Genomic DNA, 56087 nt, shown 5'->3' with positions numbered 1-56087 from the left:
GCGGCCCCGGCGCCGGGGGCCCGGGGTGCCGTCGTCCGGGGTCATGGGCGGGGCGCCCGCGCGGAGGAGGCGAGGTGGAGCCGGGTGAAGGCCAGCGCCTCGGCGAGATCGGCCTCGCGTTCGGCGGAGGACATCGCCCGCCGGGTGTTGACCTCGATGACCACATGGCCGTCGAAACCGGTCCGGGCCAGCCGCTCCAGCAGGGCGGCGCAGGGCTGGTCGCCCCGGCCGGGCACCAGGTGCTCGTCCTTGTTGGAGCCCTTGCCGTCGGCCAGGTGCACATGGGCGAGCCGGTCGCCCATCCGGTCGACCATGCCCATGCCGTCCGTCCGCGCGGTCGCGGTGTGCGAGAGGTCGACGGTGAAGTGGCGGTAGTCGTCGTTGGTGACGTCCCAGTCGGGGGCGTACGCGAGCATCTCGCGGTCCCGGTAGCGCCACGGGTACATGTTCTCGACGGCGAACCGCACATCGGTCTCGTCCGCCATCCGCCAGATGCCGCGGACGAAGTCGCGGGCGTAGTTGCGCTGCCACCGGAACGGGGGGTGGACGACGACGGTCGTGGCGCCGAGCTTCTCCGCCGCGGCGCGGGCCCGCTGGAGCTTGACCCAGGGGTCGGTGGACCAGACGCGCTGGGTGATGAGGAGGCACGGGGCGTGGACCGCCAGTATCGGCACCCCGTGGTAGTCCGAGAGGCGGCGCAGCGCCTCGATGTCCTGGCTGACCGGATCGGTCCACACCATGACCTCGACGCCGTCGTATCCCAGGCGCGCGGCGATCTCGAAGGCCGTCGCCGTCGACTCCGGATAGACCGAGGCCGTCGACAGGGCGACCTTCGCATCCGGGATGCGCACCACTGGTTCTGCCACGCAGACAGCGTACGGGCAGCGGTGCGCGCCGCCGAGGGAGCGGGACGGAAAGTGAGAAGGGCCATGGATCCGGGCGGCCGGACCCGGGTGGCCCGGAAGAGGCACACACCCTCCCCAGGAGCGGCGCGGGCGGCGGGCCGCCTCGGTGGGCGGGCCCGGCCCGGGAGAGGCCCGCGGCCGGCCCGGGAGGCCTGCGGCCGGCTCAGGTCAGGGCCCGTCCGTCCCAGGAGCGGCGCGGCCGGGTCTGGCTCAGGTCAGGGCCGCGTCCTCCCTGGACGTCAGATGGTCCAGACGGCGCAGGATGACGCCCTCGCGCAGCGCCCAGGGGCAGATCTCCAGTTCCTCGACGCCGAGCAGGTCCATCGCCCCCTCCGCGACCAGCGCTCCCGCGAGCACCTGGGCCGCGCGGCCCTCGGAGACGCCGGGCAGGGTGCCGCGCTCCTCGGCCGTCATCGCGGCGAGCTTCGGCACCCATTCCTCCAGCGCCCGGCGGCCGAGGGTGCGCTGCACGTACAGCCCCTCCGTGGAGCGGGCGGCGCCCGCGATCCTGGCGAGCTGCTTGAAGGTCTTGGAGGTGGCGACCACGTGGTCGGGGCGGCCGAAGCGGGTGAACTCGCCGACGCTGCGGGCGATCCTGGCCCGCACATGCCGGCGCAGCGCCCTGACCTCCGCCGGGTCCGGCGGATCGCCGGGCAGCCACCCGGCGGTGAGGCGGCCGGCGCCCAACGGCAGCGACACCGCGGCGTCCGGCTCCTCGTCGATGCCGTACGCGATCTCCAGCGAGCCGCCGCCGATGTCCAGGACCAGCAGCCGCCCCGCCGACCAGCCGAACCAGCGGCGGGCGGCGAGGAAGGTCAGCCTGGCCTCCTCGCTGCCGCTGAGCACGGCCAGGTCCACGCCCGTCTCCTCGCGGACCCGGGCCAGCACCCGGTCGGCGTTGCTCGCGTCGCGCACCGCCGAGGTGGCGAAGGCCAGCACGTCCTCGCAGCCCTTGTCCTCCGCCGCCTGGAGCGCGTCGGCGACCGTCGCCACCAGCCGGTCCACGCCGACCGGGCCGATCGCGCCGTCGTCGTCGAGCAGTTCGGCCAGGCGAAGTTCCGCCTTGTGCGAGTGCGCGGGCAGCGGCCGGGCGCCGGGGTGCGCGTCGACCACCAGCAGATGAACCGTGTTCGACCCCACGTCGAGGACTCCGAGTCTCATACGACGAACGCTACTGCGGCCCCCGGCCGGTCCGGACCGGCGCACGCATCCGCGCACATGCGCCGGTGCGCCTTACTCTGGGCGCGTGCCAAAGACGAAAAAGGCGAAGCCGGGCAAAGCCACGAAGAAGCAGACGAGCGGGCGGGCCACCCCGCCGGTGCGGACGGAGGAGCCCGACGAGAAGGGCATCGACTTCGCGCGGGCCTGGGTGGAGTTCCCCGACCCGGCCGACGACGAGCAGGTCTTCCGCTGCGATCTGACCTGGCTGACGTCCAGGTGGACGTGCATCTTCGGCAGCGGCTGCCAGGGCATCCAGGCGGGGCGCGCGGACGACGGCTGCTGCACCCTGGGCGCCCACTTCTCGGACGAGGACGACGAGAAGCGGGTCGCCGAGCACGTCGCGCGCCTCACCCCCGAGCTGTGGCAGTTCCACGACGTGGGCAGCGAGTCCGGGTGGGTCCAGACCGACGAGGACGGGGAGCGGCAGACGCGGCGCTGGCAGGGCTCCTGCATCTTCCAGAACCGTCCCGGCTTCGCCGCGGGCGCCGGCTGCTCCCTGCACATCCTGGCGCTGCGCGAGGGCCGCGAGCCGCTGGAGACCAAGCCGGACGTCTGCTGGCAGCTGCCGGTCCGGCGCACGTACGACTGGATCGACCGGCCCGACGACACCAGGGTGCTCCAGGTGTCCATCGGTGAGTACGACCGCCGGGGCTGGGGTCCGGGCGGGCACGATCTGCACTGGTGGTGCACCTCGGCGACATCGGCGCACGGCGCCGGCGAGCCGGTCTACGTCTCCTACCGGCCCGAGCTGACGGAGCTGATGGGCAAGGAGGCGTACGAGCGGCTGGCCGAACTCTGCGAGGAACGGCTCTCCGCCCTGCTGCCGATGGCCCCGCACCCGGCGGATCCGGCGTAGGTCCCTGGTCCGCTCTAGTCGGCCCGGGGCGGGGTGCCGGGCCCGCCCTTTCCCGGCTCCGAGGTCGACGGCGGGGCCGTCGGGTCCGGCGAGGGGCTGGGCGAGCCCGGGTCCGTGGGCGGCGGGGTGCTGCCCGTCGGGTCGGGGGTCGGCGTCGGAGTGGGCGTCGGATCCGGGTCCGGCGACGACGGCTCCTGCGGTACGGGCGGGTGCGGGCGGGACGGTCCGCTCGGGGACGGCGGGGGGACGGACGGGGCCGCGCCCCCGTAGCCGTGCAGGGCGACGACCGCTCCGGAGGGGGCGACGGCGATCCTGGCCGTCCAGTACCCCGCGGGTTCGCGGACGTGGTCCACCAGGACCCGGACCGTGGTGGACGCGCCCGGGGCGAGCCGGCCCGAGGTGGCGCTCAGCCTCAGCCAGGACTGGGCCGTGCCGGCGGTCCAGGCGACCGGACCGGACGCGGAGGCGGTGAGCGTGAGCGTGGTCGTGCCGCCGGAGGAGCGGGCCTCGACGGTGAGCCGGCCGGTGCGCCGCTCCCGGCCGTCCCCGTCCGGGTCCGATTCCGCGCCGATGACCTCCGCGGAGACCTCGGGGAGGCCGTCGCCGTCCGTGAAGGGGCGGCTCTTCTCGGGGCGTGCGTTGCCCGCGTTCTCGTAGTGGCCGTACGGGGCCTCGGTGCTGCGCTCGTCGTTGTCGGTGGCGGTGACCACGGGGCCCTCGTGGCCCTCGCCGGTGAGGGGCGCGCCCCGGTAGGCGGACCAGAGCGCGATCACGGGGGCGGCGACCACCGTGGCGACCACGGTCGTCGTCATCACCCGGGACCGCAGCCGGTCGCGGCGCGCCGCGTGGTCCTTGGGGTCCATGGGGAAGCCGGTGCGGTCGAACCGGGGTGTGGCGGACCGATTCTTCTGATGCTTCTGCGCCTGGAGCATCGCCACATACGCGGAGGGGCGCGGCGCCTCGACGACCGCCAGCGCCGCCGCCGGCGTGATCGCGGCACCGGGCCAGGGACCCCGCGCGTCGGCCCGCTCGGCGGCGCGCCGGCACCGCGGGCAGTCGTCCACGTGCCGGACCAGCTCACGGCGGAGCGGGGCGGAGAGGAGCAGCATCCGGTCGCCGGTGAGCCGGCCGACCGCGGGGCAGGTGCCCGTCTCGGCGACGGCGAGGGCGGCCCGGGTCCGCTCGACCTCGCAGGCGGCGGCCGCCAGGAGCTCCCGGGCGGTCGCCGGTTCCAGCCCGAGGACGGCGGCGACGGCGCGTGGGGCGAGGCGGTGGCGGACGGCGAGCTCCAGGGCCTCGCGCTGCTCGGGTGTGGTCCCGGCCGCCTCGGGCCAGGCCAGCCGGGCCAGCTCGCGCCGGTGCGCCTCCGCGGCGGCCGGGCTCTCGGACCACGGTGACGGGGCGGCGGGGGGCTCGGAGCGGGCCTGGGAGGCCCCGGCGGACTCGGACGGGGGTGGGGAAGCGGGGGAGGAGCGGGGTGCGGGGGTGGTGACCGGGGGCTTGGGGGCGCGTGCGGAGGCGGCCGTGCGCCGTCCCCGGCGGCCCGGGTGCGCGACGGGGCCCCGGTGGTCGTCGCCGGCCGGGGACGGCTGTCCGTGCGCGCGGGCGGGGTCGGGCCCGCGGTGCGCCCGCCGGCCCTGCTTACGCTCGGCGAGCCTGCGCAGGCACATCCAGCGGGCCAGCGCGTACAGCCAGGTCCTGCGCTCCTCCTCGCCCGTGGGACACCGCCCACCCTGCCGTTCGGCCAGGGCGAGGACGGCCCCCAGCGCCTCGGTGGCGGCGTCGTGGTCGCAGAGCACGGAGAGGCAGTAGGTGAACAGACCGTCGAGGTGCGGCTCGTAACGGGCGGGCGGCCGCTTCGGCGAGGCATGGGGCGCGCGGCGCGGCGCCCGGTGTGCGCCGGGGGTGTTCGCGGGGGTCTCCAGCCTGCTGCTCGTCACCTTGCGACCGTAGGCAGGGCGGACCACCCCCTCGTACCTCTTGCGGACATTTAACCCTTACGGGTGAACGTATCGGTGGACAAGGGACACCGGGCGGGCCGGCCGCCCCCGCTCCCCCGGCTCCTGGCGCCGCGGGGCACCGCGCGGGGCGGCACTGTCCGACCCCACCGATACGGTGGCGCCATGGCTGCCCGTACGAAATCCGCGAAGGACCGGCCGTCCTACCGCTGCACCGAATGCGGCTGGACCACCGCGAAGTGGCTCGGCCGCTGCCCCGAGTGCCAGGCGTGGGGCACGGTCGAGGAGTTCGGAGGTGCCCCGGCCGTGCGCACCACGGCGGCCGGCCGGGTCTCCACCGCCGCGCTCCCCATCGGCCAGATCGACAGCCGGCAGGCCACGGCCCGCTCGACGGGGGTCGGCGAGCTGGACCGGGTGCTGGGCGGCGGGCTGGTGCCCGGGGCCGTCGTGCTGCTCGCGGGCGAGCCCGGCGTCGGCAAGTCCACGCTGCTGCTCGACGTGGCCGCCAAGGCGGCGAGCGAGGACCACCGCACGCTGTACGTCACGGGTGAGGAGTCCGCCAGCCAGGTCCGGCTGCGGGCCGACCGGATCCGGGCGATCCACGACCATCTGTACCTGGCGGCGGAGACCGACCTCTCGGCGGTGCTGGCCCATCTGGACGAGGTCAAGCCCTCGCTGCTCGTCCTGGACTCGGTGCAGACCGTGGCGTCCCCGGAGATCGACGGGGCGCCCGGCGGGATGGCGCAGGTCCGCGAGGTGGCCGGGGCGCTGATCCGCGCCTCCAAGGAGCGCGGCATGTCCACGCTGCTGGTCGGCCACGTCACCAAGGACGGCGCCATCGCCGGTCCCCGGCTGCTGGAGCACCTGGTCGACGTGGTCCTCTCCTTCGAGGGCGACCGGCACGCCCGGCTGCGTCTGGTGCGCGGGGTGAAGAACCGCTACGGGGCGACCGACGAGGTCGGCTGCTTCGAGCTCCACGACGAGGGCATCACCGGCCTCGCCGACCCCTCGGGCCTCTTCCTCACCCGCCGCGACGAGCCCGTCCCGGGCACCTGTCTGACGGTCACCCTGGAGGGCAAGCGCCCCCTGGTCGCCGAGGTGCAGGCGCTCACGGTCGACTCGCAGATCCCCTCGCCCCGGCGCACCACCTCGGGCCTGGAGACGTCCCGGGTGTCGATGATGCTCGCGGTCCTGGAGCAGCGCGGCCGGATCAGCGCGCTGGGCAAGCGGGACATCTACAGCGCCACGGTCGGCGGGGTGAAGCTCACCGAGCCCGCGGCGGACCTCGCCGTCGCGCTCGCCCTGGCCAGCGCGGCCAGCGACACACCGCTGCCGAAGAACCTGGTGGCGATCGGCGAGGTGGGGCTCGCGGGCGAGGTCAGGCGGGTCACCGGGGTCCAGCGACGGCTGGCCGAGGCGCACCGGCTGGGCTTCACGCACGCGCTGGTCCCGGCCGATCCGGGGAAGGTCCCGGCCGGTATGAAGGTCACGGAAGTCGCCAACATGGGCGACGCGCTCAGGGTCCTCCCGCGCCGCTCTCGTGCACAGGCCCCACAGGAGGACAACGCGCGCCGGTAGACTTTGCCCTGGTCTCGCCCGTCCGTGCGAACGGCACGAGGGACCTGGGGTCTCGCGTTCGGATCCGGCAGGATCGGCGCAGCAGGCCCTGAGGGCACCGCAACCTGTGACCGGAGGAGTGCAGTGGCAGCCAGCGACCGGGCAGCATCGCCCGGAAAGTCCGGCCAAGGCACCGGGATCGAGCCGCTGATGCGCGCCTCGTTGTCCGCCGTCGCGCCCGGAATGGCCCTGCGGGACGGCCTGGAGCGCATTCTCCGCGGCAACACCGGCGGGCTGGTCGTCCTCGGTATGGACAAGGCCGTCGAGTCGATGTGCACCGGTGGTTTCGTGCTGGACGTGGAGTTCACGGCGACCCGGCTGCGGGAGCTCGCCAAGCTCGACGGGGCACTGATCCTCGACAAGGACATGACCAAGATCCTGCGCGCCGGCGTGCAGCTGGTCCCGGACGCCTCGATCCCCACCGAGGAGACCGGCACCCGGCACCGCACGGCGGACCGGGTCTCCAAGCAGTGCAACTTCCCGGTCGTCTCGGTCTCGCAGTCGATGCGCCTGATCGCGCTGTACGTGAACGGGGAGCGCCGGGTCCTGGAGGAGTCCGGCGCGATTCTCTCCCGGGCCAATCAGGCCCTCGCCACGCTGGAGCGGTACAAGCTCCGTCTGGACGAGGTCGCCGGGACGCTCTCCGCGCTGGAGATCGAGGACCTGGTGACCGTCCGGGACGTGACGGCCGTGGCCCAGCGCCTGGAGATGGTCCGCCGGATCGCCACCGAGATCGCGGAGTACGTGGTCGAGCTGGGCACCGACGGCCGTCTTCTCTCGCTCCAGCTCGACGAGTTGATCGCCGGAGTGGAGCCCGAGCGCGAGCTGGTCGTCCGGGACTACGTGCCGGAGCCGACCGCCAAGCGCTCGCGCACGGTGGCCGAGGCGCTGACCGAGCTGGACGCGCTGAGCCACACGGAGCTGCTCGAACTTCCGGTGGTGGCGCGGGCGCTGGGCTACAGCGGCTCCCCGGAGACGCTCGACTCGGCGGTCTCGCCGCGCGGTTTCCGGCTGCTGGCGAAGGTGCCGCGGCTGCCGGGCGCGATCATCGACCGGCTGGTGGAGCACTTCGGCGGACTGCAGAAGCTGCTCGCCGCGAGCGTGGACGACCTCCAGACGGTGGACGGCGTCGGCGAGGCACGGGCACGCAGCGTGCGCGAGGGCCTGTCGCGCCTGGCCGAGTCGTCGATCCTGGAGCGGTACGTCTGACCCGGTCGCGGTGACTCCCGGGGCGGCCCCGAGCCCTCCCGGCCCGCCGGGATTCCCTCCCGGCCCGCCCGGACTCTCCCGCGCCCCCGCTCAGTCCTTCGCGAGGACGAACGAGGCGCGCTGCACGGGGGCGCCGGGGGCCTTGGCCTCGACCAGATACGTACCGGGCCCGGCCTTCCCGGCCGGCGGCGTCGCGCACTTCGGGGCGCTCTTGTCGCGGTTCCAGTCCACGGCGTACTCGACGGTCTGCCCCGCCGGAACCTTCAGCAGGACCGCCGCGGTGTCGCGCGGGCAGTCCTTGGAGGACCACACCTGCTCGTCGTCACCGCCCGCCTCGGTCACGGTGAGGACGGCGGCCCTGGGGCCGAAGTCGGCCTTGCAGGTGGTCTTCGTGGTGTTCTCGGCGAGCAGGCGGAACCGGGGCTTGTCGCCCGGCGCGTAGCGCAGATCGGTCTTCAGCGTGAACCGCAGCGCGGTGGGGGCGCAGACGGGCAGCGGGGAGTCGGCGGGGACGCGCTGCCCGGCGACGCCCGCACCCGATCCCGCTCCCGAACCGGCCCCGGTTCCGGCGGCGTTGCCGTTGCCGTCGGTCGCCTCGCCGTCCGCCGGGGCGTCGGTCTCGTCGCCGCCGGCCGAACTCCCGCCGTCGGCCGCACCGCTGCCGCCGCCGTCGCCCGACTCGCCGCCCCCGCCCGGCCGTTCGGTGACGACGGGACCGGTGCCCGAGGGGCCCGGCGTGATGGAGTGCGCGGGCCCCGAGGACGGCGCCTTGGAATCGTCGTGATCCCCCTTGCCGCCACCGGAAGTGACGGCCCATACGATCAGCAACGCGAGCAGCGCGATCAGCGTCGCCGCTACCGCCCTCCGTCGCCAGTAGATGGAGGAGGGAAGCGGCCCGATCGGATTACGCAGAGATCCCACGGCCCAAACTGTACGAGAGATCGGCGTCGACTCCCGCCCCACCCGCCGCCCCGGGCCCCCGAGTTCTGCCGATCATCATCCCGGGAGGGGCCGTTCCCGCTCCGGAGCGGGGATCCGTCACTTTTGGCGACCGGGCGATCGCTCCACGTCACCACGGGGGCGAGGTTCGGCCGGTTGCCGCAACGGCTCGCGGGGCGTGCGGCCACTTGCCGGAACGCGGAGGCGGCCCAGCAGGGGCGGACGGCGGTCCCTATCACTCCAAGGGCTCGTATGAGGGGCGACACCCCCGTGCCCCCGACCCCGTTCCTGCCGTCCGTGCCAGGATCGAGGGTGCGATGACTGCCACGACTGCGACTCAGACGACCCCCGCCTCCCTCCACACCCCCGTCATCGGGTGGTTCGACCAGCACGCCCGCGATCTGCCCTGGCGCCGCCCCGAGGCGGGCGCCTGGGGTGTGATGGTGAGCGAGTTCATGCTGCAGCAGACCCCCGTCAACCGTGTGCTCCCCGTGTACGAGCAGTGGCTGGCCCGCTGGCCGCGCCCCGCCGATCTCGCGGCGGACCCGCCCGGTGAGGCCGTCCGCGCCTGGGGCCGGCTCGGCTATCCGCGCCGGGCACTGCGCCTGCACGGCGCCGCCCAGGCCATAACGGAACGCCACGGCGGCGACGTACCGAGCGAACACGCCCAGCTCCTCGCCCTGCCCGGGATCGGCGAGTACACGGCGGCGGCCGTGGCTTCCTTCGCCTACCGGCAGCGGCACGCCGTCCTCGACACGAACGTCCGCCGGGTGTTCGCGCGGGCCGCGACCGGCATCCAGTACCCGCCGAACGCGACCACCGCGGCCGAGCGCAAGCTCGCCCGCGCGCTGCTGCCCGAGGAGGACGAGCGGGCGGCGCAGTGGGCGGCCGCGACGATGGAGCTCGGCGCCCTGGTCTGCACCGCGAAGAACGAGGACTGCTCACGCTGCCCGATCGCCGCGCAGTGCGCCTGGCGGCTGGCCGGGAAGCCCGCGCACCAGGGGCCGCCGCGCCGCGGCCAGACGTACGCCGGAACCGACCGGCAGGTGCGCGGACGGCTCCTCGCGGTGCTGCGCGACGCGGTGACCCCGGTCCCGCAGGCGGCGCTCGACGCCGTGTGGGAGGAGCCCGTGCAGCGGGCCCGCGCCCTGGACGGGCTGGTCGCCGACGGGCTCGTCGAACCGCTCGCCGGCGGCCACTACCGGCTGCCGCTGACCTGATCGCCCTCCCGGCGGGCCGCCGTCCGCCGGGAGCAGACCCCGTGCCCGGCTGTTACACAACCGATGGACAGCCGTGCGCCGCCCTATGGCTGCCGCGCACAGCCTCGTGACAACTGCTCCGTAGCGTCTTCCCCATCAGCCGGTGACCAGCGGCTGGGAGTGGTTCTACGGGGTTACACGGGGACGGAGGCGGTTGTAATGGCGCAGGGCGAGGTGCTCGGCTTCGAGGAGTACGTGCGGACCCGGCAGGACGCGCTGCTGCGCAGCGCCCGCCGGCTGGTCCCCGACCCCGTGGACGCACAGGACCTGCTGCAGACCGCGCTGGCCCGCACCTACGGGCGCTGGGACGGCATCGCCGACAAGTCCCTCGCCGACGCCTACCTCCGCCGCGTCATGATCAACACCCGGACCGAGTGGTGGCGGGCGCGCCGGCTCGACGAGGTCCCCACCGAGCAGCTTCCCGACGCCAGCATCGAGGACGGCACCGAGCAGCGTGCCGACCGCGCGCTGCTGATGGACGTCCTGGGCGTGCTGGCTCCCAAACAGCGCAGTGTCGTCGTCCTGCGACACTGGGAGCAGATGAGCACGGAGGAGACGGCCGCCGCCCTGGGCATGTCGGCCGGTACGGTGAAGAGCACCCTGCACCGGGCGCTGGCGCGGCTGCGCCAGGAGCTGGAGAGCAGGGAGGCGGCGAGCCGCGAGGAGCGGGCCCGGGAGGACCTCGGGGTCCCGGTGGCGCATCGCGGTACGGCCGCCCGGACCCCGGCGCGGCCGCGGACACAGGCGGGGGCGCCCGCGAAGAGGCGTCATGACGAGCGGGGGCGGGAGCGGTGCGCGGCCTGAGAGGCAGCGGGGACGGCCGTGGGAGGGCCGGAACCATCGGACATCCCACGGGGGACGGCACGGGCGGCGCGCGGGGACGCGCGCTGACGGGCTGGGCGGCGAGCAGTGCGGCACTGGCCGGGCTCGCCGCCTTCGGGCTGTTCGCGGTCAGTTGTTCCACGGGCGGTACGGGCACGCGCGACGAGGGTCCGGCGGGCACCGATCCGGTCGCCCGGGTCACGCCGAGCACGACCGCGTCCGCCCCGGGCCGGCCGGTGCCGCGGGTCGCCCCGGTGGACCTGCTCAAGGCGGACCCCAAGGTCAGCGAGCGGGTCCGGTCGGTACTGCGGCCCTGCACCGGCGACGAGTACCCGGTGGACACCTCGTACGGCAGGCTGACCGGCGGCCCGACCGCCGATGTCGTGGTGAACGTGATGACCTGCGGGGACTCGGTGGGCGTGGGCACGTACGTCTACCGGCCCCGGCCGGACGGCACGTACGAGAACGTCTTCACGGTCGAGCAGCCCGCGGTCTACGGGACGATCGACCGGGGCGATCTGGTGGTGACCACGCAGCTGTACGGGAAGAAGGACGCGGTCGCCTATCCCTCGGCCGAGGAAGTGATCACGTACCACTGGGCGGGCAGCCGGTTCAGTGAGCAGGACCGGGTGCACAACGATTTCAACCGGGCGGTCGGCAGCGGGGACGGGGATCTGCCCGCGCCCACCGAGCCGCCGGAGAACTGAGAGCTGTCCGATGGCCGAGACCCATGTCCTGTTCGTCGAGGACGACGACGTCATCCGCGAGGCGACCCAGCTCGCGCTGGAGCGCGACGGCTTCGCCGTCACCGCGATGCCGGACGGGCTGCGCGGCCTGGAGGCGTTCCGCGCGAACCGGCCGGACATCGCGCTGCTGGACGTGATGGTGCCCGGCCTGGACGGGGTGAGCCTGTGCCGGCGCATCCGGGACGAGTCGACGGTTCCGGTGATCATGCTGTCGGCGCGGGCCGACTCCATCGACGTGGTGCTCGGCCTGGAGGCCGGTGCCGACGACTACGTCACCAAGCCGTTCGACGGGGCGGTCCTGGTCGCCCGGATCCGGGCGGTGCTGCGCCGCTTCGGCCACGCCACGGGCGGCCGGCCCGGCGGCGGCGAGCCGGAGCCGGCGGGCGGGGGCGGGGTGCTGGCCTTCGGTGAGCTGGAGGTGGACACCGAGGGCATGGAGGTCCGCAGGGGCGGTGAGCCGGTGGCGCTGACGCCGACCGAGATGCGGCTGCTGCTGGAGTTCTCCGCCGCGCCCGGCACCGTGCTCTCCCGCGACCGGCTGCTGGAGCGGGTCTGGGACTACGGCTGGGGCGGGGACACCCGGGTCGTGGACGTCCATGTGCAGCGGCTGCGCACCAAGATCGGCCAGGACCGGATCGAGACGGTCCGCGGCTTCGGCTACAAGCTCAGGGCATGAGGCGGCCGGCGCTGCGGACCGGGGTCCGCTGGAAGATCAGTGCGGCGATCGCGGCGGTCGGCGCGCTGATCGCGGTGGCGCTGAGCCTGGTCGTGCACAACGCGGCCCGGGTCTCCATGCTGGAGAACGCGCGCGAGGTCCAGCTGGAGCGGCTGAACTACGCCCAGCTGCTCTACGAGGCGAAGAAGACCAAGAAGGCCGATCCCCGCTTCGGGGCGAAGCTCAACGATCCGACGATGCCCCGGAGCCTGCGGCAGGAGACCCGGCGCAACCGGCGGGCCACGCACGTCGACGACTCGGGCGGAGTGCCCGACGTCTGGGCGGCGGTGCCGGTGGGCAACGGGGACGTGCTCTCGCTGCACACCCGCTTCGCCGACCGCTCCGCCACGATCATGGGGGATCTGGACCGGGCGCTGATCATCGGTTCGGTCTCCGTGGTCCTCGGCGGTTCCGCGCTGGGGGTGCTGATCGGCGGGCAGCTCTCGCGCCGGCTGCGCAAGGCGGCCGCGGCGGCCGGGAAGGTCGCCCAGGGCAACACCGAGGTCCGGGTCAGGGACGCCGTCGGCGGGGTCGTACGGGACGAGACCGATGAGCTGGCCGGTGCGGTGGACGCGCTCACCGACGCGCTGAACGAGCGGATCGAGGCCGAGCGCAGGGTGACCGCGGACATCGCGCACGAGCTGCGCACTCCGGTGACCGGGCTGCTGACCGCGGCCGAGCTGCTGCCCCCGGGCCGCCCCACGGAGCTGGTACGGGACCGGGCGCAGGCGATGCGGACGCTGGTCGAGGACGTGCTGGAGGTGGCCCGGCTGGACAGCGCGTCGGAGCGGGCCGAGCTCCAGGAGATCGCGCTGGGCGAGTTCGTCGGGCGTCGGGTGGCGCTGCTCGATCCCGGGGTGCGGGTGCGGGTGGTCCACGAGTCGTGGGTGAACACCGATCCGCGCCGGCTGGAGCGGATCCTGGGCAATCTGCTGGGCAACGCCGCCAAGTACGGCGCGACGCCGGTCGAGGTCACGGTCGAGGGCCGGGTGGTGCGGATCCGCGACCACGGTCCGGGGTTCCCGGCCGCGCTGCTGCGGGAGGGGCCGAGCCGGTTCCGTACCGGATCGAGCGACCGGGCGGGGAAGGGGCACGGGCTCGGGCTGACCATCGCGGCCGGGCAGGCCCGGGTCCTCGGGGCCCGGCTGACCTTCCGGAACGCGGCGCCCGAGGGGGCCGCCGAGGGCACCGGCGGGGCGGTCGCCGTGCTGTGGCTGCCGGAGCACGCGCCGACCGACACCGGGAGCTACCCGATGCTCCAGTTCGCCGAGCAGCGCGCACCCCGACCGCGCTCACCGGAACCGGACGGCACGGGGACCGCGGGTTCCGGTGAGCGCCGGGGCGACAGGCCGTAGGGCCCTTCTGCCCCTTCCCGTCGGCCGGGGCGACAGGCTCTAGAGCGCTTCGGCGGCCGGGGCCGGGGTCTTCTCGGGGCCGGCGCCGCGCAGCGGCACCTCCTTGACGAAGACCGCCGCGACGAGGGCGAGCAGTCCGACGGACGCGCCGACCAGGAAGGCGATGTGGGTGCCGGAGGCGACCGCGTACTCGTAGGCCTCGCGGACCGGGGCGGGGAGCTTGGCCAGGCTCGCGGCGTCCAGCTGGGCGGAGTGCGCGGTGGCCGCGCCGCCGCCGCGTGCCGTCATCTCGTCCTGGACGCGGCCGGTGAAGAGGGCGCCCATGATGGCGACGCCGAAGGAGCTGCCGAGCGTACGGAACAGGGTGGTGGCCGAGGAGGCGACGCCCATGTCCTTCAGCTCGACGCTGTTCTGCGCCACGAGCATGGTGATCTGCATGAGGAAGCCCATGCCGGCGCCGAGCACCGCCATGTAGAGGCCCGAGGTGACGCGGGTGGTGCCGGTGTCCATCTGCGCGAGCAGGAAGAGTCCGGTGACCATGAGGATCGAGCCGAGGATCGGGAAGATCTTGTACCGGCCGCTGTTGGTGGTGACCCGTCCGGCGATCAGCGAGACGATCATCATCGCGAGCAGCATCGGCAGGAGCAGCAGTCCGGAGTTGGTCGCGGAGGCGCCCTGGACGGACTGCTGGAACAGCGGCAGGAAGAGGACCGCGCCGAACATCACGAAGCCCGCCATGAAGCCGACCACGGACATCAGGGTGAAGTTGGCGTTGCGGAAGATGTGCAGCGGAATGATCGGTTCGGCGGCCTTCGTCTCGACGAAGAGGAAGCCCGCCAGCGCGGCGACGCCGATCGCGATCAGCTCCATGATCACGGCGGAGTTCCAGTCGTACTCCGTACCGCCCCAGGTGGTGACGAGCACGATCGCGGTGATGCCGACGGTCAGGAGCGCGGCGCCGAGGTAGTCGACCTTGGGGCGGACGCGCTCGCGGGCGGGCAGGTGGAGCACGACGGTGATCATGGCGAGGGCCACGGCGCCCAGCGGCAGGTTGATGTAGAAGCTCCAGCGCCAGCCGAGGTGGTCGGTGAGGGTGCCGCCGACCAGCGGACCGCCGATCATGGCGATCGCCATCACGCCGGCCATCATGCCCTGGTACTTGCCGCGCTCGCGGGGCGGCACCAGATCGCCGATGATCGCCATCACGCCGACCATCAGACCGCCGGCGCCCAGGCCCTGGATCGCGCGGAAGCCGATCAGCTGGCCCATGTCCTGGGCCATGCCGCTGAGCACCGAGCCGATCAGGAAGATCACGATGGACGTGAGGAACATGCCCTTGCGTCCGTACATGTCGCCGAGCTTGCCCCAGATCGGGGTGGAGGCCGCCGTCGCCAGGGTGTAGGCCGTGACCACCCAGGACAGATGTTCCAGTCCGCCGAGATCACCGACGATCGTCGGCATCGCGGTGCCGACGATCAGGTTGTCCAGCATGGCCAGCAGCATGGTGATCATCAGGGCGAGAATCACCACCCGGACGCTGCGCTGCTTCGGTTCGGGGCTCCCCGTCGCGGCGGGCGGGGAATCCGCCCTGCCGTCGGTCGCCTTCACCAGATCCGCCATGGTTCCCACTCCCCGGTTCCCCTGTTAGCCGGGCACTTACTTGCCGCCCGGCTAGTTGATTACACTAGGGGAAAGTAGACCCGTAACTAGCCGGGCGTCAAGTAAGTTTTTGGGAGAGCACCATGAGCAGCACGCCGCAGCGGCGCCGGGGCAATACGCGCCAGCGCATCCAGGACGTCGCGCTGGAGCTCTTCTCCGAGCAGGGGTACGAGAAGACCTCGCTCCGCGAGATCTCCGAGAAACTCGACGTCACGAAGGCGGCGCTCTACTACCACTTCAAGACGAAGGAAGACATCCTCGTCAGCATCTTCGACGATCTGAACCGGCCGATCGAGGAGCTGATCGCCTGGGGCAAGGAGCAGCCGCGCACGCTGGAGACCAAGAAGGAGATCCTGGTCCGCTACAGCGAGGCCATGGCCGGCGCCTCCGCGCTCTTCCGCTTCATGCAGGAGAACCAGGCGACGGTGCGCGATCTGAGCATCGGCGAGACGATCAAGCACCGCGTGATCGGGCTGGTCGACCTGATCAAGGACCCCGACGCCCCCCTCACCGACCAGGTGCGGTGCTTCACCGCGCTCTTCACGATGCACGCCGGGATGTTCGCGCTCCGGGACGCCGAAGGCGACCCCGAGGAGAAGCGCAAGGCCGTCCTCGAAGTCGCCGTCGATCTGGTCACCCGGGCCCACGACCCGGGCGCCGCCCACTGAGGGGCGGCGCGTCACGGTCCGGTCAGACCGAGATGCCGTGGCGGTGCAGGTAGTCGACCGGGTTCACCGCGGAACCGTAGTTCGGGGTGGTCCGGATCTCGAAGTGCAGGTGCGGGCCGCTGGAGTTCCCGGTGTTGCCGGACAGGGCGATCTTCTGGCCCTTCTTCACGTGCTGGCCGATGTGCACATCGATCTTCGACAGGTGCGCGTACTGCGAGTACGTGCCGTTGCCGTGCTTGATCACGACGGCGTTGCCGTACGCGGGGCCGTCGCCGCCGCCGTTCGGGCCGGCCTTCACGACGGTGCCGTTGTGCGCGGCGGCGACCTTGGTGCCGATCGGCACGGCGAAGTCCTGGCCGGAGTGCTTGTGCGCCCAGCGGCTGCCGTCGTTGCCGAAGCTCGCGCTCAGCTGGTAGTGGCTGACCGGGGTCTTCCACGCCAGCTTCGAGGCCTTCTTCGCGGCGGCCTTCTTGGCGGCCGCCTTCTTCTTGGCGTTCTCGGCCTTCTTCTCGGCCTTCTTCGCGGCGGCGTGCTGGGCGGCCTTGCCCTGCGCGGCGGCCTGCTGGGCGACCGAGTCGGCGGTCGTGGTGCTCACCAGGCTCGCGGAGCCGGCGGTTCCCGCCGGGGCGGCCGCGATCGCAGCACCCGCACCGAGAACCATCGACGTCCCGAGGCCGGCTGCCACCACGGCGCCGCGGACACGGGGGGCGGACAGGCGGCGGGACTGGAACGTGACGCGCTTCGACATAAGCGGAAAACCTCCGGGTATGACTGGACCCGGCGTTCTGCCGGGCTTGCCCCACCTTGGTAACCCGCCTCCGGGGGTCGGCTCAAACCCCCCTCCTACGAGGGGAGGCCGTAGTCGAAGCCCCGGGAATTCGGTTCGGCGCCTCCCGGAACGATCACGGAAGAGGCCGCCGAAAGTCTGTGCGTGAAGAGGTTTAACCCCTGTTCCGAACCGAACTAAACGGACAGAACCCAGCTATCGCGGCAGTTGCCGCTAAACACCCGAAGGCACCCTCCGGGAGGGGGTCGAAGGTCCCTTCCGACCTCCACCCCCCAGCTCCTAAGGTGCCTAGTAGGCCCTGAAAGGCCTGTGCGCCTTGTCACCGGCGGTGGGACCGACGCCCGTCCGTTTCGGGACCTTCGGCCCCGGGTACGGAACGCCGCCGGAGCGGCCCTACACCGCCGGCAGGCCCGTCACCTTCTTGGCGTGCAACGCCACGAGCTGCTTGCCGCCCGAGGCCAGGTACCAGCGGTCGAGGTCGCCGCTGCCGTCGTTGTACGTCCAGCGCAGCTTCCCGCTCCCCGCGTCGAAGGCGTGGATGCCGCCGTTCTTGTCGAACTCGGTCGCCCCGTAGAGGACGTCCCCGACCTTCGCGTACTGCCAGGGCGCGGCGACCTCCAGGCTTCCCTTGTCGTGCCAGTGCTGCTTGCCCGTCGCCGGGTCCGCCGCCCAGAGGCCGTGCCCGCTGTCGGATACGTAGAGCACGCCGTCGAGGACCGCCGGGTCGTTGAACCGGCTGTACTTCTCCGTCGCGAACGACCACTTCTCGGCGCCGTCGGCCAGGTCGAAGGCGCGGATCCGCTCGCCGTTGGACAGGATCGCCAGGCCCTCGTGGAGCACGAAGGCCCGGTTGTTGGAGCGGCCGATCTTCTTCGTCCACACCTGCTTGCCGGTCGCGGTGTCGCGCACCGTGAGGTTCTCGCGGAAGTCCGTGTAGACCAGGCGGTTGCCCGCCACCCGCGCGGTGATGCCGTTCGCCTCGGTGCCGTGGTCGCGCTGCTCGCGCCAGACGACCTTGCCCGAGCCGGTGTCGATCGCGGCGATCACGTTGTCCGGCGTCCGGAAGTCCTTGTCCAGGATTCCCGCGACGACGTAGACGTGCCGGCCGTCCGCGGCGATGACCTTGGGCTGCGCGTACTCCTTGTCGCCCAGCCGGCTGCGCCAGACGTCCTTGCCGGTCTTCGGGTCGAGCCCGATGATGTTGCCGTCGTAACGGGCGCTGGCCAGATAGAGCGTGCCGTCGCCCACGAGCATGGAGGCGCCGGGGGTGGTGACCTCCGCGCGCGACCAGAGCTCCTTGCCGGTGGCGAGGTCGCGGGCCACCAGCGGATCGCCCGAGACGAGCACCACGTCGTCCACCACGGTCACCGCGGAGATCCAGGCCAGCCCGTCGTAGGTGGTGGACTGCTGCCAGGTCGGCGAGGGCTTGGAGCCGGGCGCCGGGGTGGCCGCCCCCTTCCCCGGCTTCTCCGTACCGCCGCCGATGACCTCCTCCTCGGGCCCGCAGGCCGCCGCACCGCCTCCCAGAAGCACCAGACCGGCTCCCGCCAGCTTCATCATCTGCCTGCGTGACACATCGCGTCTGCGCATGATCTGCCTCATCCCCCTCGCTGTCCGTCCACGATCCGGACCGGGTGTCCGGATCCGGGAGCAGATTAACCAGCGATTTTCCGTCTCCGACGGCGGGGAACGCGACCGGGACATCTCTGTGACGCGGCCGTCACCTGATACGCGACAGCAAAGAGGCGGCCCCGTACCGGTATGCACCGGTACGGGGCCGCCTCGTGCGGCGTGTCAGCTCCGGGGAGCCGTCACGCCTCCTTCGTCATGTTCGGGCCGGCGCCGCCTGCCGCCTGCTCGATCGGCGGGACGTCGGGCAGGGCCGACTTCTCCTCGCCGCGGAAGGTGAACTTCTGGTCGTCGCCCTCGCCCTCGCTGCCGACGACCACGATGTGGCCGGGGCGCAGCTCGCCGAAGAGGATCTTCTCCGAGAGGACGTCCTCGATCTCGCGCTGGATCGTCCGGCGCAGCGGCCGGGCGCCCATCACGGGGTCGTAGCCCTTCTTCGCGAGCAGCTTCTTGGCGTCCGCGCTGAGCTCGATGCCCATGTCGCGGTCCTTCAGCCGCTCGTCCACCTTGGCGATCATCAGGTCGACGATCTCGATGATGTCTTCCTGGCTGAGCTGGTGGAAGACGACGGTGTCGTCGACACGGTTGAGGAACTCGGGCCGGAAGTGCTGCTTGAGCTCTTCGTTGACCTTGACCTTCATCCGCTCGTAGTTCGTCTTGACGTCGCCCTGGGCCGCGAAGCCCAGGTTGAAGCCCTTGGAGATGTCCCGGGTCCCGAGGTTGGTCGTCATGATGATGACCGTGTTCTTGAAGTCCACGACCCGGCCCTGGGAGTCGGTCAGGCGACCGTCCTCCAGGATCTGGAGCAGGGAGTTGAAGATGTCGGGGTGGGCCTTCTCGACCTCGTCGAAGAGGACGACGGAGAACGGCTTGCGGCGCACCTTCTCGGTGAGCTGGCCGCCCTCCTCGTAGCCCACGTAGCCGGGGGGCGAACCGAAGAGACGCGAGACCGTGTGCTTCTCGCTGAACTCCGACATGTCGAGGGAGATCAGCGCGTCCTCGTCACCGAAGAGGAACTCGGCGAGCGTCTTGGACAGCTCGGTCTTACCGACACCGGACGGGCCGGCGAAGATGAACGAGCCACCGGGGCGCTTCGGGTCCTTCAGACCGGCCCGCGTACGGCGGATCGCCTGCGAGAGGGCCTTGATGGCGTCCTTCTGACCGATGACGCGCTTGTGCAGCTCGTCCTCCATGCGCAGCAGACGGGAGGATTCCTCCTCCGTCAGCTTGAAGACCGGGATGCCGGTGGCGGTGGCGAGGACCTCGGCGATCAGCTCGCCGTCGACCTCGGCCACGACGTCCATGTCGCCGGCCTTCCACTCCTTCTCGCGCTTGGCCTTCGCCGCCAGCAGCTGCTTCTCCTTGTCGCGGAGGGAAGCCGCCTTCTCGAAGTCCTGGGAGTCGATGGCCGACTCCTTGTCGCGGCGCACGCCCGCGATCTTCTCGTCGAACTCGCGGAGGTCCGGCGGCGCGGTCATCCGGCGGATGCGCATCCGGGAACCGGCCTCGTCGATCAGGTCGATCGCCTTGTCCGGCAGGAAGCGGTCCGAGATGTAGCGGTCGGCCAGCGTCGCGGCCTGGACCAGTGCCTCGTCCGTGATGGAGACGCGGTGGTGGGCCTCGTAGCGGTCGCGCAGACCCTTGAGGATCTCGATGGTGTGCGGCAGCGACGGCTCCGCGACCTGGATGGGCTGGAAGCGGCGCTCCAGCGCGGCGTCCTTCTCCAGGTGCTTGCGGTACTCGTCGAGCGTGGTGGCGCCGATGGTCTGGAGCTCACCGCGGGCCAGCATCGGCTTGAGGATGCTGGCGGCGTCGATCGCGCCCTCGGCGGCACCCGCACCCACCAGGGTGTGGAGCTCGTCGATGAACAGGATGATGTCGCCGCGGGTGCGGATCTCCTTGAGGACCTTCTTCAGGCGCTCCTCGAAGTCACCGCGGTAGCGGGAGCCGGCGACCAGGGCACCGAGGTCGAGGGTGTAGAGGTGCTTGTCCTTGAGGGTCTCGGGCACCTCGCCCTTGACGATGGCCTGGGCCAGGCCCTCGACGACCGCCGTCTTGCCGACGCCGGGCTCGCCGATGAGGACCGGGTTGTTCTTGGTGCGGCGGGACAGCACCTGCATGACCCGCTCGATCTCCTTCTCGCGCCCGATGACCGGGTCGAGCTTGGACTCACGAGCGGCCTGGGTGAGGTTCCGGCCGAACTGGTCGAGCACCAGCGAGGTGGAGGGGGTGCCCTCCGCGGGGCCACCGGCGGTGGCCGCCTCCTTGCCGCCCGAGTACCCGGACAGCAGCTGGATGACCTGCTGGCGGACCCGGTTCAGGTCGGCGCCCAGCTTCACGAGGACCTGGGCGGCGACGCCCTCGCCCTCGCGGATCAGACCCAGCAGGATGTGCTCGGTGCCGATGTAGTTGTGGCCGAGCTGAAGGGCCTCGCGGAGCGACAGCTCCAGGACCTTCTTGGCTCGGGGGGTGAAGGGGATGTGCCCGGACGGGGCCTGCTGGCCCTGACCGATGATCTCCTCCACCTGCTGACGGACCGCCTCGAGCGAAATCCCGAGGCTCTCCAGTGCCTTAGCGGCGACACCCTCACCCTCGTGGATCAGGCCCAGGAGGATGTGCTCGGTGCCGATGTAGTTGTGGTTGAGCATCCGGGCTTCTTCCTGAGCCAGGACGACAACCCGCCGCGCGCGGTCGGTGAACCTCTCGAACATCGTTAATCGCTCCTCAGAGCGGTCAGGCAGTAAGGGGTCGGTCCCCTCCCTGTCCTTCCGCAGCTTAGTCCCGCAAGCGGGGACCGCTCATTCCAACTGCCGACACCCGGCCCTGCTTCCCGGGGGGATCGCCCGCCCCGAACGCCGACAACTCCTCCAACCCGATGGTGCGAGACGATGTTCCCGCAGGCCAGGCGGATACCCCTATCGCCAGTACGCCGATGGCGAACGTGAGACGTCCGGTGGCTTGCGTGTCGCCCCTCCCCACTGGGGATGTCCTACCCGCAATTACAGACAGTCCATGCGGCGTACGCGGGTTCCCTCCGCTACGGGCGAACATCTTCGTACTCCCGAATGCGCCCGTACGCCCCCAACCCGGACACCCTATGCGTTCGAGGGGGAACTCTGCGTAACCCCGGGCGCGCATCGGCCGTTCTTCCGGCATGGCCCTCACCGTCCCCCCGCCCCGTATCGCGCCCCCCGTACCGCGGGACGGCCGCACCGACGCGGTGTCACGGGATCCGTGGGCCCGGTGGTACGAGCGGGAGCTGGGCTGGGCGACGGCCGGCGGCACACCGGTGCGGCTGCTCACGGGGCTGCGGTTCGACGCGCTCGTCGTCCCCGCCGCGGTCGGCCGTGCGGCGCTGCGGCGGGTGGGCCGGACCGGTCCGGTGGCGGTCGCGGGCCGGCGGATGAGCGTGCTGGTCGCTCCGGGGAGCGCCGATGAGCTGCCTGGGCTGCTCGACTGGCTGGAGTGGGGCGGGGTCGCCCTGGCCCTGACCGCGCTGGGCGCGGGCGGGCGGATCACCGCACCCCGACCGCCGGGTCTGGAGGGTGCGCCGGGGGCCGCCGTGTGGCTGCGGCCCCCCAGTGCCTCGCGCGAGCGGGGAGACGAGCCGGTGTTTCCGGCCCTCTCCGGCTTCGGGAGCAGGGGTGGGGATGCTCCCGATCTCGTCCGGCTCGTGGACGCCATGGCGACGGAATGCCACCGGGCCCGGCTGACGCGCGCCCGGACGGGGTTGCACTCCGAGAAAACCGCCGCTCAGCCGTTGGCCTTCTCGTAGGCTTCCCGGATCTCGGCGGGAACGCGGCCCCGGTCATTCACGTTGTGGCCGTTCTCGCGCGCCCACTTGCGGATCTCGGCGGTGTCCTTGTTGCCGCCGGAGACCGCACGGCCCTTGCCGCGGCCGGACGCCGCACGGCCACCGGTGCGCCGGCCGTTCTTGGCGTAGGGCTCCAGAAGGGAGCGCAGCTTGTCCGCGTTGCTGGTGGTGAGGTCAATCTCGTACGTCTTGCCGTCGAGAGCGAACGTCACGGTCTCGTCCGCCTCGCCACCGTCGAGGTCGTCAACAAGAAGGACCTGAACCTTCTGTGCCACCGGATTTCCTTTCATCGAAAATGGAGTACGCGGAAAGGAAACCGCTTTTCCCCGGAAAACACAAACCCCCGGGAGAGGTTCAGGAGCGCAAGAGGACGGGAAACGTGCGCGATTCGGACATAGGGTCCGCGCCACTTCCGACGGTCACAGGTGCAGAAGCATCCGGCTGTTGCCCAAGGTGTTCGGCTTCACTCGTTCGAGCCCCAGGAACTCCGCGACACCCTCGTCATAGGAACGCAGCAGCTCGCTGTAGACATCTCCGTCGACCGGAGTCTCTCCGATCTCGACGAAGCCGTGCTTGGCGAAGAAGTCGACTTCGAAGGTGAGGCAGAAAACCCTCCGCACACCGAGCCAGCGGGCGGTCTGCAACAACTTGTCCAGCACCTGATGTCCCACTCCGGCACCTCGGATGCTGTGGTCGACCGCGAGAGTACGGACTTCGGCGAGGTCTTCCCACATGACGTGGAGTGCACCGCAGCCGACGACCCGGGCGTCCTCGTCGCGTTCGGCGATCCAGAACTCCTGGATGTCCTCGTAAAGGGTGACGGTCGCTTTGTCGAGCAGGATGCCTTCTCGCACGTAGCCGTCGAGGAGACGCCGGACCGCGCTGACATCGCTCGTCCGCGCGCGACGGACGGTGATGGCCACGTTTATAACCGACGGTTCGGTATGGGAATCGGTTTGCGGAAGCTCTGAGGACATACCCAGACGCTATCGCCCGGCGTCCGGCTCCGCGTCATCGGCCGCTTCGCCGCCTTCAGGGCTTGCGTCCGGACCGGCCCCGGCGGCATCCCCGGGAAGTGCGGGCAGAACGATCCGCATGGCGTCCCGCAGGGCCTCGCGCTGCTCGGCCGACATCATCCCGAAGAACGCGACCAGGGCGGCAGCGGGGTTGTCACTGCGCGACCAGGCTTCGTTCATCAGTGCGGCCGAGTAGGCGGCGCGGGTGGAGACGGCCGTATATCGATAAGCGCGGCCGTCCACTTCCCGGCGCACCCAGCCCTTCTGATGGAGATTGTCCATAACCGTCATGACGGTCGTGTATGCGATGGACCGCTCCTGCTGAAGGTCTTCGAGCACTTCTCGAACCGTGACCGGCCGGTTCCATTCCCAGACCCGTGTCATCACGGCGTCTTCCAGCTCTCCCAATTGACGGGGCACAGCGCCACCTTAGTGTCGGATGTCCGAAATGCACTGGTATTTACACAGCAAAAGGGCGTACGGCTCTCAGGAGCCGTACGCCCTTCGTACGTGCGGTGTGCCCGGAACCGGGTCCGGGAGGGTCAGGCCCCGTCGGTGCCCGGCGTCTGGCGGGCGGCCTCCGCGCGACCGATCGCGGCGTCCACGGCCGCGTCCTCCTTGGCCTTGTTCGGCCCGCCCTGGCTCTTGACGATCGTCACGACCAGGCCGATGAAGAAGGCGGCCATCACCACGGGCGGCACAAGCGCGGATACGTAGTCCATGCGTCCAGAGTAGCGAGCCGGGTCCGGGTCCCCCGCGCCTACCCCGCGGCGCGCTCCGAGGGCGGCGGCGAGGGGCGCCGACGGGGCGGGAAGACCTCGGAGGGCTTGGGCGCCGGGCGTCCGGAGGGGTTCGCGGGACGGGCGGGCGGTGTCGGGGCCGGCTCCGGTTTCGGGGAGTCCGCCGCCCGGCCGCCCGGCAGCGCGAGCAGCCGGCCGCGCGGCGCCGGAGCCGTCGCGGGGGCGGCCCGTCCGGCCAGCCGGGCCCGGACCGAGCGCTCCGCCAGGATCCGGCAGCGCTCCAGCAGCGCCGCGGCGACCGGGGCGCCGCGCAGCGCGCGCAGGGCCGCCAGATCCTCGGGGCGCGGGTCGTAACCGGCGGCCAGGGCGTCCTGGAGCAGCTCCAGATATCCGCTGAGCGAACCGGGCAACGCGTCGCGGTAGCGGGCGAGGTCCGCGAGGAGGAAGGCGCGGAGCCGTCCGGCCTCGGCGGCGGCCTCGTCGACGGAGCCCGCGAGGCGCAGGCAGTCCTGGACGTCCTCGTCGGGCAGGGGCGCGGGGTGCAGGGCGACGGCGAGGGCACGGCGGAGCACGCGCAGTTCGTCCGCGCTGAACGCCATACCGCCGCGTGATCCGTAGGGCGTGGGCATAACGCGACAATACGTGCTAAAGGGACAAAATCCGCTTAGCTGGCCGTCGATGGCGCGGCGGCTCCGAGGGGAGAAGGGAGCCGCCGCGCGAAGGAAGCGCTGATCCGGGCGCCGCCTACAGCCGCGCCACGTTCCGCTCGTACACCAGGCGCAGCCCGATGAGCGTCAGCCAGGGCTCGTGCTCGTCGATCACGGAGGACTCGCCCAACACCATCGGAGCAAGGCCGCCCGTCGCGATGACCGTGACGTCGTCCGGGTCCGCCGCCAGCTCCCGCTTCATCCGGCTCACGACCCCGTCGACCTGGCCGGCGAAACCGTAGATGATGCCCGACTGCATGGCCTCGACGGTGTTCTTGCCGATCACGCTGCGCGGCCGGGCCAGCTCGATCTTGCGCAGTTGCGCGCCCCGGACGCCCAGCGCCTCGACGGAGATCTCGATGCCGGGGGCGATGACGCCGCCGGTGTACTCGCCCCGGGCCGAGACCGCGTCGAAGGTGGTGGCCGTGCCGAAGTCGACGACGATCGCCGGACCGCCGTACAGCTCGGCGGCGGCGGCCGCGTTGATGATGCGGTCGGTGCCGACCTCCTTCGGGTTGTCCATCAGGATCGGCACCCCGGTCTTGATGCCCGGCTCGACGAGCACGGCGGGGACGTCGCCGTAGTAGCGGCGGGTCACCTCGCGCAGCTCGTGCAGGACGGCCGGGACCGTGGAGCAGATCGCGATGCCCTCGATGCCGTCGCCCAGCTCCATGCCGAGCAGCGGGTGCATGCCCATCAGCCCCTGGAGCAGCACGGCCAGCTCGTCGGCGGTGCGGCGGGAGTCGGTGGAGATGCGCCAGTGCTCGACGATCTCCTCGCCGTCGAAGAGGCCGAGGACGGTGTGGGTGTTGCCGACGTCGATGGTGAGCAGCATCAGACGCCGTCCCCGTCGGTGTCGCGGAAGTCCAGGCCGATGTCGAGGATCGGCGAGGAGTGGGTCAGCGCGCCCACGGCCAGGTAGTCGACCCCGGCCTCCGCGTAGGCGCGGGCGGTGTCCAGCGAGAGCCGGCCCGAGGACTCCAGGACCGCGCGGCCGCCGACGAGCGCGACGGCCTCGGCGGTGCGCTCCGGGGTGAAGTTGTCCAGCAGGATCAGGTCGGCGCCCGCCTCCAGCACCTCGGCGACCTGCTCCATCGTGTCGACCTCGACCTCGATGGGCACGTCCGGGAACTCCTCGCGGACCCGCTTGAACGCCTCGGCGACCCCGCCGGCCGCGATCACGTGGTTGTCCTTGACCAGCGCGGCGTCCGACAGCGACATCCGGTGGTTGACCCCGCCGCCGCACCGCACCGCGTACTTCTCCAGGGCGCGCAGCCCCGGCGTCGTCTTGCGGGTGTCCCGGACCTCGGCCTTCGTGCCCTCCAGCACATCGGCCCAGGCGCGGGTGGCGGTCGCGATGCCGGAGAGCCGGCACAGCAGGTTGAGCGCGCTGCGCTCGCCGGTCAGCAGGTCGCGGGTCCGGGTGGTCACGGTCAGCAGCTTCTGGCCGGGGACGACGCGGTCGCCGTCCTCGACGTGCCGCTCGACCTCGAACGCGTCGGTGCAGACGATCGACAGCACGGCCTCGGCGACCCGCAGTCCGGCCACCACGCCCGCCTCGCGGGCGGTGAAGTCCCCGGTGGCCACGGCGTCCTCCGCGACGGTGGCCACGGTCGTGACGTCCACCCCGCCGTCCAGGTCCTCCTCGATGGCGACGTGCGCGACGTCCTCGACGGTGACCGGGTCCAGGCCCGCCTCGGCCAGCAGTTGGGCCAGCGCGGGGTCGAGCCCGCACTCCAGGGCGTCCGGCCCGTATCCGTCCTCCCCGCCGCAGCCGCAGGCGTCCCCGCAGCCGCCCGCGTCGGGGGCGGGCGCGCCGACCCGGATCAGCGGGACGTCCACGGGAGTGGGGCGCGGATTCTCTTCGGGGGTGCTCACGGTCACGGCTCCTCGGGAGTGGGGTGGGTGGTGCTCGTTGCTGCGCAGTCTGCTGCCCCGGACGCGCGTACGGGTCCGAACGCCTCGGTATCCGTCCGACGGACGACGAGGCCGCGGTCCGGGGCGATCCGCACGACGAGGTGGCGGCGCCAGCCGGCGTCGTCGCGCTCGGGCCGGTCCTCGCGCCAGTGGCAGCCCCGGGTCTCCTCGCGGCGGCGGGCGGCGGCGACCAGGACCCGGGCGACCAGCAGGAGGTTGGTGGCCTCCCAGGCCTCGACGCCGGGCTCGGCCGTCTTCGCGCTCTCGGCGCCGGCCCGCTCCACGGCGCCCCGGTGCAGTTCCTCCAGCCCGGCCGCGGCGGCGGCCAGGCTCTCCGCGGACCGCAGGACGCCCGCGCCGCGGGTCATGGTGCGCTGGATCGCGAGCCGCGTCTCGGGGGACAGCAGCGGTACGGTCGCGGCGTCGCCGAGCACGGCCTCGCCCGCGCGGGGGCGCGTCGTCGCGATGTCCGCCGCGATGCGCTCGGCGAAGACGAGCCCTTCGAGGAGCGAGTTGGACGCCAGCCGGTTCGCCCCGTGCACTCCGGTGCAGGCCGCCTCGCCGCAGGCGTACAGACCGGGCACGGTGGTCCGTCCGGCCAGATCGGTGCGGATGCCGCCGGAGGCGTGGTGCGCGGCCGGGGCGATCGGGATCGGCTCGGTGACCGGGTCGATGCCGTGGGAGCGGCAGACCGCCAGGATGGTCGGGAAGCGCTGCTCCCACATCTCGGCGCCGAAGTGGCGGGCGTCGAGGTACATGTGGTCGGCGTCCTGCTCCTGCATCCGGCGGGTGATGGCCTTGGCGACGATGTCGCGCGGGGCCAGCTCCGCCAGCTCGTGCTGTCCCACCATGAAGCGGATGCCGGAGGCGTCCACGAGATGGGCGCCCTCGCCCCGTACCGCCTCCGAGACCAGCGGCTGCTGGCCCTCGGAACCGGCGCCGAGGAAGAGCACGGTGGGGTGGAACTGGACGAACTCCAGGTCCGAGACCTCCGCGCCGGCCCGCAGCGCGAGCGCCACGCCGTCGCCGGTGGAGACCGCCGGATTGGTGGTGGCGGAGAAGACCTGGCCCATGCCGCCGGTGGCGAGGACCACGGCGGGGGCGTTGACCGCGCCGACGCCGTCGTGCTGGCCCTCCCCCATGACGTGCAGGGTGACGCCCGCCGTCCGGCCCTCGGCGTCGGTGAGCAGATCGAGCACCAGCGCGTTCTCGACGATGCGCAGGGCGGCCCCGCGCACCGCCTCGACCAGGGCGCGGGAGATCTCCGCGCCGGTCGCGTCGCCGCCCGCGTGGGCGATGCGGCGGCGGTGGTGGCCGCCCTCGCGGGTCAGCGCGATGTCGCCCTCGTCCGTGGTGTCGAAGTGGGCGCCGGTGTCGATGAGCCGGCGGACCGCGTCCGGGCCCTCGGTGACGAGCATCCGGACCGCCGCCTCGTCGCAGAGGCCGGCGCCGGCGACGAGCGTGTCGTCCAGGTGCTGTTCGGGCGTGTCCCCCTCGCCCAGCGCGGCCGCGATACCGCCCTGGGCCCAGCGGGTGGAGCCGTCGTCGAGACGGGCCTTGGTGACGACGACGGTGGCGAGGCCGGCCGCGGCGCAGCGCAGCGCGGTGGTGAGACCGGCCACGCCGGATCCGACGACCACGACATCGGCGTCGATGGCCCAGCCGGGGGCGGGGGCGGTCAGCCGTATACCGGTCACGTGGGGGCTCCGAAGGTCAGCGGGATGTTGTCGATGAGGCGGGTGGCACCCACCCGGGCGGCGACGGCCAGGACGGCGTCGCCCGCCGTGCGGTCGTCGGGGATCTCGGTGAAGTCCGCCGGATCCACCAGCGCCACGTAGTCCAGGTCCAGCGGGGGCGAGGCTGCGGACGCCTCCTCCAGGACCGCGCGGGCCGCCGCGCGCACGGCGGCGGGGCCGTCGTCCGGCAGGGCGCGGGCGACGGCCTGGGCGTCGGCGGCCAGCCGGGCCTCGCCCAGCCGGTTCAGCCCGGCGGCCCGGTCCTGTGTCGCCCCGGTCGCGCGGGCGCGGGCGTGCAGCGCCTGCTGGGCGGCCAGCCGGTCGCGGGCCGCGAACAGGGCGCGGGAGAGCGCCAGCGCGGTGCGGCGCTCGTGCGGGTCGAGGAAGCGGTTGCGGCTGGAGAGGGCGAGGCCGTCGGCCTCCCGGGCGGTCTCCACGCCCACGATCTCCACCGGGAAGTTCAGATCCCGCACCATGCGGCGGATCAGCGCCAGCTGCTGGGCGTCCTTCTGCCCGAAGAGGGCCACGTCGGGGCGGGTGAGGTGGAGCAGCTTGGCGACGACGGTGAGCATCCCGTCGAAGTGACCGGGGCGGGACGCCCCTTCCAGGCGCTCGCCCATCGGGCCCGCGGAGATGCGGACCTGGGGCTCGCCGCCCGGATAGACCTCGTCGGCGGAGGGCGCGAAGACGGCGTCGGCGCCGGCTTCCCCGGCCACCGCCAGATCGGCGTCCAGGGTGCGCGGGTAGCGCTCCAGGTCGGCGGCCTCGCCGAACTGGAGCGGATTGACGAAGACGGTGACGACGACCTGGCCGGCGTCCTTCACCAGGGCGCGGGCGGTGCGGATCAGGGAGGCGTGGCCCTCGTGCAGGGCGCCCATCGTCATCACGACGGCACGGTCCGCGCGGGCGGCGCCCGTGCCCGCCGCGGACGGAGCCGGGCCGAACGCCTCCAGCTCGGCGGCGGTGCGCAGCAGGGCGGCGGGTGCGGTCATCGGAACTCCTCCGGCGGTCATCGGGACTCCTCCGGTCCGGTGCCCGAGCCGTCGGCCAGGACCCCGAGCAGGTCCTCGGCCAGCTCCGGCTTGAGCATGCCGTGGGCGAGCGCGCGGTCGGCGGTGGCGCGGGCCATCGCGAGATAGCCGGCCACGGTGCCGGGGGCGTGGTGGCGCAGCTCGCCGATGTGCGCGGCGACGGTGCCGGCGTCGCCGCGGGCGACCGGGCCGGTCAGCGCGGCGTCGCCGGAGCGCAGCGCGTTGTCGAGGGCGGCGCCGAGCAGGGGGCCGAGCATCCGGTCGGGGGCCGAGACCCCGGCCGTGCGCAGCAGCTCCATCGACTGGGCGACCAGGGTGACCAGGTGGTTCGCGCCGAGCGCGAGGGCCGCGTGGTAGAGCGGGCGGGCCTCCTCGTCGATCCACTCGGGCTCGCCGCCCATCTCGATGACCAGGGCCTCGGCGGCCAGCCGCAGCTGTTCGGGGGCCGTGACGCCGAAGGAGCAGCCGGCCAGCCGCTGGACGTCCACCGAGGTGCCGGTGAACGTCATGGCGGGGTGCAGCGCGAGCGGCAGGGCACCGGCCCTGAGCGCGGGGTCGAGCACGCGCGTCCCGTACCGGCCCGAGGTGTGGACGAGGAGCTGGCCCGGACGGACCGCGCCGGTCTCGGCGAGACCCTCGACGAGCCCCGGCAGGGCGTCGTCGGGGACCGTCAGCAGGACCAGCTCGGCACGGGCGAGTACCTCGGCGGGCGGCACCAGGGGCACGTCGGGGAGCAGGGCCGCGGCGCGGCGCACGGAGGCGTCGGAGACTCCCGACACGGCGACGGGGCGGTGCCCGGCGAGCGCCAGGGACGCGGCGAGCGCGGGGCCGACCCGGCCCGCCCCCACCACACCGACGGTGAGCCGGGCGGGGCGGTCCCTGGCCTCCAGAGGATCCTTCGGGGCTGTTGCGTTCACGCGGGGGGTGACCTTCCGTTCCAGTCCGCGGGGGGTACCGGACGATTTATCTGCATGCTACGCCAGCGTTTCGTCCGGACATCCGACTGTCCACAGGCTGTGGGAAACTCCGCACCGCCGCCCGCCGCGCCCCGGATATCCCGTGGGCCGGAGCCCCTGGTCTGCGTGATGATCGTCCCATGGCAGACATCAACGAGCAGGTGCGCGGAGCGGCGGCGCACGACGGACCCGAGGACACCGGGCAGGGGGAGACCGGCGGGGCGGACCGGGGCCCGGAGGACGCCGCGCGGCTGCGCCGGCTCGCCGCCTGGCGGGGATCGGCGCGGGCCCTGTGGCGGGCACCGATGGACCGCACGCTCGGCGAGCAGCTGGCCGAGCTGGCCGCGCTGGCCGCCGCGGAGGAACCGGCCGCCGACCTCGACGGGCCGGTGGACATCTACGGCGACGGGATCGTCGCCGTACTGGAGCGGCGCGTCGCCGAGGTGCTGGGCACGGAGGCGGCCGCGTACTTCCCGACCGGCACGATGGCGCAGCAGATCGCGCTGCGGTGCTGGGCGGGACGCACCGGCAGCCCGACCGTGGCGCTGCATCCGCTCGCCCATCCCGAGGTGCACGAGCGCGGCGCGCTGACGACGGTGAGCGGGCTGCGCACCGTCCATCCGACGAACGAGCCGCGGCTGCCCACGGCCGAGGAGATCCGCGGCTTCGACGAGCCGTTCGGCACCCTGATGCTGGAGCTGCCGCTGCGGGACGCGGGATTCGTCCTGCCCACCTGGGAGGAGCTGGAGGCCGTGGTCGCGGCGGCGCGGGAACGCGACGCGGTGGTCCACTTCGACGGGGCGCGGCTGTGGGAGTGCACCAGCCGCTTCGGCCGGGAGCTGCCGGAGATCACGGCGCTCGCGGACAGTGTGTACGTCTCGTTCTACAAGACCCTCGGCGGGATCTCCGGGGCCGCGCTCGCCGGTTCCGCCTCGTTCGTCGAGGAGGCCCGCGCCTGGCGGCACCGGTACGGCGGGCAGATCTTCCAGCAGTTCCCCGCCGCGCTCTCCGCGCTGGGCGGCCTGGACCGGGAGCTGCCGGCGCTGCCGTCGTACGTGGCGCACGCGCGGACGGTGGCCGGGGCGCTGGCCGAGGGCTTCGCGGAGGCCGGGACCGGATGGTTCCGGGTGCATCCCGAGGAGCCGCACACCCATCAGTTCCAGGTGTGGCTGCCGTACGGGGCCGACGCGCTGACGGAGGCCTCGGTGCGGCTGGCGGAGGAGACGGACGTCACGCTCTTCCGCCGGTGGTTCGCGGCGGACGGCCCGCCCGGCGTCTCCTTCACCGAGGTCACGGTGGCGCGGGAGGCCCTGGAGTGGACGGCGGCCGACGTGAAGGCGGCACTGGCCGCGTTCCTGGAGCGGGTGAACCCCTAGAGCGTGTCCCCGGCCCCGATTGACGCCCGCCGTCAATCGGGGCCCGGACCGCCCCGCGCACCCCGCACCATGGAGGGGTGAGCGTGACCATCGACATCGCCGGGCTCGACCCCGGACACGTCGTCTTCGAGACCTCCCCCCTCGCCGAGCTGGGGCTGGCCCTGCACGCCCTGTCCGAGCCGGGCCACCACCCCGGGGTGCACGGCTGGGCGACGGCCACCGCCTCGGCCCTGGAACCGGACCTGGCCGACCGGCTGCACGAGGCCGAGTTCCTGTGGCGGAACATCTTCTCGGACGTCTTCATGCCCTTCGCCGGGGTCCGCGGCGGGACCGGCCGGGCGGGCGCCGACCTGGCCGAGGACCTGGACATCCTGGACCGGCTGGACGACGAGCGGTTCGCCTCAGCCGCCCTGGAGTTCACCTGCACCTCGCTCTACGGGACCGGCGCGCCCTCGCCCCTGAGCGACGCCCGGATGCGGGCGCGGGCCCTGGACATGGCGGCGGCGCGCGGCCCGCGCCAGACCGAGTTCACCGAACGGCTGCTCGCCGACCCCGTCTCCGTACGCCACTGGCTCAGGCGGCTGTTCGAGGACTGCGACCAGGCGTTCTTCGCGGACACCTGGCGGCGGGTGCGGGTCCAGCTGGTGGCCGACGCCCGGCACAAGACGGATCTGCTGCGCCGCAGGGGGCTGGCCGAGGCGGTGGGCGCGGTGTCGGCGGCCCTCTCCGTGGACGAGGACGGCAAGCGGATCAGCGTCGACAAGATGACCAGCGGTTCGACCGACGCGACCGACCCGGCCGCCGGCCCCGGACTGACGCTCATCCCGACCAGTTTCGGCTGGCCGCATCTGACGGTGCTGCACGCCCCCGGCTGGCGCCCGGTCATCCACTACCCGGTGCACCGGCCGGAGCTGCCCTCGCCCGGTTCGGTGGAACTGCTCCAGCTGCGCATGGAGGCGCTGGCCCACCCGATGCGGATGCGGCTCTGCCGCAACATCGCCCGCTCCCCGTACACGACGGGCGAGCTGGCCGACTCCATCGGCATCACCGCCCCCGAGGTCTCCCGCCATCTCGCGGTGCTCAAGAAGGCCGGTCTGGTCACGACGCGGCGGCGCGGCCGCTACGTCCTGCACCAGCTGGACCTGACCCTGGTGGCCCGGCTCGGCAGCGACTTCCTGGAGGGCATCCTGCGCTGAGCCGCGGCCTCCGGTCAGCCGAGGCGGATGTGGCGCAGGCCCGTCCAGGTCCGGCGCAGCCGGCCCCGCAGCCGGCCGTCGGTGTTCGGCAGCAGCGACAGCCCGGCCGACGCGGCGATCCGGTCGGCGACCTGGGGAACGGTCAGCCGGTCGGTACAAATGTGCTCGGCGAACTCCGGGGCGCGCAGCCGCTCCAGGCAGTGGTCCAGCCTCTCCACGGCGAAGCTCTCGTGCTTCAGGCCCCGGCCCAGACCGCGTTCGCGCAGCCGCCCCAGCACGGTGGCCCGGTCGGCGAGCAGCGAGAAGTGGTGGACCGTGTGCCCGTCCTCGCGCAGCCGCCCGACGATCTCCGCGAAGTAGCCGGGCTCGACCAGGGTCATCGGGGCGATGACCGTGCCGTCGTGCCCGCGCAGGGTGAGGTCGAGGACCTCGCGCACCCCCTGCCGCCAGGCGGCCAGGTCCTGGAAGTCGCCGCGCAGGGCGCGCGGCATCGTGCGGTGCAGCCCGAAGCCGACGTGTTCCGGATCGCAGACCACGCTGCCGGGCAGCCGCCGCTCCAGCTCGTACGCGGTCATCGTCTTGCCCCCGCCGAACGGGCCGTTGATCCAGACCAGCGCGGCCACGGCTCAGCCCGCCCCGCCGCCGGCCCGCACGAGACCCGTCTCGTAGGCGAGGACCACCACCTGCACCCGGTCGCGCAGGCCGAGCTTGGTCAGGATGCGGCCGACGTGCGTCTTCACGGTCGCCTCCGAGAGCACCAGTCGGCCGGCGATCTCGCCGTTCGACAGGCCCTGGGCGACCAGCAGCATCACCTCGCGCTCGCGCTCGGTGAGCTTGGCGACGTCCTTGTGCTCCGGTTCGGCCCGGCCGCTGGGCAGCATCGGGGAGAAGCGGTCGAGCAGCCGGCGGGTGGTGGACGGGGCGACGACGGCGTCCCCGCTGTGCACCGAGCGGATCGCGCCGAGCAGTTCGCCCGGCGGGACGTCCTTGAGCATGAAGCCGCTGGCCCCGGCCTTCAGCCCGGAGAACGCGTACTCGTCGAGGTCGAACGTCGTCAGGATGAGCACCTTCGGCGCGTCCGGCCGCGCGCAGATGCGGGCCGTCGCCTCCACCCCGTCCAGCCGCGGCATGCGCACGTCCATCAGGACCACGTCGACGGCGGTGGAGCGGAGGATCTCGATCGCCTCCGCGCCGTCGCCGGCCTCGGCGACGACCTCCATGTCCGGCTGGGCGGCCAGCACCATCCGGAAGCCGGTGCGCAGCAGCGCCTGGTCGTCGACGAGCATCACGCGGATCGCCATCGGTCACGGTCTCCTGTTCGGTACGGATCGGTCGGGGCGGGAGTCCCGGGCGCGGACTATCCCGCGGTCTTGAGGGGCAGCAGCGCGCTGATCCGGAAGCCGCCGCCCGGTCTCGGTCCGGCGTCCAGCGTGCCGCCGACCATGCCGACGCGTTCCCGCATGCCGATCATGCCGTGGCCGGCGCCGTCCGCACCGCCGTCCTCGTACAGCTCGTGGGCGGCGCCGCGCCCGTCGTCCTCCACCAGCAGGCCGAGTCCGTCGTCGAAGTAGACCAGCCGCACGCTGGCCCCGGCGTTCGGACCGCCGTGCTTGCGCGTGTTGGTCAGGGCCTCCTGGACGATGCGGTACGCGGTCAGCTCGACGCCGCTGGGCAGCGGGCGCGGGGTGCCCTCGACCCGGAAGTCGACGGCCAGCCCGGCGGTCCTGACCTGCTCGATCAGCACCTCGATCTGCTCGACGTCGGGCTGCGGCACGTACTCCCCGCTCTCCGGGCCGTCCCCGGTGCGCAGCACCCCGAGCAGCCGCCGCATCTCCGCGAGGGCCTGCCGGCCGGTGCCGGAGATCGTCTCCAGCGCCTGCCGCGCCTGGTCGGGGGCGGCATCCAGCACATAGGCGGCGCCGTCGGCCTGCACCACCATCACGGAGACGTTGTGCGCGACGACGTCGTGCAGTTCACGGGCGATCCGGGCCCGCTCGGCCGCGACCGCCACCTTCGACTGCGCCTCGCGCTCCCGCTCCAGCCGGGCCGCCCGCTCCTCCAGCTGGTCGAAGTAGGCGCGCCGGGTCCGCATCGAGTCGCCGAGCACCCAGGCCAGCACGAAGGGCACCGTCATCACGACGACGAGGAACACGGTCTGCGCCCAGCTGCGGTGCGGGTCCGTGCCCTCCGGCCAGCGCAGCTGGGCGAGCGAGGCCGCGCAGAGCGAGCAGACGAGGGCGAGCCGGGAGGCCCAGCGCTCACCGACGGTGGCGACCGTGAAGGTGATCACGAGCATCGCGAAGTTCGCCACGGTCGGCCGGACCCCGGAGAGCAGTTGCAGCAGTCCCATGGCGATGGCGAGCAGCAGCATCTTCTCGGGGGCGCGGCGGCGCAGCGCGACGACGACGCAGAGGCCGACGACCACCGGGACCATGGCGACGCGCTCCCACCGGCCGCCGTCGCCGACATCGCCCACCACGATCGTCATGCCGGAGAGCCCGAGGAGGACGACCGCCCAGAAGCAGTCGACGCCCGTCGGGTGTCTGCGGATGAAATCGTAGAAGCGCTGCACGTAACCCAGAGTAGGGAAGGCCGGGGGGTGGGTGGGTCAGCCCGAGGGCCGATCCGGGTCCGGAGACCGTACTCCCCAAGGTGGAGACTGGGAAACGTGACGGACGAGTGGCGTGGGTGGCAGGAGGCGGCCGAGGCCGCGCTCTACGGGGACGAGGGGTTCTACCGGAGACCGGAGGGGCCCGCGGGGCATTTCCGTACGTCGGTGCACGCCTCCCCGCTGTTCGCCGCCGCCGTCGCCCGGCTGCTGGTCGCGACGGCCGGGGAGCTGGGCGCCCGCGAGGTGGATCTGGTGGATGTGGGCGCGGGCCGGGGCGAGTTGCTCACCGGTGTCCTCGCGGCCCTGCCGGCCGAGGGCGGCGGAGAGCTGACGGTACGGGCGTACGCCGTGGAACGCGCCGCCCGCCCGCCGGGCCTGGACCCCCGGGTGGAGTGGTGCGCCGAGCCGCCCCGGGGAACGCGCGGGCTGCTGTTCGCCAACGAGTGGCTGGACAACGTGCCGGTGTCGGTCGCCGAGACGGACCCGGACGGTGTCGTGCGGTACGTGGAGGTGCGGACGGCCGACGGCGCGGAGCGGCTGGGCGCACCGGTGACCGGGGCGGACGCGGCGTGGCTGGAGCGCTGGTGGCCGCCGGCCGGGCCGGGCTGCCGGGCGGAGATCGGCCGGCCGCGCGACACCGCGTGGGCGGCGGCCGTGGACACGCTCTCCGCCGGGCTCGCGGTGGCCGTGGACTACGCGCACCGGCGCGAGGAGCGGCCGGTGTTCGGCACGCTGACCGGCTTCCGGGAGGGGCGGGAGGTGCGGCCGGTACCGGACGGCGGCTGCGATCTGACCTCCCATGTGGCGCTGGACGCCTGCGCGGCGGCGGGCGGGGACGGCGCGGTCCTGCGCACCCAGCGCGAGGCCCTGGCCGCCCTCGGCGTCGACGGGCGGCGCCCGCCGCTGTCGCTGGCCTCCACCGACCCCGCCGGCTACGTCAGCGCGCTGGCCGCGGCGGGTGAGGCGGCCGAGCTGACGGCCCGGGGCGGGCTGGGGGATTTCGGCTGGCTGTCCCAGCGGAAGTAGGGGCTTCCCGGGATTGGGGTGCGGGCCCCGGGGGCGCGGCTCCGCGCGCGATACTGGGCCCATGACGGAGACGACGATCGGCATCGGCGGTGCGGCCGAAAGCACCGACATGGTGCTCAACATCGGCCCCCAGCACCCCTCCACGCACGGCGTGCTCCGGCTGCGCATCGTGCTGGACGGCGAGCGCGTCCAGCAGGCCGAACCGGTCGTGGGCTATATGCACCGGGGCGCGGAGAAGCTCTTCGAGGCCCGTGACTACCGGCAGATCATCATGCTCGCCAACCGCCACGACTGGCTGTCGGCGTTCTCCAACGAGCTGGGCGTCGTCATGGCCGTCGAGCGCATGCTCGGCATGGAGGTCCCCGAGCGCGCGGTGTGGACCCGCACCCTGCTCGCCGAGCTGAACCGGGTCCTCAACCATCTGATGTTCCTCGGTTCGTACCCGCTGGAACTGGGCGGGATCACCCCGGTGTTCCACGCCTTCCGGGAGCGCGAGGAGCTCCAGGCCGTGATGGAGGAGATCTCCGGCGGCCGGATGCACTACATGTTCAATCGGGTCGGCGGCCTCAAGGAGGACCTTCCGGCGGGCTGGACCGGCCGGGTCCGCGACGCCGTCGCCTCGGTCCGCTCCCGGATGGACGTCTACGACGGGCTGGTGCTCGGCAACGAGATCTTCCGGGGCCGCACCCGGGGGGTGGGCGTGCTGTCCGCCGACGCGGTGCACGCGTACGGGGTGTCCGGGCCGATCGCCCGCGCCTCCGGGGTCGACTTCGATCTGCGGCGCGACGAGCCGTACCTCGCGTACGGGGAGCTCCGGGACACCCTCAAGGTCGTCACCCGGACCGAGGGCGACTGCCTGGCCCGGTTCGAATGCCTGCTGGAGCAGACGCACAACGCCCTGGACCTGGCCGACGCCTGTCTGGACCGGATGGCGGACCTGGCCCCCGGCCCGGTCAACCAGCGGCTGCCCAAGGTCCTCAAGGCCCCGGAGGGCCACACCTACGCCTGGACGGAGAACCCGCTCGGCGTCAACGGCTACTACCTGGTCTCCAAGGGCGAGAAGACCCCGTACCGGCTGAAGCTGCGCTCCGCCTCGTTCAACAACATCCAGGCGCTCACCGAACTGCTGCCGGGGACGCTCGTCGCCGACATGGTGGCGATCCTCGGCTCGCTGTTCTTCGTCGTCGGCGACATCGACAAGTAGCCGGCCCCGCACCGACGACGGCCGCCGCCCGGAATCGGGCGGCGGCCGTCCTGCCGTGTGGGGTGCCGCCGTTACGAGATGGCGCTGCGCAGCTCCGCGACGTCCAGCTGCTCGGTCTCGTCGTGTGCGGTCAGGTCGATCACCTTGCCGACGGCCCGGTTCTCCGGCGTGCCGGTGCGGTGCGCGGCGAGCACCTCCTCGCCGACCACATCGGCCAGGTCCTCGTTCTGCACGGACTCGATGGCGGCGCGCGCCTTCTGCGTGCCGAAGAAGTCGAAGCCGCCCTGCGGCACCGGCTGGCGCCGGGCGGCCGACGGCGGGACGACCGCGCTGGCGGCCGGCACCGGACGCGGCGCGGGCAGCGCCTGCGAGGGCCGGGCGGGCGGCAGCGCGGCGGCGTCCCGGGCCGGGGGCAGGGCCTGGGAGGGGCGGGTCGGCAGCAGGGCCGGCTGCGGCTCGGCGGGCCGGCGCTCGGCGGGCAGCGGGGTGGACGCCTGCTGCCGGACCGCGGGCGCGGCGGGCTCCGGCGCACGGGTGTCGAGGACGCTGCGGCGGGCCTGCTCGGCGGCGCGGCGGGCTTCCTGGAGCGCCCGGTTGCGGCTCAGGTCCTCCAGCGCCTGGGCGGCGCGCAGATAGGCGCCGGGCGTGGGGGTGGAGCGGGCGGCGGGCAGCTCGCGGGGGGCCGTGGCGGCCTCCAGCGCGAGCCGGCGGCGGCTCTCCAGCACGCTGGCGCGCTCGGTCTCCGCGGTGGCGTACCGGCGCAGCAGCGCGGCGTGCTCGCCCCGCAGGCCGGCGAGCTCCACGCGCTTGCGGCGCAGCTTCGCCTCCAGCCGGGCGCGCAGCTCGCGGGACTCCTCCAGATCGGCCTCCAGCTCGGCCGCGCGCTCCTCGGCACGCCATTCGTCGCTCGCTCGGGCCCGCGTCAGCTCCGCGACGCGGCGGCCGGCCTCCTGGTCCCAGCTGCGCATCAGATACGCGCCGGTGACGGCGGCGGCCGCGGCGGCGGCGACCAGTCCCCGCAGGACCAGCGGCTCGGCGAGCAGCCAGGCTCCCGCGGCACAGAGCACCGCGACTCCGGCGACGGCCGAAGGCGGAAGGATTCTGTGCAGTGGGGGTGAATGGCGGTGGCGTCCACGTGGCATGGCGTGAAATTTACCGTGCGTCCGCGCGGATTGGGGCGCCGCCAGGCAATCTGTTCCCCGGCAGTTACCTGACGGCCCCTGAATCCCCGATTCCGGCCGCGCTACTTCTTGATCAGGCTCTTGGAACGCAGGTATTCCGCTGCCACGTCCGCGGGCTTGGCGCGCTCGGCGTCCACCTTGCGGTTCAGCCCGGCCAGATCCTCGGTGGTGAGCACCTGGGTGAGCCGGCCGAGGGCGTCGGCGATGTCCTGGGCGCCGGCGTCCTCGGCATTGACCACCGGCAGCACGTTGTCCGCGTTCTGGAGCTTCTTGTCGTCCTCCAGGAAGACCAGGCCGAAGCTGTCCAGCACGGCGTCGGTGGTGGTGGTCAGGACCAGCTGGTCCTTGCCGTCCTTGACCGCCTGCTTGGACTGCGGGGTGCCGACGCCCTTGGGGTCGATGCCGGCGACGTCGATGCCGTAGGTCTTCTTCAGTCCGGGGGCGCAGAAGGGCCGGACCTCGCACTCGTCGCCCGCGGCGATGCGCACCTTGATCTTGGAGGCGCCGAGATCGGAAAGGGTGGTCAGCTTGTTCTTCTCGGCGAATTCCCTGGTGACCGCGAAGGCGTTCTGGTCGACGGCCTTCCCCGCGGGAAGGACCTTCAGTCCGCGCGGGGCGGCGAGCTTCTCCAGCGCGGCGACCGTGGCGGCGGCGTCTCCGGAGGCGACCGGCTTCGCCGCGGCGGCCTTCGCCCCGTTCACCTTCGCGTTGAGGAATTCCGCGATCGTCGCCGCGTATTCGGGAACGACGTCGATCTCGCCCTTCTCCAGGGAGGGTTCGTAGAGTTCGCGGTTCTCCACCGTGGTGACCGAGGTGCTGTATCCGGCGTCGGCGAGGACGCCCGCGTACAGCTCGGCCAGGACCTTGGACTCGGTGAAGGCGGCGGCGCCCACGACGAGCGAGCCCTTCTTCTGCGAGCCCTTGTCCGGGGAGCCGCCCTTGTCCTTCTCCAGGCTGTCACCACCGCAGGCGGCGAGCGAGCCCGCGAGGGCGATGATGCCGATGACCGCGCCTGCGGTGCGCGAGATCCTGCTCATGGTGTTCTCCGTCCGGGGCCGCGGGGGCCGTAGATGACATGCGGAAACGGTGGGCGGGCGGGCCGGGGCTCATGCCGTCCGGCGGCGGCGCATCGGTGACAGCAGCCGGTCGGCGGCGAGCAGCACCGCCTCCACCAGCAGGGCCAGCACGGCGACGAGCAGGGCGCCCGCGACCACCTGCGGGGTGTTGTACGTGTTGAAGCCTGCGGTGATGATCCGGCCGAGGCCGCCCTGGCCGGCCATCGCGGCGATGGTCGCCGTGGCGACGACCTGGACGGCGGCGGAGCGCAGTCCGGTCATCACCATCGGGTACGCCAGGGGGAGTTCGACGCGGAGGAAGAGCTGTCCGCCGGACATGCCCATACCGCGCGCGGCCTCCGTCACCGAGCGGTCCACCTCCGTCATGCCGACGTAGGCGTTGGTCAGCAGCGGGGGCACGGCGAACAGCACCAGGGCGATCACCGTCGGCACGTATCCGGCGTTGCGCAGGGGCGAGACCATGAAGAGGGCGAGCACCGCGAAGACGGGGATCGCCCGTCCGATGTTGGAGAGGTTGACGGCGAGCGCGCCGCCCTTCCCCAGATGTCCCAGGAGGAACGCGACGGGCAGCGCGAGCGCGCACGACAGGACGAGCGCCACCCCGCTGACGTACAGGTGCTCCCCGAGCCGGTGGGCCACCCCGCTCTCCCCCGTCCAGTGGTCCCCGGTGGTGAGCCAGGTCCAGGCGTCCGCGAGCACTCCCATGGTCAGACCGCCTCCGCCGTGCGCCGGGCGCGGGGGCCGGCGGATATCCGCGTCCAGGGGGTGAGCAGCCGCTGCACGCCGAGCAGCAGCAGGTCGGCGACGACCGCGAGCAGCACGCAGAGCACGGAGGCGGCGAGCACCTGGGCCTTGAAGAAGCTCGGCAGGGCCTCGCTGATGAGATTGCCCAGCCCGCCGCGGCCGACGATCGAGCCGACGGTGGTCAGCGCGATCGTGGAGACCGTGGCGATGCGGACCCCGGCGATCAACGCGGGGAGCGCCAGCGGCAGTTCCACCTCCCACAGCAGCCGGACCGGCCCGTACCCCATCCCCCGGGCGGCGTCCTTCGCCTCCTGGGGGACGGCTTCGAGGCCCGCCAGCGTGTTGCGGACCAGGACGGTCAGCGAATACAGCACCAGGCCGGTGACGACCAGGGCGGCGGAGAGGCCGAACAGCGGCAGCAGCAGCGAGAACATGGCGAGCGAGGGAACGGTGTAGAGCACCGTCGTCAGCCCGAGCACCGGTCCGGCGAACCGCCGTCCGCGCCGGGCGAGCAGCGCCAGCGGAAACGCCACCGCCACACCGATCGCGACCGAGACCGCGGTGATCCAGATGTGCTGGACCGTGGCGTCGGTCAACTCCTGGCTGCGGGAACGGAGATACTCACCGCAGATCCAGTCGTTCGTCACCAGGCAGTTCTGTCCGGTCATCCCGTCCCCACCTCCCGGATGCGCTCTCGTACTGATGTCCGGCGAGCCTATCCTCGACCACTGACAATCACCGAGGCCGTGGTATTCCGGCAACACGTCCTTCACAGAACTCGCGCCACAATGGGGACCCATGATCCGTTTCGAGCACGTCACCAAGCGCTATGAGGACGGCACCACGGCGGTCGACGACCTTTCCTTCGAGGTGGCCGAGGGCGAACTGGTCACGCTCGTCGGCCCGTCGGGCTGCGGCAAGACGACCACCATGAAGATGGTGAACCGGCTCATCGAACCGACCGAGGGGCGGATATTCCTCGACGGGGACGACATATCCGCCATCGACCCCGTCCGGCTCCGCCGCCGCATCGGCTATGTGATCCAGCAGGTCGGCCTCTTCCCGCACCGCACGGTCCTGGAGAACACCGCGACCGTGCCGCATCTGCTCGGCTGGAAACGCGGAAAGGGAAGGGCACGCGCGGCGGAACTCCTCGACCTCGTCGGACTCGATCCTTCCGTTTTTGGCGACCGCTATCCCGAACAGCTCTCCGGCGGCCAGCGCCAACGCGTCGGCGTCGCCCGCGCATTGGCCGCCGACCCGCCCGTCCTGCTGATGGACGAGCCTTTCGGGGCCGTCGACCCGGTGGTCAGGGAACGGCTCCAGAACGAATTCCTGCGCCTTCAGGCCCAGGTCCGCAAAACCGTCCTCCTCGTCACGCACGACATCGAGGAGGCCGTCCGCCTCGGCGACCGGATCGCCGTCTACGGCCAGGGCTCGATCGAGCAGTTCGACCCGCCGGCCACGGTGCTCGGCGCCCCGGCCACTCCGTACGTCGCGGACTTCGTCGGCGCCGACCGGGGGCTCAAGCGCCTCTCCGTCACCCCGGTCGAGGAGGGCGACCTCGACCACCCCCCGGTCGTCCACCTCGACGACCCGCTGGACACCGCCACCGCACGGCTGCGCGCACAGGGGGCGCGCTGGGCGGTCGTCCTGGACGGCCAGGAGCACCTGCACGGCTGGATCCCCGCCGGGGAGACGGACTCCGCGACCGGGGGCACGGTCCGCGAGCACGCCCGCCGGATGGAGGCCCGGCTCCCCGTCGGCGCCTCGCTCAAACAGGCGTTCGCCACGATGCTCCAGCACGACGCCGGCTGGATCGCCGTCATCGACGAGGAGGAGACCGGCCGCTTCCTCGGCGTCCTCACCCCGGCCCGGCTCCACGAGGCGCTGCGCCGCTCGGTCGGCGCGGACGGCCGGGACGTCTCCCGTGCCGAGGTCGACGTGGAGAGCGTCGCGGGCATCGCCGGGCGGGAGGCCTCCTGACCGCCGCTCAGTTCTCGCTGAGCCGGCTGCTCAGCCACTCCAGCGCCGCCGGGATCTCCCGGCGCCAGGTGTTGAAGTTGTGGCCGCCGCTGTCCAGCACGATCGAGGAGACCTGGGCCGGCCGCTTCACCTTCGCCACGAACCGGCGCGTGTCGGCGTAGTTCGACTCCCCGTGGCGCGACGTCGTCACCAGGAAGGAGGAGTCGGGCTGCGGCCGGTTCTCCAGGGTCCACAGCAGATCGGCACGCTCGCGGGCGGCCCGGCTGCCGTGGAACAGGTCACCGGTCGTCGGGTCCTCGGCCGCCTTGTAGTACGCCGAGAGACCCGCGCTCGCGGTGTAGCGGTCCGGATGGTGCAGACCGATCTTCAGGGCGCAGTACCCGCCGGTCGAGTTGCCGATGATGCCCCAGTTACGGGCGTGCCGGCCCACCCGGTAGCCCGCCGACACCGCCGGCGGCAGATCCTTCGCGAAGAAGGTCTCCGTCTTCGGCCCGCCCTCTATGTCCACGCACTCGGTGTCGCGCGGCGGCGCCACCGTCGGCCGCAGCATCACCAGGATCATCGGCTGGGCCCGCCCGGCCCGCACCCGCTCCAGAGCCGTCCGGGGGTAGGCCAGCCCCTTGATCAGGTTCTCCGCGGTCCCCGGATAACCGGTCAGCACCACCACCGCGGGAAACTTCCGCCGGGCGAACGCCGGCTGGAAGTACTCCGGCGGCAGATACACATACGCCGAGGTCTCGATCCCCGAGTGCCGCCCCGCGATCACCACCTTGTCGATCCGGCCGACCGCCGCCGGACGCGAACCGCCCGGCCCCTCCGGCCGCTGCGTCCCCACCCGGACGATGTTCTTCGCCGCCAGCGTCCCCCGCGCCTGGTCGGTGACCACGCCCAGCTCCTGCGTACGCCCGAACAGATCCGCCCAGGAGCCGTAGAACAGGAAGGAGTTGTTGGCCAGCAGCGCCACCGAGACGAAGACCGCGAGCTGGGTGCCCAGCATCAGGCCCACCCGGCCGCACACCGCGGCGGCGCTCCGCCGGGCCAGCCGGGGCCAGAGCCAGATGGTGGCGGCGAACAGCACGACGGCACTCGTGATCGCCAGGATCAGCACTGCGTGACCGGTAAGGCCCATGGCGGTTGAACTTTCTTGTCAGGAAATTTCCGGGTGCCGGATGAACCGGCCCCCCGGAAGCCTCGTCCTAGAGGGCGCACCTCGTCCGGAGGGCCTCGGCCGACGGACTCCACACTCTCGCGCGGAGCTACGGAAGCATGTCTGTCACGCTAGATGGGGATAAATCAGGAACGGTTCCGATGGGCGTACGCAGGTTCGTCCACGCACCGCGGGCCGAGGCCGTGCCGGGACTCGTCGGCACCGCCTGCACCGCCGTCGGCCTGATCGACATCGCCGCGGGCGTCTTCCCGCGCTTCCGGCACAGCCGGATGCACACCCTCGCCGAGGTGCTGCCCGGCGCCCTCGGCCCCTTCGCCGCCGCCCTCGCCCTCAGCGCGGGCGTCCTGCTGCTGCTCCTGGCGCACGGCCTGAAACGGCGCAAGCGCCGCGCCTGGCGGGCCGCCGTGGTCCTCCTGCCGGCCGGTGCCGTCGCCCAGTTCACCTACCGCCATTCGGTCATCGGCATCCTCGTCTCCCTGGCGCTCTGCTGGCTGCTGCTGCGCCACCGCAGTGAGTTCGCCGCCCTCCCCGACCCGCGCAGCCGCTGGCGCGCCCTGGCCAACTTCGTCCTGCTCGGTGCCGGCTCGCTGGGGCTCGGGCTGGTCGTCGTCAGCGTCCACCCGGGCCGACTGGTCGGCAGCCCGAGCATCGCCGACCGCCTCCAGCACGTGCTGTACGGCCTGTTCGGCTTCGAGGGACCGGTCGAGTACGCGGGCGACACCTCCTGGACCGTCGCCTACTCCCTGGGCGCGCTCGGCCTGCTCACCGCCGTCACCACCATCTATCTGGCCTTCCGCCCCGAGCACCCCGCCGCCCGGCTCACCGAGGACGACGAGACCCGGCTGCGCGCCCTGCTGGAACGCCACGGCGGCCGCGACTCCCTCGGCCACTTCGCGCTCCGCCGCGACAAGGGCGTCGTCTTCTCGCCCAGCGGCAAGGCCGCCGTCTGCTACCGCGTCGTCTCCGGCGTGATGCTGGCCAGCGGCGACCCCATCGGCGACGTGGAGGCCTGGCCCGGCGCCATCGAACGCTTCATGGACGAGGCCCGCGCCCACTCCTGGACCCCCGCCGTCATGGGCTGCAGCGAGACCGGCGGCGAGGTCTGGACCCGCGAGACCGGACTGGACGCCCTGGAACTCGGCGACGAGGCGGTGGTGGACGTCGCGGATTTCTCCCTGGCCGGACGGGCCATGCGCAACGTCCGCCAGATGGTGAAACGCATTGAGCGCGGCGGCTACGTCACCCGGGTCCGGCGCGTCGCCGACATCGGCGAGGCCGAACTGGCCCGCATCCGCCGCGCCGCCGCCGACTGGCGCGGCACCGACACCGAACGCGGCTTCTCCATGGCACTCGGCCGGATCGGCGACGAGGCCGACCGGGACTGCTTCGTCGCCACCGCCCACAAGCCCGACGAGGACGCCGCCGACTCCCCGTACGGCGATCTCAAGGCCGTCCTCCACTTCGTCCCCTGGGGCACCGACGGCATGTCCCTCGACCTCATGCGCCGCGACCGCTCCGCCGACCCGGGCATGAACGAGCTGCTGATCGTCGCCTCCCTCCAGGCCGCGCCCCGGCTCGGCATCAGCCGCGTCTCGCTGAACTTCGCGATGTTCCGCTCCGCCCTGGCCCGGGGCGAGAAGCTGGGCGCGGGCCCGGTGCTGCGCGTCTGGCGCGGGCTGCTGGTCTTCCTCTCCCGCTGGTTCCAGATCGAATCGCTGTACAAGTTCAACGCCAAGTTCCGGCCCCGCTGGGAGCCCCGCTTCGTCGTCTACCGCACCGCCCGCGACCTGCCCCGGATCTCCTTCGCCGCCATGCAGGCCGAGGGCTTCGTCACCCTCGGACTCCCCCGCCCCCTGGCCCGCCGGCTCTCCCCCGGCGGCCGCCGCCCCTGCCCCCACACCCCCGCCTCCCCGGGTGAGCAGGGAGTCCGCCCCGCCTGACCGCGCCCCCTCAGGCCCTACGCTGGTCGTATGAGTACGTTGCAAGGACGAGGCACGGTCCAGGGCCTGCCGGAGTGGGACCGCTGCGCGGTCATGGGCGTCGTCAACGTGACCCCCGACTCCTTCTCCGACGGGGGCCGCTGGTTCGACACCACGACGGCCGTCAAGCACGGCCTCGACCTGGTCGCGGAGGGCGCCGACCTGGTCGACGTCGGCGGCGAGTCGACCCGCCCCGGCGCCACCCGGGTGGACGAGGCCGAGGAACTGCGACGCGTCGTCCCGGTCGTGCGCGGACTGGCCTCCGAAGGCGTGCCGGTCTCCGTCGACACCATGCGGGCCCGCGTCGCCGAGCAGGCCGTCGCCGCCGGCGCGGTCCTGGTCAACGACGTCAGCGGCGGCCTCGCCGACCCCGACATGGTCCCCGTCGTCGCCGCCGCCTCGGTGCCCTTCGTCGTCATGCACTGGCGCGGCTTCAGCGAGTCGATGAACAGCCGCGCGGTGTACGAGGATGTCGTCACCGAGGTCGTCGACGAGCTCCGCGCCCGGATGGACGCCGTGGTCGCCGGCGGTGTCGCCCCCGAACGGATCGTGATCGACCCCGGCCTCGGCTTCGCCAAGGACGCCGACCACGACCTGGCCCTCATCGCCGGACTCGACGCCCTCCACGGCCTCGGCCGGCCCCTGCTGGTCGCCGCCTCCCGCAAGCGGTTCCTCGGCCGGGTCCTGGCCCGCGAGGGCGCCGCCCCGCCGCCCGCACGGGAACGCGACGCGGCCACCGCCGCCGTCTCCGCCCTCTCCGCCGCCGCCGGAGCCTGGGCCGTCCGGGTCCACGAGGTGCGCGCCACCGCCGACGCCGTCCGGGTCGCCCGCGCGGTCGAGGGAGCCGCGTGAACGACCCCCGGGACGACCCCGCCTCCGCCGCCGCCGACATCGAGGCGGTCGAACGGGCCAACACCGCGTTCTACACGGCCGTGGAGGAGGGCGACCTGGACGCGCTGACCTCGCTCTTCCTGCCCGGCGAGGACCTCACGGTCTCCTGCGTCCACCCCGGCTGGCCGGTGCTCACCGGACGCCGCGAGGTCCTGCGCAGCTACGCGCTGATCATGGCGAGCACCGAGTACATCCAGTTCTTCCTCACCGACGTCGTGGTCTCCATGACCGGGAACACCGCACTGGTGACCTGCACCGAGAACATCCTCAGCGGCGGCCCCGCCGAGGAGGGCTCGCTCGGCCCGCTCGTCGGCCAACTGGTCGTCGCGACCAATGTGTTCCGCCGCACTCCGGACGGCTGGAGACTCTGGTCGCACCACGGATCACCCGTACTGGCCGAAACCGGCGAGGAAACGGACGAAGAGTCCCCCTCCTGAGTGGGTTCCCCCACACCCTCGGGCCCAAAGACGACCCGATGGGGTTGGAACCGGGCACATCGGGGTACGAGGGCCAGTCGGCTACCAGTCCCGTGACGCCCTGTCCATAGCCCCCATGGGGGAGGGGTGTCCGAGCGCGCGGGTAGATTCGGATCCGGGTACACCGCCGCCCGCACGCGGCCCCGCACCCCTTCGACAACAACAGCAGGAGTGATTCGCGTGGATCGTGTCGCGCTGCGCGGCCTCAAGGCCCGTGGGCACCATGGCGTCTTCCCCAAGGAACGGGAAGAGGGGCAGACGTTCATCGTGGACCTGGTGCTCGGCCTCGACACCCGCCCCGCGGCAGCCGCCGACGACCTCACGAAGACCGTGCACTACGGCGTGGTCGCCGAGGAGGTCGTCGACGTGGTCCGGGGCGAGCCGGTCGATCTGATCGAGACCCTCGCGGAGCGCATCGCCCAGCAGTGCCTCACGCACGAAGGCGTCCAGGAGGTGGAGGTCGTGGTGCACAAGCCGGACGCACCCATCACCGTCCCCTTCGACGACGTCACCGTCACCATCACCCGGAGCCGAGCATGAGCGCATTTTCCACCGAGGGGCAGAGCGACCCGACCGTACAGCCGGTGCCCGCCTCCGTCGTCGAGCAGGTGGACGCCGCGGACATCACCCTCTCCAACCCCAAACGGGCCGTGCTCTCGCTCGGCTCCAACCTGGGCAACCGCCTGGAGACCCTCCAGGGGGCCATCGACGCCCTGGAGGACACCCCCGGCCTCCGGGTCAAGGCGGTCTCCCCGGTGTACGAGACGGAGCCCTGGGGCGTCGAGCCGGGCTCCCAGCCCTCGTACTTCAACGCGGTGATCGTCGTGAAGACGACGCTGCCCCCGTCCTCCCTGCTGGAGCGCGGCCAGGCCATCGAGGAGGCCTTCGACCGCGTCCGCGACGAGCGCTGGGGGCCGCGCACCATCGACGTCGACATCGTCGCCTACGCGGACGTGGTCTCCGACGACCCCGTCCTCACCCTCCCCCACCCCCGGGCCCGTGAGCGCGCCTTCGTCCTCGCCCCCTGGCACGACGTGGACCCCGAGGCCCAGCTCCCCGGCGCCGGACCGGTCGCCGAGCTGCTGGACGGCGTGGGCCGCGGCGGCGTTCTCCCCAGGACCGATCTGGAACTCCGGCTGCCCGAGTAGTCGTTAGGCTCATCGCAGACAGCAGGACAGGAACAGGCGGCGAAGGGCGGCTCACCCGGTGAAGCAACTACGGCTCGGAGTACTGGCGGGCCTCTTCGCCGCCGCCGCGGTCCTCTCCTGGGGCGCCGCCCGCCTCTGGAGCGCCTTCGGCACCCTGCCCGCCGTCCCCCTGGCCGCCCCCATCGTGCTCGCCGTCATCGCCGTCGTCCTGCTGGCCACGGCCCTCTCCCTGCGCGCCCGCTTCCGCGCCCAGCGCGAACGGCGCCCCGGCGCGAAGGGCGTCGAGCCGATGATGGCCGCCCGCGCCGTCGTCTTCGCCCAGGCCAGCGCCCTCGTCGTCGCCCTGGTCGCCGGGATGTACGCCGGGGACGGCATCTTCCTCCTCGGCTCCCTCGACATCCCGCCCCGCCGCGACCAGGCCGTCTACGCGGGCTTCGCCGTCCTCGCCGGCATCGCGGTCGTCGCCGCCGCCCTCTTCCTCGAACACGTCTGCAAGCTCCCGGAGGACCGGGACGGCAACGGCGACAAGAGCGCGGCAGGGGCGTAGCCGGCGGGGCGGCTCAGCGCGCCATGATGAGGCTCATCGCCTCGGCGCGCGTCGCGGGGTCACGGAGCTGGCCGCGGACCGCCGAGGTCAGCGTCTTCGCACCCGGCTTGCGGATCCCGCGCATCGACATGCACATGTGCTCGCACTCCACGACGACGATGACGCCGCGCGGCTCCAGGATCTCCATCAGCGATTCGGCGATCTGCGTGGTCAGCCGCTCCTGGACCTGCGGACGCCGGGCATAGACGTCCACCAGCCGGGCCAGCTTCGAGAGGCCGGTGATCTTGCCGCTGGTCGCGGGGATGTAGCCCACGTGCGCGACCCCGCGGAACGGGACCAGATGATGTTCACACGTACTGAAGACTTCGATGTCCTTGACGAGCACCATCTCGTCGTGGCCCAGGTCGAACGTGGTCGTCAGGACGTCCTCGGGCTCCTGGTACAGCCCCGCGAATATCTCCTTGTACGCCCGCGCCACCCGCGCCGGCGTCTCCCGCAGGCCCTCCCGGTCCGGGTCCTCGCCGACGGCGATCAGGAGCTCGCGTACGGCCGCCTCGGCCCGCTTCTCGTCGAACTCGCCGATCGAGCCCTGGCCGTCCAGCGTCACCGGGTCGGTCATCTGTGCCTCGTTCCTCTGTGCCGTATCGCGGTGCCATCCGCGCAGGTGTACGGAAATGCCGCGCCCCCACAGGCTAAAACCTGGGGGGCGCGGCATCCATTCCGGGCCCGGTGCGGGCCCCGTGACGGGGGCCACACCGGGGACGGGGCTAGCTCTCGGGGCGGTCCTCCGTGACCGACTCGGCGGGGGTGTCCGTGACCGAGCCGTTGGCCGTGGTGGCGCCGTTGGTGAGGGCGAGCTCCTTCGGGGAGAGCACCGGGGGTCGGGTGGAGGGCGTACGCCGTGACGAGCCGGTCCACGCGGGGCGGGCCGGGCGCTTGACGATCGGGGCGAAGATCTCGGCGATCTCCGCCTTGCCCAGGGTCTCCTTCTCCAGGAGCTGGAGGACCAGGGCGTCCAGCACGTCGCGGTTCTCGACGAGGATCTCCCACGCGTCGTTGTGGGCGGTCTCGATGAGCTTCTTGACCTCTTCGTCGACCAGCGCGGCGACCTCTTCGGAGTAGTCGCGCTGGTGGCCCATCTCGCGGCCCACGAACGGTTCGGTGTTGTCGCCGCCGAACTTGATCGCGCCGAGCCGCTCGGTCATGCCGTACTGCGTGACCATCGCGCGGGCCGTCGCGGTGGCCTTCTCGATGTCGTTCGCCGCGCCGGTCGTCGGGTCGTGGAAGACCAGTTCCTCGGCCGCGCGCCCGCCCAGCATGTACGCCAGCTGGTCGAGCATCTCGTTGCGGGTCGTGGAGTACTTGTCCTCCTCCGGGAGCACCATCGTGTAACCGAGGGCGCGGCCGCGGGAGAGGATCGTGATCTTGTGGACCGGGTCCGACTGGGGGGAGGCCGCCGCGACCAGGGCGTGTCCGCCCTCGTGGTACGCGGTGATCTTCTTCTCCTTCTCGGACATGATCCGGGTCCGCTTCTGCGGACCCGCCACGACGCGGTCGATGGCCTCGTCGAGCGTGGCGTTGTCGATGAGCTTCTGGTTGCTGCGCGCCGTGAGGAGCGCCGCTTCGTTCAGCACGTTCGACAGGTCGGCACCGGTGAAGCCGGGCGTGCGGCGGGCGACGGCGCCGAGGTCGACGTCCGGGGCGACCGGCTTGCCCTTCTGGTGGACCTTGAGGATCTCCAGACGGCCCTGCATGTCGGGGCGGTCGACCGCGATCTGCCGGTCGAAGCGGCCCGGACGCAGCAGCGCCGGGTCGAGGATGTCCGGCCGGTTGGTGGCGGCGATCAGGATGACGCCGCCCTTCACGTCGAAGCCGTCCATCTCCACGAGGAGCTGGTTGAGCGTCTGCTCGCGCTCGTCGTGGCCGCCGCCCATGCCGGCGCCGCGGTGGCGGCCGACGGCGTCGATCTCGTCGACGAAGACGATCGCCGGGGCGTTCGCCTTGGCCTGCTCGAAGAGGTCGCGCACCCGGGAGGCACCGACACCGACGAACATCTCGACGAAGTCGGAGCCGGAGATCGAGTAGAACGGGACGCCCGCCTCGCCGGCGACGGCGCGGGCGAGCAGGGTCTTGCCCGTACCGGGAGGCCCGTACAGCAGGACACCCTTGGGGATCTTGGCGCCGACGGCCTGGAACTTCGCCGGCTCCTGGAGGAACTCCTTGATCTCCTGGAGCTCCTCGACCGCCTCGTCCGAACCCGCCACGTCGGCGAAGGTCGTCTTGGGGGTGTCCTTGGTGATCAGCTTGGCCTTGGACTTGCCGAACTGCATGACCTTGGAGCCGCCGCCCTGCATCTGATTCATCAGGAACAGGAAGACGACCACGATGAGGACGAACGGCAGCAGCGTGAAGAGGATCGAGACGAACGGGGACTGCTTCGACGGCGAGACGGTGTAGCCCTTGTCGATGTCACCGCTCTCGAACTTCTTCTGCAGCGCGTCGGCGATCTGGACGCCCTGGTCGCCGATGTAGCTCGCCTGGAACTTGCTGCCGGACTCGCCCGAGAGCTTCTGGCCGTCCTTCAGCTCGATCTTGATGATGTGATCGTCACCGGTGGTGAGCTTGGCCTCGTCCACCTGGTTCTTATTGATCGCCTGGATCACCTTGCCGGTGTCCACCGTCTTGTAGCCGCCACCCGAGCCGACGACATTCATCAACACGACCACGGCGAGGACGGCCAGCACGATCCACATGACCGGCCCACGGAAGTATCGCTTCACGTCCATCCATACGGAGCGGAAGCCGCCCCGTCCCTCCTGCCCGTAGGTAAATGCTGCTGTGAGTAAAGACTGTTCTTCGGACGGTACACCGGCATTGTCACCGACGTCCGCCTGGGACGTCCGGGAAACCCGCCTTCGAAGGCTCAACGGCGGGCCGCCGACGAGGGTTCCCCGGCCCCGGCGCGGGTTGTTCCGGCGTGGTCAGCCGCCGTACACGTGCGGGGCGAGGGTGCCGACGAACGGGAGGTTGCGGTACTTCTCCGCGTAGTCCAGCCCGTAGCCGACGACGAACTCGTTGGGAATGTCGAAGCCGACCCACTTGCAGTCGAGCGCGACCTTCGCCGCGTCCGGCTTGCGCAGCAGGGTGCAGATCTCCAGCGAGGCGGGCTCGCGCGAGCCCAGGTTCGACATCAGCCAGGACAGCGTCAGGCCCGAGTCGATGATGTCCTCGACGATCAGGACGTGCTTGCCCTTGATGTCGGTGTCGAGGTCCTTGAGGATCCGTACGACCCCGGAGGACTGGGTGCCGGCGCCGTACGAGGAGACGGCCATCCAGTCCATGGTGACGGGGGTGGACAGCGCGCGCGCCAGGTCCGCCATGACCATCACCGCGCCCTTGAGGACACCGACGAGGAGCAGGTCCTTGCCGGCGTACTCCGCGTCGATCTTCGCGGCCAGCTCGACGAGCTTCGCGTCGATCTCTTCCTTGGTGAGGAGCACCGCCTGGAGGTCGGCACCCATGTCCTTCTCGTTCACCCGCGTCTCTTTCTCCGCCTGGCGGGTCCGGGACGTGGTCCCGGGCCCGGACGGCCGCTCGCCCTGCATGTCAGCACGCTTGTGCGTCAGCTCTGCCGAATGACAAGTCTGCCACCCTGACGCAGGGCTTCGACGCGGCCGGGGAGGTTGATGGCCTGCTGGCCGCGCCAGCCGGTGACGAGACGGTCGACTTCCTCGATGTGCCGGGCGAAGAGCGAACCGGCCGGGGAACCGGCTTCTATGGCGGCGCGGCGCAGGACGCGGCGGCGCACGGCGGGCGGCAGCGCGTGCAGTTTGGCGCATTCCAGCCGGCCCGCGTCGTCGCGCACGTCACGTCCGGCCTCGGCGGCCCAGGTGTCGAGGGCGTCCGCGTCGTCGCGGGAGAGCTGGGCCGTCCGGGCGAGCGCCTCGACGACCCCCTTGCCCAGGGCCTTCTCCAGGGCGGGCAGGCCTTCGTGGCGCAGCCGGGAGCGGGTGTAGGCGGGGTCGATGTTGTGCGGGTCGTCCCAGACGGGCAGGGACTGGGCCAGACAGGCGGTGCGGGCGGTCTGGCGGTCGAGCTGGAGGAAGGGGCGGCGGTAGCGGCCGGCGGGTCCGGAGGCGGCGGCCATGCCGGACAGGGAGCGGATGCCGGAGCCGCGGGCGAGTCCGAGCAGGACGGTCTCCGCCTGGTCGTCGCGGGTGTGGCCGAGCAGGACGGCGGCGGCGCCGTGGCGTTCGGCGGCGGCGTCGAGGGCGGCGTAGCGCGCGTCGCGGGCGGCGGCCTCGGGTCCGCCGTCCTGGCCGACGTGGACGGCGACGGCCTCGACGGGGTCGAGGCGCATGGCGGTGAGGCGGCCGGCGACCTCGGCGGCGCGGAGGTCGGAGCCGTCCTGGAGGCCGTGGTCGACGGTGATGCCGCCGGCGCGGACGGGAAGCTTGCGGGCCTCGAAGGCGAGTGCGGAGGCGAGGGCCATGGAGTCGGCGCCGCCGGAGCAGGCGACCAGAACCAGGGGGCCCGGGGGGTTCAGGGGGGTGTCGGGCCGTTCGGCGAGGGCGGGGGCGCGCCCGCCGGAACCGGCCCGGACGAGCTCGGGGCGCGGGGCGCGGCCGGCCTGTCCGGCGCGTTCGGCCCGTTCGGCGTGTTCGTTGAGTACGTCGTGGAGTACGCGGCGGACCGCCAGGCGTATCGCCGCGACCGCAGGATGGGGACCCATGTCCGGTGCCCTTCGTGAAGTTCTGGAGAGGTGCCTCCGAGTTCCGGGACGGGAAGGAGTGCCGTCACTCAGAGTGCGTCGATGGTGACAGAGCAATGCCGTTCATCGAGCATTGCACGCCTTCCCATGCCCCTACGGTCCCTCGGATGGGTGATTACCGGCGCGTTGCCCTCGCGGAAGTGTCCGGCGAGCGCCCCCCTCGTCCATGATCCGCCGGGCAGGTCCGCCTCCGGGGCGTCCCTCAGCGGTGCACCCGGGCGATCCAGTCCTCGGGGGCGGCGATCTCCGCCTTGGTGGGCAGGGTGTTGGGCGAGGTCCAGACGCGGTTGAAGCCGTCCATGCCGACCTCGTCGACGACGGCGCGCACGAAGCGTTCGCCGTCGCGGTACTGGCGGAGCTTGGCGTCGAGGCCGAGGAGTTTGCGCAGGGCCTGGTCGAGGCGGCTCGCGCCGCGCGCCCTGCGCTGCTGGAACTTCTCGCGGATCTCGCCGACGGAGGACACCACCTCGGGGCCCACGCCGTCCATCACGTAGTCGGCGTGGCCCTCCAGGAGGGACATCACCGCGGTGAGGCGGCCGAGGATCTCGCGCTGGGCGGGGGTCTGCACGATCTCGACGAGGCTGCGTCCGCCGTCCTCGCCGTCCTCGCCCTCGGGGCGGCCGCCGGAGAGGGACTGGGCGGCCTCGCGGAGCCGTTCGAGCACGGTCATCGGGTCGACGTCGGTCTCGTCGAGGAATGACTGGATCTCGCCCTGGAGGTGGTCGCGGAGCCAGGGCACGGCGGTGAACTGGGTGCGGTGGGTCTCCTCGTGGAGGGCGACCCAGAGGCGGAAGTCGTGGGGGTCGACCTCCAGCTCCCGTTCGACGTGGACGATGTTGGGGGCGACCAGCAGGAGCCTGCCGCCGCCCTCGGCGGAGGCGGGCAGATCGCGGGTGGCGGGGGCGAAGGTCTCGTACTGGCCGAGGACCCGGGAGGCCAGGAACGACAGCAGCATCCCGACCTCGACGCCGGTCACCTTGGAGCCGACCGCGCCGAGGACGGCGCCGCCCGTGCCACCGCCGCGCCGTTCCTCCATCTTCTCCAGGAGGGGGCGCAGCAGTTCCCGGAAGCCCGCGACGTTCGCGCGGATCCAGCCCGCCCGGTCGACGACCAGGACGGGGGTGTCCTCCGGTTCGGTGCCCTCGGGGATCATCCGGGTGAAGGCGCGGACGTGCTCCTCGGCCGCCTTGGCGTGCCGGCGCAGCTCCGCGACGACCTCGCGGGCCTCCTCGCGGCTCACCTCGGGGCCCGGCCGCACAAGCCGGGTCGCGGTCGCGACCGCGAGATTCCAGTCGACCATCCCGGCACCACCGATGCGCGTCATGCGTCAACCGTACGTGCTGCGCCCTTGATGCGGAGCGGTGTTGACGGTCCGGAGGGCGGCGTCCGGCCGGTCAGCGGTGGCCGGACGCCAGGGCGGTGGCGAGGGAGTCGAGGGCGGACTGGGCCTCGGCGGGGGCGGTGGTGCCGGACGCGAGGAAGGCGAACGCGAGCAGCCGGCCGCCGGGGGCGACGACGGTGCCGGAGAGGGTGTTGACGCCGGTGAGGGTGCCGGTCTTGGCGCGGATCAGGCCGGTGCCGCCGGACGCGGTGGTGTAGCGGCCGCTGAGCGTGCCGCTGAAGCCGGCCACGGGGAGGCCGGTGAGGACGGGGCGGAGTTCGGGGTGGCCGGGGTCGGCGGCGCGGGCGAGGAGTCCCGCGAGGAGGGCGGCGGTGACCTTGTCCTTGCGGTCCAGTCCGCTGCCGTCGGCGACGGTGACGCCCTTGAGGGGCAGGCCGAGCTTCTTCAGCTGGGCGGTGACGGCCTGTCCGCCGCCCCGGAAGTCGGCGGGCCGGCCCGCGGCGTGCGCGGTCCGGCGGGCGAGGGCCTCGGCGATGTCGTTGTCGCTGTTGGTGAGGGCCCGTTCGACGAGGGCGGAGAGCGGCGGCGACAGATGCCGGGCGACGGGGGCGGAGGTGGCGGCGGCGCGGCCGGGGGCGGCGCCCTCGCCGGTGTCGACGCCTGCCTGTTCGAGGAGTTTCCCGAAGGTGTCGGCGGCGTCGCCGGCCGGGTCCTCGCTGCGGGGCGCGGGTCCGCCGGAGCTCTTGTCGAGCCGTCCCTCGTCGATCATCAGGGCGCTGAGCGGGGCGATGTTCTCGTTGGGGCCGATCGGGTGGAGCGCGGGTCCGGAGTAGGCGGAGGTGTCGTAGCGCAGCCGTACGGAGCGGACGCCGCCGTCCTTGAGGGCGCGGGCGGTGTCGGCGGCCAGGGTGCGCAGGGCGGCCCGGTCGAGGGTGGGGTCGCCGCCGCCGACGAGGGTGACGGTGCGCAGGTCCTTGGAGGCCCGGACGGTGGTGGGGATGCGGTCGTCGGGGCCGAGCGCGGTGAGGGCGGCGACGGTGGTGGCGATCTTGATGGTGGAGGCGGGGGTCATGGGCGTGTCCGCGGCGACGCCGTAGAGCCGC

General features: G+C 72.6%; 54 protein-coding genes (2 of these 54 cut by a window edge). 21 read left to right on the top strand and 33 right to left on the bottom strand.

The window, feature by feature from the left end:
- From ACFVDM_RS32420 to ACFVDM_RS32410, 3 genes are all read right to left on the bottom strand, one after another.
- A protein-coding gene (locus ACFVDM_RS32420) for a TetR family transcriptional regulator (protein WP_383648788.1) crosses the window boundary here: on the bottom strand, nt 1-45 show its start. The gene continues 579 nt to the left of window position 1, outside the view; the window shows 45 of its 624 coding nt (coding positions 1-45); it begins with the start codon at nt 43-45; its stop codon lies off the left edge, out of view.
- Nucleotides 42-866, bottom strand: coding sequence for a sugar phosphate isomerase/epimerase family protein (locus tag ACFVDM_RS32415; RefSeq protein ID WP_383648785.1), 825 nt, complete (start codon nt 864-866; stop codon nt 42-44). The genes ACFVDM_RS32420 and ACFVDM_RS32415 overlap by 4 nt, the downstream gene beginning before the upstream one ends.
- Before the next feature lie 249 nt (nt 867-1115).
- Complete coding sequence (locus tag ACFVDM_RS32410; protein WP_383648782.1) at nt 1116-2066, bottom strand: Ppx/GppA family phosphatase; 951 nt, start codon at nt 2064-2066, stop codon at nt 1116-1118.
- Nucleotides 2067-2151: 85 nt separating this feature from the next.
- Between ACFVDM_RS32410 and ACFVDM_RS32405 the strand changes: the two genes are divergently transcribed.
- Nucleotides 2152-2982 carry a hypothetical protein gene (locus tag ACFVDM_RS32405; RefSeq protein ID WP_383648778.1) on the top strand — a complete coding sequence of 277 codons (831 nt, stop codon included), beginning with the start codon at nt 2152-2154 and terminating at the stop codon, nt 2980-2982.
- 14 nt (nt 2983-2996) lie between these two features.
- Here the strand turns inward: ACFVDM_RS32405 and ACFVDM_RS32400 are convergent, their stop codons facing one another.
- Complete coding sequence (locus tag ACFVDM_RS32400) at nt 2997-4922, bottom strand: hypothetical protein (RefSeq protein WP_383648776.1); 1926 nt, start codon at nt 4920-4922, stop codon at nt 2997-2999.
- A gap of 183 nt (nt 4923-5105) precedes the next feature.
- Here ACFVDM_RS32400 and radA point away from each other — a divergent pair, with 183 nt between their 5' ends.
- Both radA and disA read left to right on the top strand, forming a co-directional pair.
- Nucleotides 5106-6518, top strand: a complete 1413-nt coding sequence (gene radA / locus ACFVDM_RS32395) for a DNA repair protein RadA (RefSeq protein WP_383648774.1) — start codon at nt 5106-5108, stop codon at nt 6516-6518.
- Nucleotides 6519-6641: 123 nt separating this feature from the next.
- Entirely contained in the window at nt 6642-7766 is a 1125-nt protein-coding gene (gene disA, locus ACFVDM_RS32390; protein ID WP_383648771.1) for a DNA integrity scanning diadenylate cyclase DisA, read from the top strand.
- A 90-nt stretch (nt 7767-7856) separates the two neighbouring features.
- Here disA and ACFVDM_RS32385 read toward each other — a convergent pair whose 3' ends face one another.
- Nucleotides 7857-8687, bottom strand: coding sequence for a hypothetical protein (locus ACFVDM_RS32385; RefSeq protein ID WP_383648768.1), 831 nt, complete (start codon nt 8685-8687; stop codon nt 7857-7859).
- 335 nt (nt 8688-9022) lie between these two features.
- Between ACFVDM_RS32385 and ACFVDM_RS32380 the strand changes: the two genes are divergently transcribed.
- The 5 genes from ACFVDM_RS32380 (at nt 9023) to cseC (ending at nt 13602) form a co-directional block, all read left to right on the top strand.
- On the top strand, nt 9023-9925 hold the full coding sequence (locus ACFVDM_RS32380; RefSeq protein ID WP_383648764.1) for an A/G-specific adenine glycosylase: 903 nt from the start codon (nt 9023-9025) through the stop codon (nt 9923-9925).
- A 198-nt stretch (nt 9926-10123) separates the two neighbouring features.
- Nucleotides 10124-10768: a SigE family RNA polymerase sigma factor gene (locus tag ACFVDM_RS32375; RefSeq protein WP_383648761.1), complete on the top strand. Its 645-nt coding sequence runs from the start codon at nt 10124-10126 to the stop codon at nt 10766-10768.
- Nucleotides 10756-11493 carry a hypothetical protein gene (locus ACFVDM_RS32370; RefSeq protein ID WP_383648758.1) on the top strand — a complete coding sequence of 246 codons (738 nt, stop codon included), beginning with the start codon at nt 10756-10758 and terminating at the stop codon, nt 11491-11493. Before ACFVDM_RS32375 ends, ACFVDM_RS32370 begins: the two co-directional genes overlap by 13 nt.
- 10 nt (nt 11494-11503) lie before the next feature.
- Nucleotides 11504-12208, top strand: a complete 705-nt coding sequence (cseB, locus tag ACFVDM_RS32365; protein ID WP_383648756.1) for a two-component system response regulator CseB — start codon at nt 11504-11506, stop codon at nt 12206-12208.
- Nucleotides 12205-13602 carry a two-component system sensor histidine kinase CseC gene (gene cseC, locus ACFVDM_RS32360; RefSeq protein WP_383648753.1) on the top strand — a complete coding sequence of 466 codons (1398 nt, stop codon included), beginning with the start codon at nt 12205-12207 and terminating at the stop codon, nt 13600-13602. Before cseB ends, cseC begins: the two co-directional genes overlap by 4 nt.
- 39 nt (nt 13603-13641) lie before the next feature.
- Here cseC and ACFVDM_RS32355 read toward each other — a convergent pair whose 3' ends face one another.
- Nucleotides 13642-15222: an MDR family MFS transporter gene (locus ACFVDM_RS32355; protein WP_383648750.1), complete on the bottom strand. Its 1581-nt coding sequence runs from the start codon at nt 15220-15222 to the stop codon at nt 13642-13644.
- 122 nt (nt 15223-15344) lie between these two features.
- On the opposite strand from ACFVDM_RS32355, the gene ACFVDM_RS32350 reads away from it, so the two are divergent.
- Nucleotides 15345-15929, top strand: a complete 585-nt coding sequence (locus ACFVDM_RS32350; protein ID WP_383648747.1) for a TetR/AcrR family transcriptional regulator — start codon at nt 15345-15347, stop codon at nt 15927-15929.
- Between the two features lie 22 nt (nt 15930-15951).
- On the opposite strand, the gene ACFVDM_RS32345 is transcribed toward ACFVDM_RS32350, so the two are convergent.
- The 3 genes from ACFVDM_RS32345 to ACFVDM_RS32335 all read right to left on the bottom strand — a co-directional run bounded on the left by ACFVDM_RS32345 (nt 15952) and on the right by ACFVDM_RS32335 (nt 21056).
- Nucleotides 15952-16677, bottom strand: a complete 726-nt coding sequence (locus ACFVDM_RS32345; protein WP_383648744.1) for a M23 family metallopeptidase — start codon at nt 16675-16677, stop codon at nt 15952-15954.
- Between the two features lie 432 nt (nt 16678-17109).
- The gene (locus ACFVDM_RS32340) at nt 17110-18306 is read right to left on the bottom strand and encodes a PQQ-binding-like beta-propeller repeat protein (protein ID WP_383648741.1); all 1197 of its coding nucleotides are present in this window, start codon (nt 18304-18306) and stop codon (nt 17110-17112) included.
- Between the two features lie 221 nt (nt 18307-18527).
- Entirely contained in the window at nt 18528-21056 is a 2529-nt protein-coding gene (locus ACFVDM_RS32335; protein ID WP_383648738.1) for an ATP-dependent Clp protease ATP-binding subunit, read from the bottom strand.
- Between the two features lie 443 nt (nt 21057-21499).
- On the opposite strand from ACFVDM_RS32335, the gene ACFVDM_RS32330 reads away from it, so the two are divergent.
- On the top strand, nt 21500-22120 hold the full coding sequence (locus ACFVDM_RS32330; RefSeq protein ID WP_383648735.1) for an SCO3374 family protein: 621 nt from the start codon (nt 21500-21502) through the stop codon (nt 22118-22120).
- Here ACFVDM_RS32330 and ACFVDM_RS32325 read toward each other — a convergent pair.
- The 10 genes from ACFVDM_RS32325 to ACFVDM_RS32280 form a co-directional block, all read right to left on the bottom strand.
- On the bottom strand, nt 22099-22434 hold the full coding sequence (locus ACFVDM_RS32325; protein ID WP_018102272.1) for an Lsr2 family protein: 336 nt from the start codon (nt 22432-22434) through the stop codon (nt 22099-22101). The genes ACFVDM_RS32330 and ACFVDM_RS32325 overlap by 22 nt on opposite strands.
- Nucleotides 22435-22578: 144 nt before the next feature.
- A complete protein-coding gene (locus ACFVDM_RS32320) occupies nt 22579-23136 on the bottom strand; it encodes an amino-acid N-acetyltransferase (protein ID WP_383648733.1) in 558 nt (185 codons plus the stop codon).
- A 9-nt stretch (nt 23137-23145) separates the two neighbouring features.
- The gene (locus ACFVDM_RS32315) at nt 23146-23595 is read right to left on the bottom strand and encodes a BlaI/MecI/CopY family transcriptional regulator (RefSeq protein WP_383648731.1); all 450 of its coding nucleotides are present in this window, start codon (nt 23593-23595) and stop codon (nt 23146-23148) included.
- A gap of 122 nt (nt 23596-23717) precedes the next feature.
- Nucleotides 23718-23897 (bottom strand): hypothetical protein, encoded by a 180-nt coding sequence (locus ACFVDM_RS32310; protein ID WP_383648728.1) that lies wholly within the window; start codon nt 23895-23897, stop codon nt 23718-23720.
- A 38-nt stretch (nt 23898-23935) separates the two neighbouring features.
- Nucleotides 23936-24514 (bottom strand): hypothetical protein, encoded by a 579-nt coding sequence (locus ACFVDM_RS32305; RefSeq protein WP_383648828.1) that lies wholly within the window; start codon nt 24512-24514, stop codon nt 23936-23938.
- Between the two features lie 145 nt (nt 24515-24659).
- Entirely contained in the window at nt 24660-25457 is a 798-nt protein-coding gene (locus ACFVDM_RS32300; protein WP_383648725.1) for a type III pantothenate kinase, read from the bottom strand.
- Nucleotides 25457-26500, bottom strand: a complete 1044-nt coding sequence (gene nadC / locus ACFVDM_RS32295) for a carboxylating nicotinate-nucleotide diphosphorylase (RefSeq protein WP_383648722.1) — start codon at nt 26498-26500, stop codon at nt 25457-25459. The genes ACFVDM_RS32300 and nadC overlap by 1 nt, the downstream gene beginning before the upstream one ends.
- A 2-nt stretch (nt 26501-26502) precedes the next feature.
- The gene (locus ACFVDM_RS32290; protein ID WP_383648720.1) at nt 26503-28236 is read right to left on the bottom strand and encodes an L-aspartate oxidase; all 1734 of its coding nucleotides are present in this window, start codon (nt 28234-28236) and stop codon (nt 26503-26505) included.
- Nucleotides 28233-29267 carry a pantoate--beta-alanine ligase gene (gene panC, locus ACFVDM_RS32285; RefSeq protein ID WP_383648717.1) on the bottom strand — a complete coding sequence of 345 codons (1035 nt, stop codon included), beginning with the start codon at nt 29265-29267 and terminating at the stop codon, nt 28233-28235. The genes ACFVDM_RS32290 and panC overlap by 4 nt, the downstream gene beginning before the upstream one ends.
- Nucleotides 29268-29284: 17 nt before the next feature.
- Nucleotides 29285-30223, bottom strand: coding sequence for a Rossmann-like and DUF2520 domain-containing protein (locus ACFVDM_RS32280; protein ID WP_383648714.1), 939 nt, complete (start codon nt 30221-30223; stop codon nt 29285-29287).
- Nucleotides 30224-30402: 179 nt separating this feature from the next.
- Here ACFVDM_RS32280 and ACFVDM_RS32275 point away from each other — a divergent pair, with 179 nt between their 5' ends.
- Complete coding sequence (locus tag ACFVDM_RS32275) at nt 30403-31638, top strand: threonine aldolase family protein (RefSeq protein ID WP_383648711.1); 1236 nt, start codon at nt 30403-30405, stop codon at nt 31636-31638.
- A gap of 83 nt (nt 31639-31721) precedes the next feature.
- Nucleotides 31722-32834 (top strand): DUF5937 family protein, encoded by a 1113-nt coding sequence (locus ACFVDM_RS32270; RefSeq protein ID WP_383648708.1) that lies wholly within the window; start codon nt 31722-31724, stop codon nt 32832-32834.
- A 14-nt stretch (nt 32835-32848) separates the two neighbouring features.
- Here the strand turns inward: ACFVDM_RS32270 and ACFVDM_RS32265 are convergent, their stop codons facing one another.
- Genes ACFVDM_RS32265 through ACFVDM_RS32255 form a run of 3 tightly spaced genes read right to left on the bottom strand, consistent with a single transcriptional unit; the run spans nt 32849 to nt 35406 of the window.
- Nucleotides 32849-33457 carry an AAA family ATPase gene (locus ACFVDM_RS32265; protein ID WP_383648705.1) on the bottom strand — a complete coding sequence of 203 codons (609 nt, stop codon included), beginning with the start codon at nt 33455-33457 and terminating at the stop codon, nt 32849-32851.
- Between the two features lie 3 nt (nt 33458-33460).
- A complete protein-coding gene (locus tag ACFVDM_RS32260) occupies nt 33461-34135 on the bottom strand; it encodes a response regulator (RefSeq protein ID WP_383648701.1) in 675 nt (224 codons plus the stop codon).
- A gap of 56 nt (nt 34136-34191) precedes the next feature.
- On the bottom strand, nt 34192-35406 hold the full coding sequence (locus ACFVDM_RS32255) for a sensor histidine kinase (RefSeq protein WP_383648699.1): 1215 nt from the start codon (nt 35404-35406) through the stop codon (nt 34192-34194).
- A gap of 96 nt (nt 35407-35502) precedes the next feature.
- Here ACFVDM_RS32255 and ACFVDM_RS32250 point away from each other — a divergent pair, with 96 nt between their 5' ends.
- Both ACFVDM_RS32250 and ACFVDM_RS32245 read left to right on the top strand, forming a co-directional pair.
- A complete protein-coding gene (locus ACFVDM_RS32250; RefSeq protein WP_383648697.1) occupies nt 35503-36471 on the top strand; it encodes an SAM-dependent methyltransferase in 969 nt (322 codons plus the stop codon).
- A 61-nt stretch (nt 36472-36532) separates the two neighbouring features.
- The gene (locus ACFVDM_RS32245; RefSeq protein WP_383648695.1) at nt 36533-37675 is read left to right on the top strand and encodes an NADH-quinone oxidoreductase subunit D; all 1143 of its coding nucleotides are present in this window, start codon (nt 36533-36535) and stop codon (nt 37673-37675) included.
- A gap of 71 nt (nt 37676-37746) precedes the next feature.
- Here the strand turns inward: ACFVDM_RS32245 and ACFVDM_RS32240 are convergent, their stop codons facing one another.
- From ACFVDM_RS32240 to ACFVDM_RS32225, 4 genes are all read right to left on the bottom strand, one after another.
- Complete coding sequence (locus tag ACFVDM_RS32240) at nt 37747-38817, bottom strand: hypothetical protein (protein ID WP_383648693.1); 1071 nt, start codon at nt 38815-38817, stop codon at nt 37747-37749.
- Nucleotides 38818-38918: 101 nt separating this feature from the next.
- Complete coding sequence (locus ACFVDM_RS32235) at nt 38919-39893, bottom strand: ABC transporter substrate-binding protein (RefSeq protein WP_383648691.1); 975 nt, start codon at nt 39891-39893, stop codon at nt 38919-38921.
- Between the two features lie 69 nt (nt 39894-39962).
- Nucleotides 39963-40637 (bottom strand): ABC transporter permease, encoded by a 675-nt coding sequence (locus tag ACFVDM_RS32230; RefSeq protein ID WP_383648689.1) that lies wholly within the window; start codon nt 40635-40637, stop codon nt 39963-39965.
- Between the two features lie 2 nt (nt 40638-40639).
- A complete protein-coding gene (locus ACFVDM_RS32225; RefSeq protein ID WP_383648687.1) occupies nt 40640-41344 on the bottom strand; it encodes an ABC transporter permease in 705 nt (234 codons plus the stop codon).
- Nucleotides 41345-41474: 130 nt separating this feature from the next.
- Here ACFVDM_RS32225 and ACFVDM_RS32220 point away from each other — a divergent pair, with 130 nt between their 5' ends.
- Entirely contained in the window at nt 41475-42662 is a 1188-nt protein-coding gene (locus ACFVDM_RS32220) for an ABC transporter ATP-binding protein (protein WP_383648685.1), read from the top strand.
- Nucleotides 42663-42669: 7 nt separating this feature from the next.
- On the opposite strand, the gene ACFVDM_RS32215 is transcribed toward ACFVDM_RS32220, so the two are convergent.
- The gene (locus ACFVDM_RS32215; protein WP_383648683.1) at nt 42670-43791 is read right to left on the bottom strand and encodes an alpha/beta hydrolase; all 1122 of its coding nucleotides are present in this window, start codon (nt 43789-43791) and stop codon (nt 42670-42672) included.
- 137 nt (nt 43792-43928) lie between these two features.
- Here ACFVDM_RS32215 and ACFVDM_RS32210 point away from each other — a divergent pair, with 137 nt between their 5' ends.
- From ACFVDM_RS32210 to ACFVDM_RS32185, 6 genes are all read left to right on the top strand, one after another.
- Complete coding sequence (locus tag ACFVDM_RS32210; RefSeq protein ID WP_383648681.1) at nt 43929-45770, top strand: phosphatidylglycerol lysyltransferase domain-containing protein; 1842 nt, start codon at nt 43929-43931, stop codon at nt 45768-45770.
- Between the two features lie 30 nt (nt 45771-45800).
- Nucleotides 45801-46661 carry a dihydropteroate synthase gene (gene folP, locus ACFVDM_RS32205; RefSeq protein ID WP_383648679.1) on the top strand — a complete coding sequence of 287 codons (861 nt, stop codon included), beginning with the start codon at nt 45801-45803 and terminating at the stop codon, nt 46659-46661.
- Nucleotides 46658-47137, top strand: a complete 480-nt coding sequence (locus ACFVDM_RS32200; RefSeq protein ID WP_383648677.1) for a nuclear transport factor 2 family protein — start codon at nt 46658-46660, stop codon at nt 47135-47137. Before folP ends, ACFVDM_RS32200 begins: the two co-directional genes overlap by 4 nt.
- Nucleotides 47138-47356: 219 nt before the next feature.
- Nucleotides 47357-47716, top strand: coding sequence for a dihydroneopterin aldolase (gene folB / locus ACFVDM_RS32195; RefSeq protein ID WP_383648675.1), 360 nt, complete (start codon nt 47357-47359; stop codon nt 47714-47716).
- The gene (folK, locus tag ACFVDM_RS32190; RefSeq protein WP_383648673.1) at nt 47713-48324 is read left to right on the top strand and encodes a 2-amino-4-hydroxy-6-hydroxymethyldihydropteridine diphosphokinase; all 612 of its coding nucleotides are present in this window, start codon (nt 47713-47715) and stop codon (nt 48322-48324) included. The genes folB and folK overlap by 4 nt, the downstream gene beginning before the upstream one ends.
- A gap of 58 nt (nt 48325-48382) precedes the next feature.
- The gene (locus ACFVDM_RS32185; RefSeq protein WP_383648671.1) at nt 48383-48871 is read left to right on the top strand and encodes a DUF3180 domain-containing protein; all 489 of its coding nucleotides are present in this window, start codon (nt 48383-48385) and stop codon (nt 48869-48871) included.
- A gap of 13 nt (nt 48872-48884) precedes the next feature.
- Here ACFVDM_RS32185 and folE read toward each other — a convergent pair whose 3' ends face one another.
- The 6 genes from folE to dacB form a co-directional block, all read right to left on the bottom strand.
- Nucleotides 48885-49490 carry a GTP cyclohydrolase I FolE gene (gene folE / locus ACFVDM_RS32180; RefSeq protein WP_383648669.1) on the bottom strand — a complete coding sequence of 202 codons (606 nt, stop codon included), beginning with the start codon at nt 49488-49490 and terminating at the stop codon, nt 48885-48887.
- A 148-nt stretch (nt 49491-49638) separates the two neighbouring features.
- Entirely contained in the window at nt 49639-51657 is a 2019-nt protein-coding gene (ftsH, locus tag ACFVDM_RS32175) for an ATP-dependent zinc metalloprotease FtsH (protein WP_383648667.1), read from the bottom strand.
- A 195-nt stretch (nt 51658-51852) separates the two neighbouring features.
- Nucleotides 51853-52392, bottom strand: coding sequence for a hypoxanthine phosphoribosyltransferase (hpt, locus tag ACFVDM_RS32170; RefSeq protein ID WP_383648825.1), 540 nt, complete (start codon nt 52390-52392; stop codon nt 51853-51855).
- Between the two features lie 101 nt (nt 52393-52493).
- Nucleotides 52494-53603 carry a tRNA lysidine(34) synthetase TilS gene (gene tilS / locus ACFVDM_RS32165; RefSeq protein ID WP_383648664.1) on the bottom strand — a complete coding sequence of 370 codons (1110 nt, stop codon included), beginning with the start codon at nt 53601-53603 and terminating at the stop codon, nt 52494-52496.
- A gap of 241 nt (nt 53604-53844) precedes the next feature.
- Nucleotides 53845-54966 carry a zinc-dependent metalloprotease gene (locus tag ACFVDM_RS32160; protein ID WP_383648662.1) on the bottom strand — a complete coding sequence of 374 codons (1122 nt, stop codon included), beginning with the start codon at nt 54964-54966 and terminating at the stop codon, nt 53845-53847.
- A 70-nt stretch (nt 54967-55036) separates the two neighbouring features.
- A protein-coding gene (gene dacB, locus ACFVDM_RS32155) for a D-alanyl-D-alanine carboxypeptidase/D-alanyl-D-alanine-endopeptidase (protein ID WP_383648659.1) crosses the window boundary here: on the bottom strand, nt 55037-56087 show its 3' portion. 446 nt of this gene lie beyond the right edge of the window; 1051 of the gene's 1497 nt are visible here — the last part of the coding sequence; the start codon falls outside the window, past its right edge — the gene reads right to left on this strand; its stop codon occupies nt 55037-55039.

This window comes from Streptomyces sp. NPDC057682 (genome assembly GCF_042799575.1).
Classification (GTDB): domain Bacteria; phylum Actinomycetota; class Actinomycetes; order Streptomycetales; family Streptomycetaceae; genus Streptomyces.
The sequence above is the reverse complement of the archived record's forward strand: the minus strand, read 5'-3'. Positions and strand labels throughout refer to the sequence as shown.

Bases quoted from the DNA above. Each gene is read 5' to 3' on its own strand.
- ACFVDM_RS32410 (WP_383648782.1), bottom strand. From the start codon at position 2,066: ATGAGACTCGGAGTCCTCGACGTGGGGTCGAACACGGTTCATCTGCTG.
- radA (WP_383648774.1), top strand. From the start codon at position 5,106: ATGGCTGCCCGTACGAAATCCGCGAAGGACCGGCCGTCCTACCGCTGC.
- ACFVDM_RS32380 (WP_383648764.1), top strand. From the start codon at position 9,023: ATGACTGCCACGACTGCGACTCAGACGACCCCCGCCTCCCTCCACACC.
- ACFVDM_RS32375 (WP_383648761.1), top strand. From the start codon at position 10,124: ATGGCGCAGGGCGAGGTGCTCGGCTTCGAGGAGTACGTGCGGACCCGG.
- cseB (WP_383648756.1), top strand. From the start codon at position 11,504: ATGGCCGAGACCCATGTCCTGTTCGTCGAGGACGACGACGTCATCCGC.
- cseC (WP_383648753.1), top strand. From the start codon at position 12,205: ATGAGGCGGCCGGCGCTGCGGACCGGGGTCCGCTGGAAGATCAGTGCG.
- ACFVDM_RS32355 (WP_383648750.1), bottom strand. From the start codon at position 15,222: ATGGCGGATCTGGTGAAGGCGACCGACGGCAGGGCGGATTCCCCGCCC.
- ACFVDM_RS32350 (WP_383648747.1), top strand. From the start codon at position 15,345: ATGAGCAGCACGCCGCAGCGGCGCCGGGGCAATACGCGCCAGCGCATC.
- ACFVDM_RS32345 (WP_383648744.1), bottom strand. From the start codon at position 16,677: ATGTCGAAGCGCGTCACGTTCCAGTCCCGCCGCCTGTCCGCCCCCCGT.
- ACFVDM_RS32340 (WP_383648741.1), bottom strand. From the start codon at position 18,306: ATGCGCAGACGCGATGTGTCACGCAGGCAGATGATGAAGCTGGCGGGA.
- ACFVDM_RS32335 (WP_383648738.1), bottom strand. From the start codon at position 21,056: ATGTTCGAGAGGTTCACCGACCGCGCGCGGCGGGTTGTCGTCCTGGCT.
- ACFVDM_RS32330 (WP_383648735.1), top strand. From the start codon at position 21,500: ATGGCCCTCACCGTCCCCCCGCCCCGTATCGCGCCCCCCGTACCGCGG.
- ACFVDM_RS32320 (WP_383648733.1), bottom strand. From the start codon at position 23,136: ATGTCCTCAGAGCTTCCGCAAACCGATTCCCATACCGAACCGTCGGTT.
- ACFVDM_RS32310 (WP_383648728.1), bottom strand. From the start codon at position 23,897: ATGGACTACGTATCCGCGCTTGTGCCGCCCGTGGTGATGGCCGCCTTC.
- ACFVDM_RS32305 (WP_383648828.1), bottom strand. From the start codon at position 24,514: ATGGCGTTCAGCGCGGACGAACTGCGCGTGCTCCGCCGTGCCCTCGCC.
- ACFVDM_RS32300 (WP_383648725.1), bottom strand. From the start codon at position 25,457: ATGCTGCTCACCATCGACGTCGGCAACACCCACACCGTCCTCGGCCTC.
- panC (WP_383648717.1), bottom strand. From the start codon at position 29,267: ATGACCGCACCCGCCGCCCTGCTGCGCACCGCCGCCGAGCTGGAGGCG.
- ACFVDM_RS32275 (WP_383648711.1), top strand. From the start codon at position 30,403: ATGGCAGACATCAACGAGCAGGTGCGCGGAGCGGCGGCGCACGACGGA.
- ACFVDM_RS32260 (WP_383648701.1), bottom strand. From the start codon at position 34,135: ATGGCGATCCGCGTGATGCTCGTCGACGACCAGGCGCTGCTGCGCACC.
- ACFVDM_RS32245 (WP_383648695.1), top strand. From the start codon at position 36,533: ATGACGGAGACGACGATCGGCATCGGCGGTGCGGCCGAAAGCACCGAC.
- ACFVDM_RS32240 (WP_383648693.1), bottom strand. From the start codon at position 38,817: ATGCCACGTGGACGCCACCGCCATTCACCCCCACTGCACAGAATCCTT.
- ACFVDM_RS32235 (WP_383648691.1), bottom strand. From the start codon at position 39,893: ATGAGCAGGATCTCGCGCACCGCAGGCGCGGTCATCGGCATCATCGCC.
- ACFVDM_RS32230 (WP_383648689.1), bottom strand. From the start codon at position 40,637: ATGGGAGTGCTCGCGGACGCCTGGACCTGGCTCACCACCGGGGACCAC.
- ACFVDM_RS32225 (WP_383648687.1), bottom strand. From the start codon at position 41,344: ATGACCGGACAGAACTGCCTGGTGACGAACGACTGGATCTGCGGTGAG.
- ACFVDM_RS32220 (WP_383648685.1), top strand. From the start codon at position 41,475: ATGATCCGTTTCGAGCACGTCACCAAGCGCTATGAGGACGGCACCACG.
- ACFVDM_RS32215 (WP_383648683.1), bottom strand. From the start codon at position 43,791: ATGGGCCTTACCGGTCACGCAGTGCTGATCCTGGCGATCACGAGTGCC.
- ACFVDM_RS32210 (WP_383648681.1), top strand. From the start codon at position 43,929: ATGTCTGTCACGCTAGATGGGGATAAATCAGGAACGGTTCCGATGGGC.
- folP (WP_383648679.1), top strand. From the start codon at position 45,801: ATGAGTACGTTGCAAGGACGAGGCACGGTCCAGGGCCTGCCGGAGTGG.
- folK (WP_383648673.1), top strand. From the start codon at position 47,713: ATGAGCGCATTTTCCACCGAGGGGCAGAGCGACCCGACCGTACAGCCG.
- folE (WP_383648669.1), bottom strand. From the start codon at position 49,490: ATGACCGACCCGGTGACGCTGGACGGCCAGGGCTCGATCGGCGAGTTC.
- ftsH (WP_383648667.1), bottom strand. From the start codon at position 51,657: ATGGACGTGAAGCGATACTTCCGTGGGCCGGTCATGTGGATCGTGCTG.
- hpt (WP_383648825.1), bottom strand. From the start codon at position 52,392: ATGGGTGCCGACCTCCAGGCGGTGCTCCTCACCAAGGAAGAGATCGAC.
- tilS (WP_383648664.1), bottom strand. From the start codon at position 53,603: ATGGGTCCCCATCCTGCGGTCGCGGCGATACGCCTGGCGGTCCGCCGC.
- ACFVDM_RS32160 (WP_383648662.1), bottom strand. From the start codon at position 54,966: ATGACGCGCATCGGTGGTGCCGGGATGGTCGACTGGAATCTCGCGGTC.